Source organism: Nocardia barduliensis, from assembly GCF_013315795.1.
Lineage (GTDB): Bacteria > Actinomycetota > Actinomycetes > Mycobacteriales > Mycobacteriaceae > Nocardia > Nocardia barduliensis.
In genome coordinates, this window is record NZ_JABLTE010000037.1 from 1 (window position 1) to 55,139 (window position 55,139).

Sequence of the window (55,139 nt, forward strand, 5' to 3'; positions counted from 1 at the left end):
CCACCGGCCCCACCGCCACGACCACCCCGTCCGGGCCGCCGACGCCCGACCGAATCGCCTCGTTCATCCAGGGCTACTACGGCATGCTGCCCACCAACGTGTCCGGCGCTTGGTCCCAGCTGGCCCCTGGATACCAGGCGAAGACCGGTTACGACTCCTACGTCAACTTCTGGGGCACGATTCGCTCGGTGAGCGTGGGCTCGGTCACGCAGAACGGTGCGAACCGGGCAATTGTCGCGCTGACCTATAACCTGAAGAACGGCACCACGACCTCCGAGAACCGATGGGTCGAGGTCGTCGGCGACAATGCCAAGCTGCAGATCGCCGCATCGGGCACCTAGGGGGGCCGGCCTCAGCGCGGCTCGGTGGTGACCGCGGGTACCACTTTGGTGTGACCGCGCCGAAGTGTGGTGACTCGGCCTTGCTCCGTCCGGCGTGGAGCGGCGCGGGCTGGGTCCACTCATCCGGCCGCGCGGGCTGTGCGAGCTTCGACCGGCGGTACGGTTCTGCCGGGCGGGGTGGCGGATGACCCCATGACAGAGACGAGATCGAGGAGACGTACCGAACGTGACAGCACGACTGGCCGGAGTGCTCTGGGACATGGACGGCACGCTGCTGGACTCGGAGAAGCTCTGGGACGTCGCGGTGCGCGAACTGGCACGCGGGCACGGACACGAGATGACCGACGAGATCCGGCACGCGCTGATCGGGGCGTCGGGTCCGAACGCCCTGCGGATCATGTTCACCGGCTTGGGCATCGAGCCTGCCCCGGATTCGCTGCGGGCGGCGGGGGAGTTCCTGGAACGCAGGGTGACCGAGCTGATGACGGGCCCGATCCCGTGGCGGCCGGGTGCCAAGGACGCGCTGGCCATGGTCCGCGCCGCCGGTCTGTCCAGCGCGCTCGTCACCAATACCAAGCGGTCGCTCACGGAGTTCGGGCTCGACACCCTTGGTCGTGACTTGTTCGATGTCTCGGTCTGCGGTGACGAGGTGGCGCAGGGCAAGCCGGAGCCGGACGTCTACCTACGGGCCGCAGAGCTGCTCGGGCTCGATCCGGAACACTGTGTGGCCGTGGAGGACTCGCCCACCGGCGCGCGTGCGGCGCAGGCCGCGGGCTGCGCGCTGGTGGTGGTCCCGTGTGAGATCCCGGTTCCGCCCGCGCCGGGCCGGGTGTTCCGGGACTCGCTGATCGGGCTCACCGTCGCGGACCTCGAACACGCTGTGCGCGTGCGTGGTTGAGCCGTTCGGGCGGGCGCGGTACGCGACACTCCCGACTCCCGTACACCGAGAGTTACTGTGCCGCAACGGGAGTGCGCGCAGATAGTAGGTGTGACCGTGATCACCGGCAATCTCGCCGAATCCCGGGCGTGTCGGCGAGTGCTCCACCAAAATGACGCCATGGCAGCGTTGGGCGTACTCGACGAGATCGTAGATTCCGCACGGTATCCCTTGACGGATCCGGAAGGGCCGGCGCTGCGGGAGGCGGTTCGGCGCGCCCGTGCGGACCTGGCCGACACCGGTTGCACCGTGCTGCGCGGGTTCATCCGCCCGGAGCTGACCGAGACCCTGCGGGCGCAGGGGGAGCTGATGGCCCCGCACGCGCACTACGAGGTCGAGCGGGTCAACGCCTACAACATTCCGCTGGACGCCGAACTGCCGGAGGACCATCCGGGCCGGATCGTGCTGGAGCGGGGCAACGCGTTCGTGCCCCGCGACCGCATCCCCGCCGACGCGCTGATCCACCGCATCTACACCGACGAACTGTTCCAGCGGTTCGTCGCGGACTGCTTCGGCCTGTCCGAACTGCACGAGTTCGCCGATCCCCTCGCCGGACTCTGCCTCAACGTCGTCGCGCCGGGTATGTCGCATCCCTGGCATTTCGACACCAACGAATTCACCGTCTCCATGCTGACCCAGCCCGCCGAGGACGGTGGCGTCTTCGAGTACTGCCCCAACATCCGCACACCCCAGGCGGAACACCTCGAGGACGTCCGCTCCGTGCTGACCGGCACCGGCGAGCGTTTCGTCCAGCGGCTCGAATTGCGTCCGGGCGACCTGCAGTTGTTCCAGGGTCGCTTCTCGCTGCATCGCGTCTCACCCGTCGCCGGTGCACGCCAGCGCCATTCGGCCATCTTCGCCTATACCGATCGACCCGGGATGGTCGGCACGGTGGAACGTACCCGGCAGTTGTTCGGCCGCGTGCTCCCCGATCATCTAGCCGCCGCGGCCGACGCTGTCCGGGGCGATCGACTGCTCGACTGAGCCGAACGGCTCGACTGACCGCGCTCGACCCGAGAGGACCGACAGTGCCAGTGCCGTTACACACGACCGGGAAAGCGTCTTTCGACGATATCTACGACCGCCCCGATCCGCGCGCCTACTACGCGCGCATGTCCGATCTGGACTACCGCATTCCGGAACTGGCCAAACCGTTCTTCCAACAGCAGATCCGGGAGTTCCGCGCCTCCGCCCGGGTGGCCGTGCCGACCGTGCTCGACATCGGCTGCTCCTATGGCGTGAACGCCGCGCTGCTGCGTTTCGACACCACGATCGGCGAACTGTCCGAGCACTACGCCGTCGCCGACCTCGATCGAGCCGGTCTGATCCGGCGCGACCGGGCCCGCGTCGCGGCGCGGACCGCGGCCGAGGACGTCCGCTTCCTCGGTATGGACGCCGCCCGCCCCGCCCTCGACTACGCGCACGAGGCCGGACTGCTGCACGACGTGGTGCACGCCGACCTGGAGTCCGGCGAACCGAACGACGCGCAGCGCGCCCTGCTGGCGACCGCCGATCTGGTCGTCTCGACCGGCTGTATCGGCTACGTCACCGAGAAGACCTTGACTCGCGTGGCCACCGCGCACCCGCGCAGGCGGCCGTGGATGGCACACTTCGTATTGCGCATGTTCGACTTCGCACCGATCGAGGCGGAACTCGCCGCGCTCGGCTACCGGACCGAGCAGGCGCCGGGGTTGTACGAGCAGCGCAGGTTCGCCTCAGCGGCCGAGCAGGCGCAGGTGCTGAACGCCCTGTCCGCCAACGGGATCGACACCACCGGCCGGGAAGACCAGGGGTGGCTGTATGCCAACCTGTACGTATCCAGGCCGCTGCCGAAACATCACGCCGACACCGAGGATTCGCATTGACCGAACGCACCTTCGCCGCCGACGACCACCTACCCCGGGTGCCCCTGCCGACGCTGGAGGACAGCTGTGGCCGATTCCTGCAGTGGTGCCAGCCGCTGCTGACCGCCGACGAACTCGCCGCCACCCGGGCGGCGGTCGAGGACCTGCTGCGACCGGACGGACCGGGCCGAACGCTGCACGCGGCTCTCGCGGAGTATGACGCGACGCCCGGTGTGGGCAGCTGGCTGGACCTGTTCTGGCCGTCGCGGTACCTGGGCAGGCGTGACCGCATCGCCCTGAACGCGAATTTCTTCTTCCTGTTCCGGGACGACACGGTCCTGGCGGCCTCCACCGCCGCCACTCAGGTGGACCGCGCGGCGGGCATCATCTCCGCCGCCGTGGACTACAAGCTGGCCCTCGACCAGGAGGCCGTCCCCGCGGTGACCCAGCGCGGGCAGAAGCTGTCGATGTGGCAGAACAAGTACCTGTTCTCCGAGACCAGGATCCCCGGCGTCGAGCAGGACACCGTGCGGGTGCCCTACAGCGCGGAATGGCCGGGCCCCTCGCAGGCCCGGCACATCGTGGTGTTCTTCCGGGGCAGCCCGTTCCGGATGGACGTGATCGGTGCGGACGGGGCGCCGCACTCGCCGGAGGATCTCGCCGACGGGCTGCGCGCCGTGCTGAAGGCGGGCGCCCGCGCCACCCCCACCGACTCCGCCGTCGGGCATCTCACCACCAAGGCCCGCGCGGAGTGGGCGGACAGCAGGCAGCGGCTGCTGGCCGAGCCCGCGAACGCCGCGGCGCTGGACGCGATCGAGACCGCGCTGTTCGCCGTCTGTCTCGAGGACTTCGCTCCGCGCGACGAACTGCACGCCTGCGATCAGCTGCTGCACGGCGACAGCGCCAACCGGTGGTTCGACAAGTCGGTGTCGTTCATCGTCTTCGCCGACGGGCAGGCGGGCATCAACGTGGAGCACTGCGGGCTCGACGGCACCACCATCCTGTCGTTCGTGGACACCCTGCTGGAGACTTCGGTGCCCGAACACGCCACGCGCTCCGGCGCGCAGGCACAGGGGCTGCCCGCGGTCGAGCCGATCGAGTTCGTGCTGGACGCGGCCCAGCGCGGCGATATCGCCGCCGCGGGCGCCGACTTCGCCCGGTACGCCGCGGAGAACGCCACCCAGACGGTGTCGTTCCCGGACTTCGGCACCACCAAGGCCAAGCAGCTGGGCATCTCGCCGGACGCGTTCGCGCAGCTGAGCTACCAGCTGGCCCACCGGCGCAGCAAGGGGCTCACCGGCGCCACCTACGAGTCCATCGCGACCAGGCAGTACCGCAACGGCCGCACCGAGGCCATGCGGGTGATCACCCCGGAGATGGTCGCCTTCGTGGACACGATGCAGGACCCGGCCGCGGGCGCCGAGGCGAAGCTCGCCGCGGCCCGGACGGCGGCGGCCGCACACGTGGAACGGGCCAAGCAGTGCCAGGCCGGGGACGCACCCGAGCAGCACCTGTGGGAGCTGCAGTGGATCCAGCGCCGTCGCGGTGCGGAACTCGGCGTCACCGAGCCGATCCCGCTCTACGACAGCCCCGGCTGGACGATCATGCGCGACGACTACCTGAGCACCAGCTCGGCGCCGTCGGTGAACATCCGCTACTTCGGTTTCGGTTCCACCAGCTCCCGGTGCATCGGTATCGCCTATGTCCTGCTGCCGGACCGCTGGAACCTCTACCTCGCCACGCCGAAGCCGGTGGCCGACCAGATGCACGCCTTCGCCGACCACCTCCGCACGGCGGTCGCCGACCTGCAGGCGTTGCTCGCCGGGAACTAGGCCCTTACCGCCCGGTTCTTCCGCCCCTGGCCGGGCGGGGGAGCCGGGCGGCCGGCGTTCCCGGCCATCGTGGGCCGGAGCAACGGACCCGCATCGGGGTCTGAAACAATGGCTCATCGTGAAGAACTTCGAAACCCTGTTCGCCGAGCTGCAGGATCGTGCGGTCAACCGCCCCGAGGGGTCCGGAACCGTTGCCGCGCTGGACGCGGGCGTGCACACCCAGGGTAAGAAGGTGCTCGAGGAGGCGGGCGAGGTGTGGCTGGCCGCCGAACACGAGAGCGACGAGTCGCTCGCCGAGGAGATCTCCCAGCTGCTGTATTGGGTGCAGGTGCTGATGGTGGGGCGCGGGTTGAAGCTCGAAGACGTGTACCGACATCTGTGACGGCCGTCCGACACCCCGTCTCTCCTCCCGAAAGGACTCCCTCCCATGCTGCGCGTCGCAGTCCCCAACAAAGGCGCTCTGTCCGAATCCGCGGTCTCGATCCTCTCCGAAGCCGGTTACCGCAAGCGCACCGATTCGCGTGACCTGACCGTTCTGGACCCGGCCAACCAGGTGGAATTCTTCTTTCTGCGGCCCAAGGACATCGCGATCTACGTCGGTTCCGGCGAGCTCGACCTGGGCATCACCGGGCGTGACCTCGCGCTGGATTCCGGCGCGCCGGTCCAGGAACGCCTCGCTCTCGGGTTCGGCCGCTCCACCTTCCGCTATGCCGCGCCGGCCGGGCGGGAGTGGAAGGTCGAGGACCTCCACGACAAGCGCATCGCCACCTCCTACCCGAACCTGGTGCTGAACGATCTGCGCCGCCGCGGCATCGAGGCCGAGGTGATCCGGCTGGACGGCGCGGTGGAAATTTCCATCCAGCTCGGCGTCGCCGACGCCATCGCCGACGTCGTCGGCTCGGGGCGCACGCTGCGTCAGCACAATCTGGTGGCGTTCGGTGAATCGCTGTGCGACTCCGAGGGCGTGCTCGTCGAACGCACGGACGCCGACCGGGGCGATCGGGCGCGCAACCAGCTCGTCGCCCGGGTCCAGGGCGTTGTCTTCGCCCAGCAGTACGTCATGCTGGACTACGACTGCCCGAAGGACCTGCTCGACGCGGCGTTCGTCATCACCCCGGGTCTGGAGTCGCCCACCGTGGCGCCGCTGGCCGACACCGGCTGGGTGGCCGTGCGTGCGCTGGTTCCACGCAAGCAGAGCAACGAGCTGATGGACCAGCTGGCCGATCTGGGCGCGAAAGCGATCCTGGCCACCGACATTCGCTCCTGCCGCGCATTCTGAACGCGAGATTCGTCCGATTCGCCTGATCCGCTCAGGCTGAGCGCAATCGGTGTGCGCTGTGACCGTGTGTTGCTACCGTGCGGCCTCTCGATGAGGAAACGCAAGGAGCCCCCCGTGTCACAGTCACCACCCGAGGAGCAGTCGGGCAGCACATTCACCTGGAACGAGGACTGGCTGGCGGCGATCGCCGGGCTGATCCTGATCGCGCTGGTCCTGCTCGGCGTGATTCCCGACTGGCTGGTGCCGTGATGGCCGAGACCGGCGCCGAAGCGGCGAAGGAAGCGAAGGCTCCGGCGGACCACGAAGCTGGTGCGCGGTCGGTGCCCGGTGCGGTTCGGTCGTCGGAAACCGCAGCGGTGCAGGCGGTGTCACGGCCGACCGCGGGGACCATCGCGGCCGGTATCGCGGTCGTGATCGTGCTCGGCGCCCTGACGCGCTACTTCGAGACGCACGTACCCCGGTGGGCAGTCGATACTCCCTTCCAGCGGGTGGCCAAGTCGATCGAATACCCGGTGTACGCCATCGCGCTGGGCTTGATCGGCAATTTCGTGCTCACCCGGCTCGCCCTGCGCGACCGGCTTTCGGCGGGTTTCCGTACCGAGTTCTTCATCAAGACCGGCGTGGTGCTGCTCGGCGCGTCGATCAATCTGAAGATCCTGGTCACCGCGGCGGGGCCATCGATCCTGCAAGCGCTCCTGCTGATCACGGCCGTGTTCGGCTTCACCTGGTGGCTGGGCGGACAGCTCGGCCTGGACGACAAGCTGCGCGCGCTGCTGTCCTCCGCGGTATCGATTTGCGGCGTCAGCGCGGCCATCGCCGCGGCGGGCGCGGTTCAGGCGCGGCGCGAGCAGATCGCCTACGCGGCCTCGCTGGTGATCGTCTTCGCGCTGCCCTCGATCTTCCTGCTGCCCTGGCTGGCGGAGGTGTTCGGGTTGCCCGACGCGGTCGCTGGCGCCTGGATCGGCGGCAATATCGACACCACGGCGGCGGTAGCTGCCTCGGGCGCCATCGCGGGGGAGCAGGCGCTGCAAATCGCCACCATCGTAAAGACCACGCAGAATGCCCTGATCGGTGTCGTCGCGATCGCGCTGACCGCGTACTTCACCCTGCGCGTCGAGCGGACGCCGGGGGCGGTGCGGCCGTCGGCGCGCCAGTTCTGGGAGCGGTTCCCGAAGTTCGTGCTCGGCTTCGTCGCCGCGTCGGTCATCGGGACGCTGTACCTGCAGGCGGTGAACAAGAAGTCGGGCGCGGCGCACATCGCGATCGTCAACGATCTGCGCACCTGGTTCCTGATCTTCGCCTTCGTCTCCATCGGGTTGGAGTTCTCGCTGCGCGGACTGCGCGAAGCGGGGTGGCGACCGGTCGTGGTGTTCGGGTCCGCGGCGGTGGTGAATCTCGCTGTGGGTCTGGGGCTTTCGGTGTTGCTGTTCCGCGATTTCACCGTCTGAGGCATGACCAGCGCACCGTCGCGAGGAAGGACGTCATCGACGGCACGGCCGGACTTCAGCTCCGCGTGGCCGGGGACAAGGAACTGCTGATCGTCCCGCTCGATCGTCCTCCGAAGGGGACGCGGTGACGAATGCCGGGCGTTCGGTCAGTCGGACACCGCTTCGGCCAGGATCTCGTCCGGGGACTCGGTCACGCCGCCGGTCGGCCAGCCGGGGTAGGGCGGCGGCGTGCCGCCGAAGGCCGGGCACAGCGGCTTGTAGTCGCAGTACGAGCACAGCCAGCCGGGGTTCGGCTGGAACTCGCCGGTGCGGCCGGCCTCGAGGATGGCCGCCCACAGCGCCGAGAGGGTGCGTTCGAAGCGCAGCAGTTCCTGCTCGTCGGGGGCGTAGGTGAGGATCTGCTCCTCGGCCAGGTAGAGCAGCCGTAGCTGGGCAGGTACGAGGCCGCGGGTGCGCAGTACCACGAGCGCGTAGAACTTCAGCTGGAACAGCGCCTTGGTCTCTTGCGTCGGCCCCGGGGCCCGGCCCGTCTTGTAGTCCACGACGCGCAGGGCGCCCGAGGGCGCGACATCGATGCGGTCGACGAAGCCGCGCAGCAGTGCGCCGTCGGCGAGTTCGACCTCCACCCGGGCCTCGCGCGACTCCGGCTCGAACCGGGTGGGATCCTCCAGCTTGTAGTAGCGGCGCACCAGTGCGCGCACCTCGCCGAGGAACGCGTCGACCCGCTCGTCGGTGATCAGTTCCGCGACCTCCGGCCGCTCGGCGCGCACCCGCGCCAACGCCGACGGCGCCAGGGCCTCGGCGCGCTCGGGCACCCGCTCGGCCGCGGGCAGGCCGTAGAGGTCCTCCAGCACCGCGTGCACCACCGTGCCGCGCACGGCGTGCACCGAGGGCTGCTCGGGTATCCGATCGATCGCCCGGAAACGGTATTTCAGCGGACACTGCTTGAAATCCATTGCCCGGGAAGGTGACAGCGCGGGCCGGGCGCGGCTCGGCGTCGCGTCGGGCTCGGACGTCCGCGCGTCGTCGGCAGGGGGCGTGGACACGGGCGAGCACATACCTGGCAGGCTATCCCGCGGCACCGACACGCCGGTGCTCGACAGCACGGATTCCAACCAGCGAAACGGAGATTCATGACGGCCAGACGGACCGGGCCATTCACCGTCGGTGACCGGGTGCAGCTGACCGATGCCAAAGGGCGCCTGTACACGGTGGTCTTGGAGCCGGGGAAGGAGTTCCACACGCATCGCGGCGGGATCAAGCACGACAGCCTGATCGGCGCGGACGAGGGCAGCGTGGTGCACTCCACCAACGGCACGCCGTACCTCGCGCTGCGTCCGCTGCTGATCGACTACGTGCTGTCCATGCCGCGCGGCGCCGCGGTGATCTACCCGAAGGACGCCGCCCAGATCGTGCACGAGGGTGACATGTTCCCCGGCGCGCGCGTGCTCGAAGCGGGGGCGGGGTCCGGTGCGCTCACCTGCTCGCTGCTGCGCGCGGTGGGGCCGCAGGGGCAGGTGGTGTCCTATGAGATCCGTGCCGATCACGCCGAGCACGCGGTACGCAACGTGGAGACGTTCTTCGGCGAGCGACCGGCCAACTGGTCGCTGACCGTCGGCGATGTGGCCGACTACGCCGGAGAGCCGGTCGACCGCGCGGTGCTGGACATGCTCGCGCCGTGGGACGCGCTACCCGCGGTGTCCAAGGCGCTCGTGCCTGGCGGCGTGCTGATCGTCTATGTGGCCACCGTCACCCAGCTGTCCAAGGTGGTCGAAGCGCTGCGCGAGCAGGAGTGCTGGACCGAGCCGCGCTCCTGGGAGTCGCTGGTGCGGCCGTGGCATGTGGTCGGCCTGGCCGTGCGCCCGGAACACCGTATGCAGGGCCACACCGCCTTCCTGGTCAGCGCCCGCAGGCTCGCCGAGGGCACCGTCACGCCCAAACCGCAGCGCAGGCCATCGAAGGGCTGAGTGCGGCCGGGGCGGGCGACGGCGCGGGAACTCCCGGCGAGCCGTGCGCCGGGCTCAGGCGGGGACGCAGGGCGCCTGGGCGAGACCGAACAGCAGGCAGCCGCTGGCGTCCGACAGCTTCCAGGTGCCGTCGACCTTCTCCCAGGTCAGCGGCATGGCGGGCGCCGCGCCGTGCGGGGAGGTGATGGCCACCTGGGCGTTCGCGGTGTCGCCCTGCGTGGTGACGTCGGTGACGGTGAAGGTGAGCGTGTAGCCCTGCAGGCCCGCGTTCATCTGGTCGATGTTCGCGGTGCGCTTGTCACCGTTGACGACCAGCTTGGACTTCTCCGGGGTGGGTACCTTGGGATCGGCGAGCTTGACCAGCACCGACTGCAAGGTCTCGGCGGTCGGCGCGCCGGTCGCATGGTCGCCGTGACTGTGGGTATCCGAGGCGGCGGCGCTGGTGGTGGCCGAGGCTGCCGCGCTGGTGGAGTCGTCGTCGGAGCCGCACGCCGCCAATGCGCCGGACAAGGCCAGCGCCGCCGCGGCGGTGGCAAGGGAAATGCGCAGGGTTCTGGCGGGAAGGAGCATGGTCGGCAACCTTTCGGCTCGGTCGGCGAGCGGGCTCGCCAGGGTCGGGTTAGGGCAGGCTAACATGGATACCCGGCCGCCGATCGCGGCCCAGATGTGATCACGAAGAAACCATGTCGGAAAGCGAGAACGGGTCGCGCCCGGTAGCGTTGATAGACCGGGACTGGGAGGAGCAGCACATGAGCCCCATCGAGAATTCGGATTCGGCGGCCTGGAGAGAGCTCGAGGCGGTACGCGCCGAGGCGGCTGCACTCCGAAGGCAACTCGCCGACTCGCCAGATCGCACACGGGAATTGGAAGCCCGCATCGATTCGCTGACCATTCGCAACACGAAGCTGATGGACACCCTCAAGGAGGCGCGCCAGCAGCTGGTCGCGCTGCGCGAGGAGGTCGATCGGCTGGGTCAGCCGCCGAGCGGATACGGCATCCTGATCGGTGTGTACGACGATCAGACGGTCGACGTGTTCACTTCGGGTCGCAAGATGCGGTTGACGTGTTCGCCGAACATCGAGACCTCGACGCTCGAGTACGGTCAGACCGTCCGCCTCAACGAGGCGCTCACGGTCGTCGAGGCCGGGCACTACGACGCGGTCGGCGAGATCGGCACCCTCCGGGAGATCCTCGACGACGGGCGTCGCGCCCTGGTCGTCGGCCATGCCGACGAGGAGCGCGTGGTGTGGCTGGCCGGTCCGCTGGCCAAGGTCGCCGAGATGGACGACCTGGACGATCCCGATTCCCCCATCCGCAAGCTGCGGCCGGGCGACTCGCTCCTGGTGGACACCAAGGCCGGTTTCGCCTTCGAGCGCATCCCCAAGGCCGAGGTCGAGGACCTCGTGCTGGAAGAGGTGCCCGACGTCGACTACAGCGACATCGGCGGTCTCGGCAGGCAGATCGAGCAGATCCGCGACGCCGTGGAGCTGCCGTTCCTGCACAAGGATCTCTTCCGCGAGTACGCGCTGCGTCCGCCGAAGGGTGTGCTGCTCTACGGTCCGCCCGGCTGCGGTAAGACGCTCATCGCCAAGGCGGTGGCCAACTCGCTGGCCAAGAAGATCGCCGAGGCGCGCGGTGAGGATGCCAAGGAAGCCAAGTCGTACTTCCTGAACATCAAGGGTCCCGAACTGCTGAACAAGTTCGTCGGCGAGACCGAGCGCCACATCCGGATCATCTTCCAGCGCGCCCGCGAGAAGGCGTCCGAGGGCACGCCGGTGATCGTGTTCTTCGACGAGATGGACTCGATCTTCCGTACCCGCGGTTCGGGCGTCTCCTCGGACGTGGAGACCACGGTGGTGCCGCAGTTGCTGTCGGAGATCGATGGTGTCGAGGGCTTGGAGAACGTCATCGTGATCGGCGCCTCCAACCGTGAGGACATGATCGACCCGGCGATCCTGCGGCCGGGCCGCCTGGACGTGAAGATCAAGATCGAGCGTCCGGACGCGGAGTCGGCACAGGACATCTTCTCGAAGTACCTCACCGAGCACCTGCCGCTGCACGACGACGATCTGGCGGAGTTCGGCGGCGACAAGAACCTGTGCATCAACGCCATGATCGAGCGGGTCGTCGACCGGATGTACGCCGAGAGCGAGGACAACCGCTTCCTGGAGGTCACCTACGCCAACGGTGACAAAGAGGTCCTGTACTTCAAGGACTTCAACTCCGGCGCCATGATCCAGAACATCGTGGACCGGTCCAAGAAGTACGCCATCAAGGCGGTGCTCGACACCGGCAGCCCCGGCCTGCGCATCCAGCATCTCTACGATTCGATCGTGGACGAGTTCTCCGAGAACGAGGACTTGCCCAACACCACGAATCCGGACGACTGGGCCCGCATCTCGGGTAAGAAGGGCGAGCGGATCGTCTACATCCGCACGCTGGTCACCGGCAAGAACGCCAGCGCCAGCCGCGCCATCGACACCGAGTCGAACACCGGTCAGTACCTGTAGGGTTCCCCCGGAACACGAGGGCCGCGTCTCCCCGGAGACGCGGCCTTTTCGTCGTTCGGGGAGCGGGGCGGTGCCGGGACGTCATCGACGGCGCGGCCGGACGTGCCCGTACTGGAGCCGGTTTCGCGATGAACGCTTACGCGGCGCGTTTGTAGATTGTTCGACACGGCGACGCGGAAGGTGGGCGGGGATGACCGAAGTAGGGGATGAGCCCCTGGGGCGAGCGAGTTCGGGTGAACCGCTGCCGCCGTTCGCCCTCGGCGGTGTGGGCGCGGTGGCGGCGCTGGGCGCGCTGGCGCTGCTGGTCTCGATCGGACGTTACGGATTTTTCGGCGACGAGCTGTATTTCGTCGCCGCCGGACGCAGGCTCGCGGTCAGCTACGCCGACCAGGGGCCGCTGCTGCCGGTGCTCGCGCGGACGATGGATCTGCTCGCCCCGGATTCGCTGGTGGCGCTGCGTCTTCCGGCCGTGCTGGTCACCGTGGCGGCCGTGGTGGTGGCGGCGCAGATCGCCAGGGAGTTCGGCGGCGGCCGCGTGCCCCAGGTGTTGACCGCGGCCGCCTACGCCACCTCGCCGTTCCTGTTGGTGCAGGGCACCATACTGGCCACCAACACGATCGACACGGCGCTGTGGGTGGTGGTGAGCTGGCTGGTGGTGCGCTGGGTCCGCACCCGCCGCGACGGCCTGCTGCTGGCCGCTGGGCTGGTCACCGCGCTGGATATGCAGGTCAAGTGGTTGATCCCGTTCTTCTGGATCGCGCTCGCGATCGGGGTGGCGATCTACGGGCCGCGTGAGCTGCTGCGCCGCCCGGCCCTGTGGTGGGGCGCCGCGATCGTCGCGCTGACCGCCGCGCCCAGCCTGGTGTGGCAGGCGGCGCGCGGCTGGCCACAGCTGCGTCTGGGTGGTGTGGTCGCCGCGGAGCAGGCCATCATCGGCGGTCGCTATACCTGGCTGCCGCTGGCTCTCGCCAGCGCCGGTCTGCTCGGCGGCATGTTGCTGGTCTACGGGGTGTGGACGCTGCTGCGGGCGGAGCACTGGCGGCCCTACCGGTTTCTCGGACTGCTGCCGCTGGTGCTCGTCGTCGTCTTCATCGCGACCAACGGACGTCCGTACTACGCGGCGGGCTGCTATGCGGTGCTGATCGCGGCTGGGGCGGTGCGCTGGGCGGAGCAGCCGCGGCGCTCGCGCGTGCTCGTCACCGTCCCGGCCCTGGCGCTGTCCGCGGCACTGCTGGTGTTCTCGCTGCCGCTACGTCCGGAGGCGGACATCGAACCGGTCGACACCCAGGCCGAGGCGGGCCTGGCGATCGCGGTATACGGGCAATTCGGTTGGCCGGAGCTCGCGGCCGCCACGACGGCCGCCTATCGCGCGCTGCCGCAGCCACAGCAGGCGTCGGCCGTGGTGATCGCCGATTCCTACTGGCAGGCGAGCGCGCTGGATCTCGATCGCGATGCGTACGGCTTGCCCGCCGTGTACAGCCCGAATCGCGGTTTCGGTTACTTCGAGACCCCGCCGGCCACGGCCACCACGGTGCTGTGGGTGGGCGGTAGCGAAGCCGACGTGCGCGCACACTGCGCCGAAGTGGCCGCGATCGGGCGCGTCGACGCCCGGCTCGGATACCCGGGAATCACCCGCGGCGTCACCATCTGGCGCTGCGCGCAACCGCGTGCGCCCTGGTCGCAGGCCTGGCCGGGCATGCTGCGGCTGAACTGATCCGCCTCACCACCAGCCGAGGATCGGCGACAGGCGCCTGCCGAGCTCCGGTGCCAGCGACCGCGAATAGCTGGCGGTGAGGTGGTGCTCGTCGTGGTAGATCAGGATGTTGCCCTCGGCGACCGCGCACACCTCGGGTCCGCACAGCGCGTCCGACAGGTCCACCGGGAACACGTTGGGGAACGAGGCGGCGAATTCCAGCGCCGGATTGACCACGTCCAGCGCGGCCGCGCGCGGCATACCGCAGCTGATCCGGTCGCCCTGCTGGGCGAGGCAATCGATCGCGCGATACCGCACGCCGTCGCGGCGCAGCCAGGGGGTGTCGCGGATGGCGAGTACGTTGAGTCCACGGTCGGCCAGTTGGGTCCAGACGTCGAGATAATCGGGCGGGGTCTCGTCACCGGCGCCGTCACGCGGACGGGTCGCCGTGGTGAAGACCCACTCCGGGCGTGCCACGCCGAGGCGGTCGATCACCTCCACCGACCAGTCCCGGCAATCCGGGATCGCCTCTCCCTTGTACATCGGCTCGGCCGCCACGGTCAGCGGGCAACCCATCTTCAGGTAGACCTGCACTCGGAAGGCGTGCTCGCGGCCGAGCAGGTCGAGAGCGGGCACCCAGTGTTCGGCGTGCGAGCTGCCGGCCACGGCGACGGTGCGCTCCGCATCGGGATCCCCATAAGTGCAGGTGATGACGTCGCGGGTGTCCCAGTCGGCGATGCAGCCGTCGCGCGAGGGGTAAGCGGCGTCGGCGGGTGCTTCGTACACGGAGGGACGCATCGGTGCCTCGGGCGTGCTCGCACCGTTGGCCAGCGCCTCCGCCCCCGGATAGGGGTCCGGGTCGAGGAAGGCGACCGCCCGCGGCGGATTCACTCTGGTCGCGACCTGCTCACCGACCGAGACCGCGAGCACCGTGAGGCCGAGGGCCGCGATGAACCGGCCGGTGTGGACGCTGCGGACGAGGGTCTGCTGCGCCGATCGGTCGGACCGCATTCGCAGCGGCTGCTCCACGAATCGGTTGGTCAGGGCGGCGAGCGCCAGCGAAACGCCGACGACCGCGAGACCACCGACGAACCCCGCGGTCGCGGCTCCGGTGCGGGCCAGAACGAAGATCAAGATCGGCCAGTGCCACAGGTACAACCCGTAGGACAGTTCGCCGAGACGCACCGCGGCCGCCGCGCCCAGCAGCCGGTTGGGCAGCGGTTGCTCGGCGGCGGTCAGGTTGCTGCCCGCGACGATCAACGCCAGCGCCGCGCCTACCGGCACCAGCGCCGCCGGGCCAGGGAACCGGTCGGCGCCGTCGACCAGCCAACCGCAGGTGAGCACGGCGGCCGCACCGAGGACGGCCGCCACGACCCGCGCTGGGCGGGGCGGCGACACCCAAGGCGCGAGGGTCGCCAGCAGTGCCCCGGCCAGGAGTTCCCAGGCGCGGGCGAAACTGTCGTAGTAGTTCCAGCCTTGGTGCACCGTGGTGCCGTGCGCGGCATAGACGAACGAGGCCACCGCGCCCGCGGCGAGGACGATCGCCAGGACGGGTCGCAGCGCTCCCGGACCCGCGAAACGTCGGCACAGGCGCGCCGTCGCGGCCACACCGAGCAAAGCGAGCAGGTAGAACTGCGTCTGCACCGCCATGGACCACAGGTGCTGCAGCGGGCTCACCGACGGATCGGCGGCGAGGTAGTCCGACCAGGACAGTGCCAGATACCAGTTCTGGTAGTACAGCAGCGACGCCAGCGTCTGCGCGGCCATCTCGCCCCACTGGGTGAACGGGCGCAGCAGCACGGTGGCCGTGACCACTGCCGCCAGCACCGTCACGAGGGCGGGCAGCAGCCGACGGGCGAGCCTGCGAGCGGTGTGCGCGAGGCGGACCGCACCGGTGGACTCCACGCCGCGCAGCAGCGAGCCGGTGAAGAAGAACCCGGACAGCACCAGGAACACGTCCACGCCCCCGGAGACTCGGCCGAACCAGATATGGAACGCCACGACCAGCGCTATCGCCACGCCGCGCAGGCCATCCAGATCGTGCCGGTACCCGCCCGCCGGCATCTGCGGCGCAGCCGCCGCGGTGGCGACCACACCTGGCCGGAGCAACCGGTTCACCGCTCGGGCGACCGTCACCGGACTCGCACTGCGCGGTGGTCGCCGCACCGGAAGGCGACGGCTCGGCCACGAGGCGATGTACAGGACACGTCATTTCTCTTACCACGGGGTGTGAAGCGCGGTCCAACTCGCCTGGTCGGAGCGGGATCGGCAACCGAGAGATCCGGACAATTCGGTCACCTGTCCACCGGGCGTCGTGCCGAGGTCGATAGGGTGGAGTCGTGAACGTTGAGGTGACACCCCTGCCGGGTATCGGTGTGCGCAAAGATTTTCCGCTGACCAATACACGACGCCGGATCGGAGTGATCGATCACCGCGACGGCACGATGGACCTCATCGTGAGCAAAGCCGATGACCCCGACGAGACCGAACAGGTTCCGCTGTCAGGGAAGGAAGCCGCTGTGCTTGCCAGCCTGCTCGGCGCGCCTCAGCTGGTGGAACAGCTACGTGAGGAACATCGCCAGTTCACCGGCCTGACCACCCGGCAGATGTCCATCTCCGACCGCTCACGCTTCGACGGACGCAGGCTGGGTGAGACCCAGATGCGCACCAGGACGAAGGCGTCCATCGTCGCCGTGGTGCGCAGCGGGCAGCCCATTCCCTCACCGGGACCGGATTTCGCCTTCATCGCCGGTGACGTGCTGGTCGTCGTCGGCACCGTAGCGGGCCTCGAAGCCGCCGCCAAGATCCTGTCCGACGGCTGAGCGGCATGGTGGCACACGAGACCGCGCTCGCGCTGATCCAGCTGGGCGCGGTATTTTTCGGCCTGGGGCTGCTCGGGCGCATCGCCGCGCGCATCGGCATGTCGCCCATCCCGCTCTACCTGATCGGCGGCCTGGTTTTCGGCACCGGTGGCCTGGTCGAATTGCGGCAGGTCGACGACTTCATCCACCTCGCCAGCGAGATCGGCGTCGTCCTGCTGCTGTTGCTGCTCGGCCTGGAATACAGCGCCCCGGAGCTGGTCACCGGGATGCGCCGGTCGTGGGCGGCGGGTGTGCTGGACCTCGTGCTCAACGCGACTCCGGGCGTGCTGGTCGCGTTCGCGCTCGGTTGGGGTTTCACCGGCGCCATCGCGATGGCCGGGGTGACCTACATCTCATCCTCCGGCATCGTCGCGAAGGTGCTCAACGATCTGGGCAGGCTCGGTAACCGCGAGACGCCGGTGGTGCTGTCCATCCTGGTGTTCGAAGATCTCGTGATGGCCGGATACCTGCCGGTGCTGACGGCGGTGCTGGCCGGGATGGGCTTGCTCGCCGGCCTGAAGACCCTGGCGATCGCGTTGGCCGCGGTGACCGTCGTGCTCGTCGTCGCGCTGCGCTACGGCCGCTACGTCTCCGCGATCGTCGACAGCGAGGACCGGGAGATCTTCCTGCTGAAACTGCTCGGCTCCGCGCTGCTGGTGGCAGGCGTGGCCTCCGCGGTGCAGGTGTCCGCGGCGGTCGGCGCGTTCCTGCTCGGCATCGCGATCTCGGACTCGACCGCGCACAACGCCACCAAGATCCTGGAGCCGCTGCGCGATCTTTTCGCCGCGCTGTTCTTCGTGCTGTTCGGCCTGAGCACCGACCCGGCGAGCATCCCGCCGGTGCTGGGCTGGGCGTGCCTGCTGGCGCTGGTCACCACGGTCACCAAGATCGCCACCGGATGGTGGGCGGCCAAGCGGGCCGGCGCGGGCCGACTCGGCCGGGCGCGGGCGGGCACCGCGCTGGTCGCGCACGGCGAGTTCTCGATCGTCATCGCCGGCCTGGCCGTCGCCGCGGGCGCGGTACCCGCCGAATTCGCCGCGCTGGCCACCACCTACGTGCTGCTGATGGCGGTCCTCGGGCCGATCGCGAGCCGGTTCGTCGAGCCGGTCATGGCGCTGATCCTGCGACGGCGTGCCGGGGCGACCTGACCGCACCGGCTGACGACGCACGGTGGCGGCGATCGATCGTTGCCGCCACCGTGGCCGGTCGGATCAGTTGCGCACGGTGGCGACGGAATCGAGGACGACGTCGACGGTGGGCGCTCCGTCACCCGAGCCGTCCTTCACGCCCGCGGCGGCGATGGACGAGAGAACCTCCATGCCCGCGGTGACCCGCCCGAACGGGGTGTAGCTCGGCGGCAGCGGCGCGTCGCGGTAGACCAGGAAGAACTGGCTGCCGTTGGTGCCGGGTCCGGCGTTCGCCATGGCGACCGTGCCGGCCGGGTAGGTGGCACCCGCCAGGTTCTCGTCCGGGAAGAAATAGCCGGGGCCGCCCATACCGGTCGCGGTCGGGTCGCCGCACTGCAGGACGAAGATGCCCTCGGTGGTCATCCGGTGGCACTTCGTGTGGTCGAAGAACCGCTCACCGGCCAGGAACACGAACGAGTTGACCGTGCGCGGCGCGCGGGCCGCGTCCAAGGCGATGGTCACGGTGCCGCACGTGGTGGCCAGCGTCGCCGTGTACGCGGCGTTGGTGTCGATGGTCATGCCGGGTTCGGCGGGCCATTGCTTGCCGTTCGGCTGTCCCGCGGCCGGTGCGCCGCAGCCGGTCGGCCCCTGCTCCCGAGCCGGTGCCGGGGTCGCCGAGACGACTCCCGCCGTGGACGCCACCAGCGCCACGCCGACGGCCAGGACCCCGAGGATCCGCAGCGATCGCCACGGTAGGCCCCGGCGCCCCGCGCGCCGACCGTTGACGAGTTCTCGCGCTTGCACTTCGCTGCTCACCGCTGAAAATCTCCTTCGCTGGGATCGTGCACCGGACGATGCAGCGCGAATCATTCCATCTCCCCTCGCGTGGTGGGGTGGTACGGCTCGATTGCCGGGTGCGTGCGGACCGCGTTGGCCGCAGATCGGCCACAAAATGTTTCCGGCAACTTGTCGGACAACAGAATTTGTTCCCGCTGACGTATAACGAAGCATGGGAATCGTTCGAGCGGCGCTGGTCCAAACGAACTGGACCGGTGACAAAGAGTCGATGATCGAGGCGCACGAGGGCTACGCGCGCCGGGCCGCCGCGCAGGGGGCGTCGGTGATCTGCTTCCAGGAGTTGTTCTACGGGCCGTATTTCTGTCAGCAGCAGGACGCGCGGTTCTACGATTACGCCGAATCCGTCCCGGGTCCGACGACCGAGCGGTTCGCCGAGTTGGCGCGGGAATTGGGCGTGGTGCTGATCCTGCCCATCTACGAGCAGGAACAGCCGGGCCTGCGGTACAACACGGCGGCGGTGCTCGACGCCGACGGCGGTTATCTCGGCAAATACCGCAAGCATCACCTCCCGCACGTCCACGGATTCTGGGAGAAGTTCTACTTCCGGCCGGGCAACCTCGGCTGGCCGGTATTCGATACCGCGGTCGGCAAGGTGGGCGTCTACATCTGCTACGACCGCCACTTCCCGGAAGGGTGGCGCGCGCTCGGCCTCGCGGGCGCCGAGATCGTGTTCAACCCGTCCGCCACCTCCCGTGGGTTGTCCGGCTACCTCTGGAAACTGGAACAACCGGCAGCCGCGGTGGCCAACGAATTCTTCATCGGCGCCATCAACCGGGTCGGCGTCGAAGAGTACGGCGACGACGATTTCTACGGCACCAGTTATTTCGTCGATCCGGAAGGCAAGTTCGTGGGCGATGTCGCCTCCGACCTCGACCCCGAGCTGATCGTCCGCGATCTGGACATGGACTTGATCAAAGTGGTGCGCGACCGCTGGGCCTTCTACCGCGATCGCCGCCCCGACGCCTACGGGCCGCTGACGGCCCCCTGAGACCGGGGAGAACGAGATGGCGCGCACTTTCATCCACGGCGGCACGGTGGTCTGCGCCACCGGCTCGCAACCGCTCGATGTGCTCGTCGACGGCGAGACCGTCGCCGCCGTCCTGCGGCCCGGCTGCACCGCACTGGGCGCGGACCTCGCCGCCTCGGCCGATCGGGTGCTCGACGCGACCGGCCGATACGTGATCCCCGGCGGCGTGGACGGCCACACCCACATGCAGATGCCCTTCGGCGGGACGGAAGCCTCCGACACCTTCGAGACCGGTACCCGCGCCGCCGCGTGGGGCGGCACCACCACGATCATCGACTTCGCGGTCCAGAAGCCGGGCGAGCGGGTCCAGGACACCCTCGCCGCCTGGCACCGGAAGGCAGCCGGACAGTGCGCGATCGACTACGGCTTCCATCAGATCATCGGCGAGGTGAACGACGAATCGTTGAAGGCGATGAGCGAATTGGTGGCCGAGGGCGTCACCAGCTTCAAGCTCTTCATGGCCTACCCGGGTGTCTTCTACTCCGACGACGGCCGGATCCTGCGCGCCATGCAGTCCGCCGCGGAGCTGGGCGCGCTGATGATGATGCACGCGGAGAACGGGATCGCCATCGACGTGCTGGTCGAGCAGGCACTCGCGCGCGGGGACACCGCGCCGTACTTCCACGGCACGACCAGGCCGTGGCAGCTGGAGGCGGAGGCCACCCACCGCGCGATCATGCTGGCCGAGCTGACCGGCGTGCCGCTGTACGTGGTGCACGTCTCGGCCGAGCAGGCGCTGGCGCAGATCGCGGCGGCCCGTGGCGCCGGACGGAACGTCTTCGGCGAGACCTGCCCGCAGTACCTGTACCTCTCGCTCGAAGACCAGCTCGGCGCACCGGGTTTCGAGGGCGCCAAATGGGTCTGCTCCACACCGCTGCGCTCGAAGGCCGAAGGGCATCAGGAGCAGCTGTGGCGTTACCTGCGCACCGGTGATGTCACGACCGTCAGCACCGACCACTGCCCGTTCTGCATGAAAGACCAGAAGGACAGGGGGCTGGGCGACTTCAGCAAGATTCCCAACGGTATCGGCGGCGTCGAGCACCGGATGGACCTGATGTTCCAGGGCGTGCGGTCCGGCCGGATCTCGCTGGAACGCTGGGTCGAGGTCTGCTGCACCATGCCCGCCCGGATGTTCGGGATGTATCCGCGCAAGGGCGTGATCAGCCCGGGCGCGGACGCCGACATCGTGATCTACGACCCGCGGGGCCACACCAGCATCGGTCTCGGCAAGACCCACCACATGAACATGGACTATTCGGCCTATGAGGGATTCGAGATCGACGGACACGTGGACACGGTGCTGTCCCGCGGCCGGGTGATCGTCGACGGCGGCGCCTATCTCGGTGCCGCCGGGCACGGCCGATTCGTCGCCCGCGAACTGTCGCAGAACCTGATCTGACGCCCCATCCCGACCCTCGAACGGAGAGCGCCGCATGGACATCGGTCTGGTGCTGCAATGCACGCCCCCGGCCTCGCGGGTGATCGAGCTCGCCAGGCTGGCGGAGACATACGGGTTCTCCCACGTCTGGACCTTCGACTCGCATCTGCTCTGGCAGGAGCCCTACGTCATCTACAGCCAGATCCTGGCCGCCACCCGCAAGGTCATGGTCGGTCCGATGGTGACCAATCCGGCCACCCGGGACTGGACGGTGACCGCGTCGAGCTTCGCCACGCTGAACGAGATGTTCGGCAACCGCACGGTGTGCGGCATCGGCCGCGGCGATTCGGCCGTGCGCACGCAGGGCCGGAAACCGGCCACCCTGGCCACGCTGCGGCAATCGGTGGAGGTGATCCGCGAACTGGGCAACGGGCGCAGCGCACAGGTGGGCGATACCGTCGTGCGATTGCCGTGGGCAGCCGACTCGCGGCTGGAGGTATGGGTGGCGGGCTACGGGCCGCGCGCTCTGGAGCTGACCGGTGCGGTCGCGGACGGATTCATCCTGCAACTGGCCGACCCGGACATCACGGCCTGGACCATCGCGCGGGTGCGCGCGGCGGCCGAACGCGCGGGCCGGGATCCGGCAGCGGTCCGTATATGCGTCGCCGCGCCGGCCTACGTCACCGACGGGACGGCCGAGGCGCTGGCGCACGCGCGGCAACAGTGCCGATGGTTCGGCGGGATGGTCGGCAATCACGTGGCGGAGATCGTGGCGAGATACGGTACCGAAGGCGATATCCCGGCCGCGCTCACCGACTACGTCGATGGCAGGCGGGGCTACGACTACAACCAGCACGGACGCGCGGGAAACGTGCACGCCGAATTCGTGCCCGACGCCATCGTGGACCGCTTCTGCCTGCTGGGCACCGCCGACGAACAACTGTTCCGGTTGCGCGAGCTGGCCGAGCTCGGCGTGGACCAATTCGCCGTCTACCTCCAGCACGACGCGAAAACCGCGACCTTGCAGGCGTACGGTGAATCGGTGCTGCCTCGTCTCGACCCTCTCGTGACCGCCACCCAGTCCGCCGAAGGGGGTGCCTGACGTGGCCGACCACGTCTTCTACCCCTGGAGCGCCCAGGCCGAATTACATCCCGCGCCGATCACCGGGGCGTTCGGCTCGTACTTCTGGGACGACACCGGCAAGCGCTACCTCGACTTCTCCTCTCAGCTGGTCAACGTGAACATCGGTCACCAGCATCCGGACATCGTGGCCGCGATCGTCGCCCAGGCGCAGCGGCTGGCGACCATCTCGCCGACGGTGGCCAACGACGTGCGCAGTGAGCTGGCGCGGCTGATCGTCGAGCGGGCTCCCGGCGAACTGAACCGGATCCTGTTCACCACGGGCGGTGCGGAAGCCGTCGAGCACGCGGTGCGCCTGGCGCGCAGCTACACCGGGCGAACGAAGATGCTCGCGGCCTACCGCTCCTATCACGGCGGCACGGGCGTCGCGATCGGCTTGACGGGCGAACCGCGCCGCTGGGGTGCGGAGCCGACCAACGTCGACGTCGTCCGATTCTTCGGGCCCTACCCGTATCGATCCCCCTGGGGCACGGGCGATCCGGAGGAAGAGACGGCCGCCGCGCTGGCGCACCTGCGGCAGGTCATCGAACTGGAAGGGCCGCAGCACATCGCGGGGCTGATCCTGGAGACCGTGGTCGGCACCAACGGCGTGCTCGTCCCGCCGCCCGGCTACCTCGCAGGCGTGCGCGCGCTGTGCGACGAGTTCGGCATCGTCTACATCGCCGACGAGGTGATGGTCGGGTTCGGCCGGGTGGGCGAATGGTTCGCGGTGCAGGCGTTCGGCGTGGAGCCGGACATCATCACCTTCGCCAAGGGGGTGAACTCCGGCTACGTCCCGCTCGGCGGCGTCCTCATGGCGGAGCGGATCGCGCAGCGCTACGACCACGTGGTGTATCCCGGCGGGCTCACCTACGCGGGCCACCCCCTGGCGTGCGCGGCGGGCGTCGCCTCGATCGCGGTGTTCGAGCGCGAGGGAATCCTGGACCACGTGCGCTCGGTGGGCGCCGATGTGCTCGGAAAAGGATTGCGGGAGCTGGCCGATCGGCATCCGAGCGTCGGCGAGGTCCGCGGACTCGGCTTCTTCTGGGCGCTGGAGCTGGTTCGCGACCGGCGCAGCAGACAACCGCTGATCCCGTTCGCGGCGGCGGGCCCGGACGCCGAGCCGATGGCCGCGGTCACCGCGGCGGCCAAGGCGCGCGGGTTGTGGCCGTTCAACGCGGGCAACCGCTTCCAGATCGCGCCGCCGCTGACCACGACGGCCGACGAACTGCGAATCGGCCTGGAGATCGTCGACGAAGTGCTCGAGGTAGCGGACGGCTACGTCCGGGCGAGCTGACCCGGCCGGTCAGTGCGGCGTCAGTTCCACCACGACGCCGCCCTGCTGCCAGGTCTGGTAGATGTCGGCCTTCGAGGGCGAACCGTCCGCGGTGAAGCCGATGCCGTTGAACTTGGCGTTCTGCTTGTTGTCCCGCGCGATGATCTCGTAGAGCCGCAGCACGTCGGCCTCGGCGGTGTGCACGACCGGATCGAAGGTGCGCGCCGCGCCGCCGAACGAGGCCCGCACGGGATCGCCCGCTCGCAGGTTCTTCACCCACGGCCGCAGCGCGGTGCCGATCAGCAGGGCGTCGCCGTGCCGGGTGTAGGCCAGCGGCACGTCGTACACCGCGCCGGATTTGCGCCCGACTACGTGCAGGATCATCAGCCGCTTGCCGACGACGCCGGAGAGGCCGGGGACGCGCAACAGCGTCCGCACGAGCCTGTTCATCAGGGCCTGATACGACGGTATGGGTACGGGACCGGAGGTGGTCGGTGTGCCGTAAGGGTTTTCGGACGACGCTTGCTCACTCATCCACCCAGTATCGGAGCACGCGCCGCGCGGTGCGGTGCGACGTCCGAGATCCGCCAGCCGCCGCGGTGAGCGCTCTCGGTACCCTGCGAGCATGACTTCCGGGCAAGCAGAGATCTGGCACAACCCGCGGTGCTCCAAGAGCCGCAACGCCACGGCCTTCCTGGACGAGGCGGGTGTCGACTACACCGTGCGGAAGTACCTGGACCAGCCGCCCACCGCCGCCGAACTGCGCGAGGTGCTGCGGCGGCTGGGCGCCGAACCGTGGGACATCACCCGCACCGGCGAGCAGATCGCCGCGGACCTCGGGATGGCGAGCTGGGGGCGGACCGCCGCCGACCGGGACCGCTGGATCGAAGCGCTGGCCGAACACCCGAGGCTGATCCAGCGACCGATCGTGCTGACCGCCGACGGCGCGGCGGTGGTGGCCCGCGACGACGCCACGCTGCGCGACCTGCTCTGACGGCGCCGCCCCGCGCGCCAGGAGGGCGGTTGACCGGCGGCCGATGACCCGGTGCGCGACCACGGCCGTACCGGGGTGGTGTTTCCTACCCGCTCCGCGATGCGGAACGCGGCGGTAGGGTCGGCGAACATGAAGGTACAACTGCGCCACAATCCCGCCTCCACCATCGCGCGGTGCTTTCTCGCAGGCGGCGAGCCGATGCGGGTCGAGAGCGGCGCGATGGTGGCGCATTCGGCGGGAGTCACGTTGCAGGCCAGAGCCGAAGGCGGCATTCTGGCCGGGTTGAAGCGGTCGATGCTGGCCGGGGAATCGTTCTTCGTCTCGACTTTCACCGCGCCGCCGCAGGGCGGGTGGGTCGACGTGGCCCCCGCACTGCCCGGCGACATGCTCAACTTGCAGATCACCCCCGACCGGCCGTTCTTCATCAGCCGCGGGGGTTGGATCGCGAATTCGCACGGCGTGCAGGTGGAGAGCAAGTGGGGCGGTTTCGCCAATCTGTTCGGCGGTGAAGGCGGTTTCGGTCTGCGCGCGCACGGTGAGGGCGAGATCGTGGTGGGCGTGTTCGGGGCCATCGATGTGATCGACCTGCAGCCGGACGAACCGATCACGATCGATACCGGCCACGTGGTGGCCTACGACCTCGCGATGAACTTCACCATCCGCCGGGCGGTTTCGGGCCGGTCCATCCAGTCGCTGAAGTCCGGTGAGGGCTTCGTCTTCGACTTCACCGGCCCCGGCCGGGTGCTCTTGCAGACCCGCAATCCCGGCGCGTTCGCCGCCTGGGCCGGATCGTCCGTTTCGTCCGGCTGATCACGGCCTGCCGTATTCCGGAGGATGGGCGCCGGCCAGCAGGTCGTTGATCAGCAGTCGCGTGTCGGGGACGAAGGGCCAATCCGGATCGGCCAGATGCGCGCGCAACTGGGCGTCGGTCCACCACCATCCCGCGGCGATCTCGGCGGGTTGGTGGCGGACCGGCCCGTCGTAGCGCAGTTCGTACGCGAACAGGTGGCAGCGCATCGGCCGACCGTCCCAATCACCGTCCCAGGAGACCGCGGCCAGCGGTTCGGGGGACAGTTCGGCGGGGTCCGGCGTGACGCCCAATTCCTCGGCCAATTCGCGCAGGGCGGTCTCGCGCGGCGCTTCACCGGGCGCCACCACACCACCGGCCAGGCAGTCGTGCATCCCCGCGAAAACGAGCTTGGTGTCGGTACGGCGGTGCACGTATACACGCTCGCCGTCACCGGATCGTAGGAGCACCCCGGCGCTGGCATGCCACAATCCCTCGCGGTAGACCATGGCCCGCTCGGCGGCGCCGACCGGGTTGCCCGCCCGGTCGTAGACCGCGATCGGTTCGGAACTCGGTTCCCCGGCGTGCGGCTCGGGCTGCGGCGGAGCGGACATCGGTCGAGAGTAACGTGAACACCGCACGCCACAGGGAGAGAGGATCGCCGCCCATGGTGCTTCCGCACGCACTGGCGAATTTCAACCGGCATGTCACCAACCCGACCGCGGGGCTGGTCGCGGGCCGCGCGCCCGGCTTCGGCATCGTGCTGCACAAGGGCCGGAAGTCGGGGCGGTCCTACCGCACCCCGGTCATGGTCTTCGAGCAGAACGGCGCCTACCGGATCGCGCTGACGTACGGCCGCGACGTCGACTGGGTCAAGAACATCCGCGCGGCAGAGGGTTTCGCGCTGGAAACCCGCGGACGCGTCATCGAGCTGACCGATCCGGTCGTGCGGCACGACCCGTCGGTGGCATGGGCGCCGGTGGGTGTCCGGCGAGTATTGAAGACGATCTCGGCGGAGTATTACGTCGAGTCCCGTCCGGCGGACTGAATTCGCCGTCGACCTGCGCGCACCTCGCCGAGTCGCTCGGTGGCCTGATCGTAGTGATGCTGACTTCCGCAATGCGCGCGCACACTTTCTTCGCGTCGCCCTACTGAGGTCGCCCGGGTGCTCTCCCGGTCGACGCCACGTAGTACCGAGACGCCACCACTCGATCTGCTACGGGGTGAGATGTGCGGGCCCGGGGGATCGGTTGGCTCGCTGACGCCATGCGCTGGGTTCGTGGTGCGGGGTCGGCTCCCCGAGCTGCCGCGGAATCCAATCTGGGCCAACGCAATGCGACACTCGATGCGATGCTGCGCGCTGGCACCGCACCCGCCGCGAACTCCGCGGACGAACTCGGCAACCGGCGCCTGACCGCGCTGCTGAAACAGGATCGTCTGCGCGCTCCGCTGTGCCACGAACTGCACGCGTACCGGCTGGAGCAACAGCGTTTCCGGTCGTTTTTCGACCGCCACGAGGTACCGGACGCGCCGAGAACCTGCCACTGCTGCGCCGCCACAGTGCGGGCAAACTGCTCGATTTCATCGCCGACACCGGTCCGCGCTGGATCCGCGACAGCGGCTGGGGACGGTTGGTGGACACCCTGAACCGCTACTTCAAGTAGGAGCCGGGTTCCCAAGTACTGGAGTTGTCGGTGTTCGTTCGATCGATTGATCGGACCAAAGAACTCTCATCCTGCAATGTCTCGGATGGCCGCCAGCGCGTCGTTGATCTCCTCTTCGTAAAAGCCCGTGCGGTAGCGCGCTTCCTGACTGCCCAGAAACTGAAAGGTGAGATCCAATAGACGTGGCCACACGTCGGCGATGGACGTCGGCAGGTGCCGCACGAACTCACCGGTCGAGTCGGCCACCGCCTCGTTGCCGGGAAACCGGCCCGTCGAAGCCGGATCGTCCCCCTCGCCTTCGGCGGCGACCACTCTCACTCGCGCATCCGGGTCCAGTTGGCGGGGCACGGAGCGGACGAGTCGCTGCAGGCAGTCCTGGACTTCGGCGTTCCAGCCCAAGGGAATCAGGAGATCTTCCCGGACATTCACTATCTGAAGAGTGAGTTGTCGGACCGCTTTGAACTGTTCGACAGTGAGAAAAACCTCTCGTCCAGGCCGAACCGAAATCATCCCCGGCTCCGCTCTGCGTCACTCCAGATCGTCAAAGTATTCCTTTCCTTCCTTCGGAGTATGGACCGTTCCGCCCTCACCGTCCTCGATCACGACAGCTCCTGTGCTCGGATCCCAGTATGCGACGCGGCCACCTCGGAGGTCGTACCGGACCTGCACTCCTGGCCGCGTGCCGCTGATGACGCTTTCGACGTAATCGGCGAGTTTCTCGGGTGGGACTCCGGATACGTAGTGACTGCCGTCGCCCTGCTCCGCTCGGCCGTTGGCGTGGTCGGCGATTGCTTTAGCAATCCGCTTCTCCACCGCGTCGTCGTCCGTCTCCGACGGTGCCGAGGGCGAATCATCGTCGATGACGGCTTTCATGGCGATGATGCCGGCGAGAGCGGTGATGGTCGCGCTGAGGTCGGGCACCTGGTCGAAGGCGTCGATGACGCCGACGGTTACGCTGGCGGCCAAGGTGACCTTGAGTATTTGGAAGAGCCGCCTGCTCGTGTAGAGGCCCCGGATAGCGCTGATGGTCTCGGCGGCGGCGACGGTGACGCCGCCGCCGGCGACGGCGATACTGCCGCCAAAACTGAAGATCGCTCCGACGATCGCGCCGGTGACCAGGAGTCCGACGGCCCACGCGAAGCTGTTCATCGCCGACTTTATGCCTTCGCCGACCTCGACTGTCGAGGTGTGGTACTCGGCGACCGGTGCTGCGACGTTCCGCGACGCGGAGGCGAGCAGGTTGGCGCCGGACTCGAGCGTCTGAAGTCTCTCTTGAATCAACGCACGGTTCTCGGCAGCGTCCATACCGTCGAACAGGTCCGATATCGCACTGATCCTGGCGGGGGCCTCCTGGAGGGTCCGATTCTCAGCGAAGGTCTTCCATGTCTGGGCGGCCTTGGCGAGCTTGTCCACGTCACCGTTGGGCAGCTTCTCGAAGGTGCTGACAATCTTCGACGTCAGTTCGCTGAAGAACTCCTCCACACCACCGTTGTGTTTGACGCCGTCACCGTTGTCGTGGACAGAGGTCGGGATGGAGACCCTGTATTCGGGGACCTGGTTGACGGTCGGCCGTGGCGGGTGGCCGTGGTCCGATTTCCCGTACCTGTATCCATTTGCGTAGAGAACATTGCCGAAGTTGGTGAGAGCGTCGGCCAGATGCGTGCACGTCTGCATGGTGTCGCGCGCGTAACGGTCGTACGTCTCACCCCACTGTTTACAGCCAGGAGCATCACCGGCCATACCCGCGCATTCGCCTTTGACTGCATCATGTACGGGCTTGTCGGCGCGACGCAGTTCGGTGGCGAGGTCGTGGCATTGCTTGGCGGCGTCGTAGTATGTCTGCCAATTGACGCGCACCGCTCATCCCCCTCGGAGCATCTTAAGGTTTTCCTCGACCGCTGTGCTGTAGCCGGTGTGAGCCTTGCGCGCCGCATCGCTCATTTCTCGGACACCGTCGGTGAATTCCCTTGCCCCGAGCATCCATTCACGGTGGGCATCGTGGTAGGCCGTCGCGGCGACACTTTCCCAGCCGGTCCCGGAGAGGGTGGCGACCTTGTTGTCTATCTCATCGAGGTTGTCGGCGACGAACCCGGCCAGCGCCGCCAGCCGGGACACGATCTCATCGAGATGGTCGAGGTCGACCGTGAATTCCGTGGTCACGGCAGATCCAGACTGAAGGAGTTGTTCAGGACGGAAGCGTTGCTGCTGTCGCGGGATTCGTAGGTCTGCGCGCTGACTCCGAGCTTCTCTGCCAGTTCGGTGAGGGCGGTGATTATCCGACCGCCGCCATCGCGGACGTCGGTCCAGCCGTCGGCGAACTCCGAGGCCAGGATTCCGGTCCAGGAACCATTGACTACACCGTCGACATCTGTCGCGGCGGAATCCAAAGCGGTCCGCAACGACTCGGCCAACTCGTAGACATACGTTCCGACATCGCGAACCTGTTCTGGCACGACCGAGAGTTGCTGCCCCGGCGTCGGATTCCCCCCGTCGCTCATGCTCAGGCATGGTACCGATCTCGGGTTGGAGTGTCGAACTAAGGCCGCTGACTGATGCCGAATAGAGGAGGATTCGTCTGCGCGGAGAGGTCGCCGCGTTCCTCTCGGATCACGGCGACCGGGGTCCTCGCAGCCGCGTCACTCCGGAGGGTTCGCGCTCCGCCGGTTCATCAGGCGAGTGCCACCGCGTCAGCTCCCGGCAGCACACCGTGAACTCATCGGCATCGCGCAGCGCCCGACCGGCGGCGAGGTCGAGTTCGAACGAGTGGGCGCTGTGTCCGGTGGTCGCCTCGATCATCCGGCGGGCGATGGACCGGATCGCCGACTTGTCGCCGGTCACCGTCCAGCGGTCCACCTCCGGCACGTGAATGAGCCAGCGCGGGCCGCAGCAGTGCACGGTGACACGGTAATGGCGCACGGTCACAGCCTCCGCGCTCGGACGGCCCTGCATCGGATCACTCGGTCCACGACAGGGCTTCGGTGGGGGTCACCGGAGGCGGGGGAGGGGTCGACACCCCGCCTCCGGGACGTTCGGGAGCGTCGGCCCACTGCCGCAGCGCGACGGCGTAGCGTTCGAGCACGGGCAGCGGCACAGCCTTGTAGGGAGCACGGGCTCGTGGGAACGGAACGCGCTGCGGCAGTCCCTTGGTCATGTGTCCTCCGCTGGTCGAGTGGCGGCGAAAAGCACTTACGCCGCGCCGATCACGCGGCCAGTGGAGCACCGGATCCGGGCTGCGTGGACATTTCCAAGCGGATTCGAGACACAAAGTGGCAAATGCCCTGGACACCTTCCAGCGACCCTGCACAATGTCTTTCAGAAGGTCGAATTATGGTCTTCCAGAATTACTTTCAGAAATATTCCAGGCAGCGGGTTCGAATATTCCACAGAAGGGAGAAAACAGTATGGGGGAGAGGGATGCGGACCCCGATGATCGGCAGCTCAGGGCCGACATTCGCGGGACCGGGGGCGTTCCACACCGCAGCCTCGGCCGCTGCCTGCGCGGGATGAGACAGGAGGCCGGACTGTCCATCGAGGTGGCGTCGCGGGCGATCGGGCGCGGGGCGGGGACGCTGCACCGGTTGGAGACCGGTGCGCCGAACGTGGTCGTCAGGGAGGAAGACTTGCGGCGGTTGTGCAAGTTGTATCAGCGGGTGGAAATGCTCCCGGTGCTGAAATCGCTGGCGGCGCAAGGGAGGACGCCGTCGTGGTTGGACGAGTTTCCCGATCAGGTGAATCCGACTTTCAACGCTTACGTGCAGATGGAGGCGTCGGCCTCTCATATCACTGTCTATCGCCCCGATATGGTGCCTGGACTGTTTCAGGTCCCCGACTACGCGCGGGCGTTGGATCGTGTCTACTTTCCGATGGACACCGCAGAGGAGATCGAGCGTCGCGTCCGGGTGCGGCGTAACAGGCAAGCGTTGATCACTCGTGACTTCTCGCCACTGACAGCTGTACTCGTCGTGGATGAGGCTGTCACCAGGCGAGTCGTCGGAGGTCCCCGCGTGATGTCGACACAGCTGCGTCACCTGGCTGATCTGCCACCGAACGTGCGGGTGCAAGTGTTGCCCTTCGGGGTTGGCTTCCCGCTGGGAGTCTCGACCGGTCCTTTCACGATCCTGGATTTCGCCGGTGACGGAGAGGGGCGACCTTTGGAGCCGCCAGTGGTCTACGTCGAGAGCTACACAGGCAACATCTACCTGGAGCGCACCAGCACCGTGCGGCGGTACAGAGCTGGATTCGAGGTGATCCAGCGAGTAGCTTTGGACGTGCCGAATAGCAAACGCCTACTGCGGCAGGTAGCGAAGGAGTTCGACCGTGTCCGTTGACCTATCCGGAGCGCGCTGGTTCAGAAGCACTCGTAGTGCCGCCGGGAACGACTGCGTCGAGATAGCGCATCTGGATGCCGGGCATGTGGGGGTTCGTGACTCGAAGAACATCGGCGGTGGAGTACTGGTGTTCACGCCCTCGGAGTGGGATGTGTTCCTGGCGGGCGCACGGAGTGGAGGCTTCGACCGACTTTGAGCTGAGCGCCAGTCTCGCCTGTGGTACCGATCTGGTCGCAAGGTCGGTAGGCGTGATTGCGCCTACCGACATCGATTACGGTGGAGATTCGTGGCGCGTGTTCTGCAGCCGGGACGACGATCTTGCCAACCTCTCGGGCTGAGGTCTCGCCGAGAAATCGACGGTGCTTTCAGGATCGGCACCGCACCATTTCAGAGGGAGCGCGAGAACCGGAAAACACGATGAGTAGTACACCGGTTCAGCCGCGGATGCTGACCGATCTCGAAACCAGCGTCGTCACCAAGCTGCTGTCTTCGGGGGTGCCCGGCGCCTCCGAGTACCTGGCGCAGGTGCCGTATTCGCAGGTAGTCGCAACCTGGGGTATGGGTTCACCCAGTGTCGATCTCGCGGTGCGGCCCGGCGCGGTACAAGTTTCCGGTTCGCCGGACGGAATCCTCGCCAGCGGAGCGGTCAACGACTACAACGGATCACCGATCGGCGAGGTCATTCTATGGGTGGAGAACGGCTGGCTCAGCGGGATCGAGTACGCCTGGTATACGGACAAACGCCCACACGCACTGCCCGAACATGATCAGATCGAGCTTCTGTAGGGCCTTAGCTGAACTGCATTGACCTACCACTAGATTTTCCCGCAACTATCTGGTCGGCGATTGGGAATCATCGCTGAGGCAGCCGGGACGCGGTTACCGTGTTTCCGGCCAACTCCATGGCGCTGACCTGCTTGTCTCGCCCCGGATGGATTGGGTCGACATCGAGTTGCCACGACTCGTGGTGCAGTGTTTTCCACGGGTCGGCGAAGGGCTGACCAAGCAATGGAGACGCAGGGTTCTGAGGATCAGATGGTTCTCGAGTACATGGTCGGTCGGGCACGGAAGCTGAAGCCGAGTCGAAGCCTTGATATGCCCACTGCCGATTACCTTGATCATGAAATCGGCTATAAGGGAGTGGTTCACGCCGGCGATCACGGCCAGTCTCTGGTTGTCGCCAGCGAGAGTGAGGCTGTTTACTGCGTTAACGTGGGTCGGGCCAGGTGGTAGTAACCGTCTGAGCTGCGCCCCGCTACCACGGCGGCTGCTGCTGAGGGCGACGCGAAGGCGGTCTAAGCGTCCGATACCGATTCCCTGGTAAGGCTCAGTACCGAAGGAGGCAGCCCGAACGTCCGGCGGCAAGTGCGGACGAGATCAGCGCCGTCGGAGAATCCCGCCGCGTGCGCCGCGGCCGCGAGATCGTCCCCGGCGAGCGCGCGGGTCCGCGCGATGTGCAGCCGCAGCCAGAGGATGTAACGGCGCAACGGAATTCCCATCTGTTCGGAGAACAGGTGGGACAGCCGGGGCGCCGGGATACCCAGTTGCCGCGCGACATCCGAGCCGCGCACCGATCCTTTGCGCACCAGAGTGGGCAGCAAGTGCAGGGCCGCGGTGACCACCGCGTGCCGATCGCCCGCGCCGGACGCGCCGTCCTGCGGTAGCAGATCGTCGACGACCGCCGTGACCTGCGCGGTCAGATCGCCACCACTGGCGGTGAGGCCGAACGTGTCGGCGCCGTCGGCCCAGCCGTTGAGATGGGCCCTGCGATCGGCCGCCGCACCGGCGGCGGTCTCGGGATCGAGGTAGACCGCCGTGCCGTGCGCGGAACCCACGTCGATCCGGTGCGGCGCGTCGGTCGGCACGATGACGTGGGTGCCCTGTCTGCGGACGCCGCTGCCGTCCACCACCACGATCGGGGTGCTCGCGGCGACGATCTGCACCGCGTGGTGCGCGTGCAACTCGGTGGGCCCGATCGATCCGGCGAAGGCCAGCACGCCGGGGCGCAGCAGCGTGACGCCCGCGGGCGGCGATTCGTCCGCTGCGCCGGTGGGCGACATCGAGAAGCCGTTGGTGACCAGAGCCTTCATCATGGGATGCTCCCGGCTGAGACACGCGCGCTGAATCCTGGGATGAGCGTATCGGGTTCGCGCACACGGTATTCGGAAATCCTCGATTACCGCCCGCCGCCGGAATCGCGTCCACTGTGTAGCCGACCGGTTGCCGGACCCGGAGCGGTCGCCGCACAGCCGTGCCTCCGACCGGATTCCGGGATCGATCAGGAGTGCCGCGCTCGATTCCCGGGTACGGAACGATGCCCGGTCAGCTGTCGGTCACGTCGACACCGCGCCAGAACGCGACATAGTCCTTGATCTGCGCCGCCTTGGTCTTCGGCTCGGGGTAGTACCACGCAGCGTCGGCATTGGTGTCGCCGTCGACCACCACGGTGTAGTAGCTGGCGGTGCCCTTCCAGGGGCAGTAGGTGTGCGTGTCGGAGGGTTGGAAGAACTCCGCCCGGATCGAGTCCGGCGGGAAGTAGTGGTTGCCCTCGACGATGATGGTGTCGTCGCTGGTCGCGAGGACACGGCCGTGCCAGGTTGCCGTTGCCATCCTTCGATTCTGCCCCAGTTCCCGGTGTTGGCGGCGGACGAGCGGGCCGGGCCGCCGTCACGCGGTCACCCCAGACGGTCGGGCTGGGCCGCGGCCCGGTGTAGCTCGACGGCCAGGGCCACGAGTTCGCTCAGGTGCTCGCCGTCGGACCCGGCGCGCCGCATCGCCTCGGCCACGGGGAAGGTGCGCACTTCGAGTATCTGCTCGCCGTCGTCGGGATTGGTCGGCGCGGAGTCGAGCACCACGTCGGCGGTGCACCAGAGCCACGCCTTGTGCGGATGGGGCTGCCACTCGCGATGCGGCGCGGGACGGTTGCTCGTCGCGTGGTGCGCGCCGAACCACCGAATCGGTCCGATCGGGCGTGCTCCCGCTTCCTCGAGCAGTTCCCGGCGCACGCACGCGTCGATGGACTCGCCGCGTTCCCTGGTGCCGCCGGGCAGCAGCCAGATGTCGCGATCGTCGCGGCAGAGCACGATCTCGTCGCCGACGAAGCACACGACATGGATGTTGGTGACCAGTTCGTCGGACGGGAGCGTGGTGGAGAAACGCACATCCATATCACCCCACTCCCAGTGCGCCGGGGTGTGCAGCAAGGGGTAGCGGTCGGCGAGCGTCACAGCTCGACGCTAGCGCTCGCCGCCCGCTGTATGCGCCGGATTCAGCGTTCCCGGGCCAGCGCCCGATAGCTCACGTTCCAGAACCACTCCACCGGACCCCGCTCGAAGCGGCGTAACCACAGGTGTGCTCCGCCGGCGATGATCAGCGAAACCAGCAGGTAGACGCCGATGGTGAAGGGAACCCGATCGTCCGGTGCGACGCGGGCGGCGAGCCCGAAACCCCAGCCGTAGCACAGCATCGACGCCACCAAGTTCTGCAGGATGTAGCAGCTGAGTGCGGTGCGGCCGATCTCGGCGAGACGGCGACCGGCGAACCCGGCCACTGGACGCCGCAGGTACCACTCGGCGACCGCGGCGAGAATGCCGAGCCCGACGAACGGGGCGCTGCCGTAACGAGTGAACAGGACGAGGTCGCCGCCGCCCGCGATGCCGACGGCCAGATCGATCGGCGCGGCGACGCCGAAGCCGATGATCATGAGCCGCTTGCGGATTCGCGCGCCTTCCGGGCCGAATACCCCCGCCCGCAACAGCCGGGAACCGGCCAGGAACAGCGCGACCGACATCGCGAAGACGAAGATCGCCTCCACCCGGAACAGTCCGGCGTTGCTCAACCGGAACATGGCGAGCTCCCAGAACGAGCCATCGGCATACGGATTCGGGTCCAGCGCACGACGCGCCACCGAGTCCTGTCGCGGCGCGAACGCCATGGCGAGGGCGATCAGCGTCAACAGGCTCACGTGCACGGCCGCGGCGCCGAGCAGCCAGCGTCGCTGCGCCCGCTCGCCGGTGGCCAGGACGAACGCGACGACGAGCCCGGTCACCGCGTAACCCATCAGGACGTCGAACTCGGCGACGAATACGAAATTGAGCAGACCGTCGAAGAACAGCAATCCCGCGCGCCACGGGTACTTGCCGGGCCAGCGCCGCCCGGCCTTGGCGGCCGAGCGTTGCTGTATGGCCAGGCCGATGCCGAACATGACGGTGAGCAGACCGAGGAACTTGCCCTGCGCCAGCTGTTGCAGCACTCGCTCGGCCCACGCCCATCCGTCTGCTCGCCCGCCCAGGTCGGACAGGTAGCCGACCAGCCCCTCCGGGTTGGTCATGATCCAGACGTTGGTGCCGAGGGTGCCCAGGATCGCGATGCCACGCAGCACGTCCAACGCGACCAGACGGGTGGGCGCGGACGCTGCGGGGCGGTGTCCGGCGGTGTCGGCGCGGGGTCCGGCGAGCGAATCGGTCATGTCCCGACTATCGCGCCGACCTGCGCCGGAACGGGTCCTCCGGAAGTACCACCTGCGGTATGACATTGGACTCCGCCGGTCGCGACCGGTGCGGGCGGGTGCGTCGCATAGGCTCGACAGCATGCAGCGCATCATCGGAATAGAGGTCGAATACGGCATCTCGACCCCGACCGAGCCGTCGGCCAACCCGATCCTCACCTCGACCCAGGCGGTTCTGGCCTACGCCGCGGCCGAGGGCGTGCCGCGCGCGAAGCGCACCCGCTGGGACTACGAGGTGGAGTCGCCGCTGCGTGACGCGCGCGGATTCGACCTGAGCCGGATGAACGGGCCCGCGCCCGTGATCGACGCCGACGAGGTCGGCGCGGCCAACATGATCCTCACCAACGGCGCCCGGCTCTACGTCGACCACGCTCATCCCGAATACTCCGCGCCGGAGGTCACCGACCCGCTGGACGCGGTGATCTGGGACAAGGCGGGCGAGCGGGTGATGGAGGCCGCCGCGCGGCACGCCTCGAGCGTGCCGGGGGCTCCGCGGCTGCAGCTGTACAAGAACAACGTCGACGGCAAGGGCGCCTCGTACGGCACCCACGAGAACTACCTGATGAGCCGGGACACCCCGTTCAACCAGATCATCGTGGGGCTCACGCCGTTCTTCGTGTCCCGCCAGGTGGTGTGCGGCTCCGGCCGGGTCGGCATCGGCCAGTCCGGTGACCACGCGGGCTTCCAGCTGTCCCAGCGCTCGGACTACATCGAGGTCGAGGTCGGTCTGGAGACCACGCTCAAGCGGGGCATCATCAACACCCGCGACGAGCCGCACGCCGACGCCGACAAGTACCGCAGGCTGCACGTCATCATCGGTGACGCCAACCTGGCCGAGATGTCGACCTACCTCAAGGTCGGCACCACGGCGCTGGTCCTGGACCTGATCGAAGCGGGCGAGGACCTGTCGGACCTGCAGCTGGCCCGCCCGGTCACCGCGGTGCACACGATCAGCCACGACCCCACCTTGCGGGCGACCGTCGCGCTCGCCGACGGCCGCGAACTCACCGGCCTGGCGCTGCAGCGCGTCTACCTGGACCGCGTGATCAAGTTCGTCGACCGCACCGGCAACGACGACAAGCGCGTCCAGGACATCATCGAGAACTGGGCCATGGTGCTCGACCTGCTCGAACGCGATCCGATGGAGTGCGCGAACCTGCTCGACTGGCCCGCCAAGCTGCGCCTGCTCGAGGGCATGCGCAGCAGGGAGGGGCTCGGCTGGGCCGCCCCCAAACTGCACCTGATGGACCTGCAGTACTCCGACGTGCGCCTGGACAAGGGCCTCTACAACCGCCTGGTCGCCCGCGGCTCGATGAAGCGGCTGATCAACGAGCAACAGGTGCTCGACGCGATGACCAACCCGCCCACCGACACCCGCGCCTACTTCCGCGGCGAATGCCTGCGCCGCTTCGGCGCCGACATCGCCGCGGCGAGCTGGGACTCGGTGATCTTCGACCTGGGCGGCGACTCCCTGGTCCGCATCCCCACCCTGGAACCCCGCCGCGGCACCAAGGCCCACGTCGGCAAGCTCCTCGACGGCGTGAGCACCGCCGCCGACCTGGTGGAGCAGCTGACGACGTAACCTCCGGCACCACCTGCCCATGACCAGGGCCGAGCGCCGCCGCATGCGAGTTCCCCGCGAACGGGTGACGGCGCAGTCATGACCCCGGCCGAGCCGTGACGCTCGACGTCGTCCAGCAGGTCGCCGCCCCGGCCCACCAGGCTAGGTGACTTCGCGAATGTCCATGACCGGGCCGGTCCGCTGAACCTCGACTTCGCCAAGTCGACGCAGCTCAGGCGTCCATTGCCGCTCTTGCGAGCACGTGTGTTCTTCCAGAGCAGCCAGGCCGAACCAGCGAAGGTAAACCGCTGATCCGACGCCCAATCGCCTGACGCAACCACACCGGCCCCACCACCGGTTTCGAGCGAAGCGAGACCGAGCATTGCCCGTTCGCGGCCCGGCTCGCGTCCGAGCGGCCGCCGCGTCCGCGACGAAGGAGCAAGCGGCGGCCGCTCGGACGCGAGCCACAAAGGGGCCGCGAACCCGCCGCGCCCGCGCGGCCAAGGACACAGCAAAATAGGCGGCACACCCTCGGTGCTGGTAGGTAGTGTTGAGGGACGAGCACGGACAATGCTCATGATCGGGATCGTGCTCACGATGGGTCCCGGTCATGGTGAGGACAGAGGAGGTCGGCTGCCATGGCACAAGAGCAGACCAAGCGCGCCGGGGGTGGCGACGAGGACGAGGGCCCGGACGGTGTGGATGCCGCCGGTCAGGAGCGCCGCGAGAAGCTGGCGGAGGAAACCGACGACCTGCTCGACGAGATCGATGACGTGCTCGAGGAGAACGCCGAGGACTTCGTCCGCGCGTACGTGCAGAAAGGTGGCCAGTGACAGTCGGTGACCCCTCGCGTCTCCACCTGGGGTACGCCCTCTCTTCTTTCTCCGACTACCTTCGTATGCATGCTCCGGACCTGTTGCCCGCCACCAGGTTCGAGCAGGGTGCCGCCGGATTCTCCGGCGGCACTTCCGCGAAGGAGATCGCTCCGCACGGCACCACCATCGTCGCGGTGAGTTACCGCGGCGGTGTGCTGATCGCCGGTGACCGGCGCGCCACGCAGGGCAACCTGCTGGCCAGCCGGGACATCGAAAAGGTCTACATCACCGACAGCTATTCCGCGGCGGGCATCGCGGGTACCGCGGGCATGGCGGTGGAGATGGTGCGGATCTTCGCGGTGGAGCTGGAGCACTACGAGAAGCTCGAGGGCGTGCCGCTGACTTTCGACGGCAAGGCCAACAAACTGTCGAAGATGGTGCGCGAGAATCTGCCCGCGGCCATGCAGGGTCTGGCGGTGGTGCCGATGCTGGTCGGCTACGACCTGGACGCCACCGATCCGGACAAGGCGGGTCGCATCGTGTCGTTCGATGTGGTGGGTGGACGCAGCGAGGAGCGTTTCGGGTACGCCGCGGTCGGTTCCGGCTCGGTGTTCGCGAAGTCCGCGCTGAAGAAGTTGTACGCCAAGGGGATCGATCAGGAGCGCGCGCTGCGTATCGCCGTCGAGTCGCTGTTCGACGCGGCCGACGACGACACCGCGACGGGCGGCCCTGATCTGGTGCGCGGCATCTACCCGACGGCGATCGTGGTGGACGAGGAGGGTGCGGTCGAGGTGGCCGAGGCACAGCTGGCGGAGATCGCCCGCGGGATCGTCGCCGACCGTGAGGCCGCCGAAGAAGGGAGCGCTTGATCATGACGTTGCCGTACTACGCGTCGGCCGAGCAGATCATGCGCGACAAGACCGAGCTGGCGCGCAAGGGCATCGCTCGGGGGCGCAGCGTGGTGGTGCTGACGTACGACAAGGGTGTGCTGTTCGTCGCGGAGAACCCGTCCACGACGCTGCACAAGGTGAGTGAGCTCTACGACCGGGTCGGGTTCGCCGCGGTCGGCAAGTACAACGAGTTCGAGAATCTGCGCAGGGGCGGCATCCTGCAGGCCGACATTCGCGGGTATCAGTACGATCGCCGCGATGTCACCGGCCGTGCGCTGGCCAACGCCTACGCGCAGGCTCTGGGCACGATCTTCACCGATCAGCTCAAGCCCTACGAGGTGGAGATCTGTGTGGCGGAGGTGGGCTATCCGGAGCAGGCGTCGCAGTCGGTGCTGTACCGGATCACCTTCGACGGGTCGATCGTGGACGAGCGGGAGTTCGTGGTGATGGGCGGCACGACCGAGCCGATCGTCACCGCGTTGAAGTCGTCCTATCAGCAGGGGCTCGACCTGGCCTCCGCGGTCGGCGTCGCGGTGCGCGCGCTGCAGGCTGGCCTGCCGGAGGGCGCCGAGAAGGAGAAGCGGGCGCTCGGTGTGAGCTCGCTGGAGGTCGCGACCTTGGAGCAGGCGCGTCCGCGCCGGGCGTTCCGGCGGGTGACCAGTGCCGCGCTGGAGCGTTTGCTGAATCCGGCGCAGGACGGCGCCTCCGCGTCGGAGGACAGCGCGTCCGGGGCGACGGACGAGGAGCCCGCGGCGAAGGAGGCTCCGCCGGCGGAGTGATCCGCCGGGGGCCGACGAGCTCGGCGGCCCGCGAACGGCGCTTCGTTCGCGGGCCGCTTCGGCATGTCCCCAGGTGTGCATCCTCCGGTGGAAGTGGGGTTTCACCCGGGCAAATTCCGACAAAGCGGGCCAAATCGTTGTGAAGACGTATGCATGCGGGTTGTTCGGTGCACCACGCAAGTCCCTGACATGGCTGTAATGTCGATGGTGTGCAGCGACGAATTATGGGGATCGAGACCGAGTTCGGTGTGACATGCACCTTTCACGGTCACCGTCGACTGTCCCCCGACGAGGTGGCCCGGTATCTGTTCCGCCGGGTGGTGTCCTGGGGCCGTAGCTCGAACGTGTTCCTCCGCAACGGTGCTCGGCTCTACCTCGATGTCGGGTCCCATCCGGAGTACGCGACCGCGGAGTGCGACAACCTGGCGCAACTGGTGACCCACGACCGTGCGGGCGAGCGGGTCCTCGAAGAGTTGCTGATCGACGCCGAGCAGCGTCTGGCCGAAGAAGGCATCGGCGGCGACATCTACCTGTTCAAGAACAACACCGACTCCGCGGGCAACTCCTACGGCTGCCACGAGAACTTCCTCGTGGTCCGCGCGGGGGAGTTCTCCCGGATCTCCGACGTGCTGCTGCCGTTCCTGGTCACCCGCCAGCTGATCTGCGGTGCTGGCAAGGTGCTGCAGACGCCGAAGGCGGCCACGTTCTGCCTGTCGCAGCGCGCGGAGCACATCTGGGAGGGCGTCTCCTCGGCGACCACCCGCTCGCGGCCGATCATCAACACCCGCGACGAGCCGCACGCCGACGCGGAGAAGTACCGCCGCCTGCACGTGATCGTTGGCGACTCCAATATGTCGGAGACCACGACCATGCTCAAGGTCGGCACGGCCGCCTTGGTGCTGGAGATGATCGAGGCAGGCGTCTCCTTCCGCGACTTCGCCCTGGACAACCCGATCCGCGCGATCCGCGAGGTCTCGCACGACCTGACCGGTCGCCGTCCGGTGCGCCTGGCCGGAGGACGGCAGGCGAGCGCCTTGGACATCCAGCGCGAGTACTACGCCCGTGCGGTGGAGCATCTGCGCAACCGGGACCGCGATCCCCAGATCGACCAGGTGGTCGACCTGTGGGGCCGCACCCTGGACGCGGTGGAGGCGCAGGACTTCGCGAAGGTCGACACCGAGATCGACTGGGTGATCAAGCGCAAGCTGTTCCAGCGCTACCAGGACCGCTACGGCATGGAGCTGTCCGATCCCAAGATCGCCCAGCTGGATCTGGCCTACCACGACATCAAACGCGGCCGCGGCGTCTTCGACCTGCTGCAGCGCAAGGGTCTGGCCAAGCGTGTCACCGAGGACGAGGCCGTGGACGCCGCGGTGGACACCCCGCCGCAGACCACCAGGGCCAAGCTGCGCGGTGACTTCATCACCGCCGCGCAGGAGGCGGGCCGGGACTTCACCGTCGACTGGGTGCACTTGAAGCTGAACGACCAGGCGCAGCGCACCGTGCTGTGCAAGGACCCGTTCCGTTCGGTCGACGAGCGCGTCGATCGCCTGATCGCGTCCATGTGAGTGGGGCGGCTCTGATCGAAGCATGATCATCGCCTTTTCCGTCACACCGCTGGGCACCGGCGTCGATGTCGGGCGCGCCGTCGCCGAGGCGGTGCGCGTGGTGCGTGCCAGCGGGCTGCCCAACCACACCGATGCCATGTTCACCACCGTCGAGGGCGAGTGGGACGAGGTGATGGCCGTGGTGAAGCGGGCGACCGATGCCATCCTCGCCGTAGCGCCGCGGTGCAGCCTGGTGCTGAAGGCCGACATCCGGCCCGGCGTGAGCGACGCGATCACCGCCAAGGTGGAGAAAGTCGAGCGCTACCTGGCCGAGGGGTGACAACCACCGTCTGCCGAGGTGTAGCGAGACCGAGCACGGGCCGCGACCATGCCGCGGCGAAGTCGCGGCCGAACAATACGCCGCGCCGCCGCGCGGTGGTGGGGGCGCGCAGATTACCCTCTATCGGGTGGCGATAACCAAGGTCGAGCGGCTGATGAATCTGGTCATCGCGCTGCTGTCGACCCGGCAGTTCCTGACCGCGGAGCGGATCCGGGAGAGCGTCGCCGGATACGAGGACTCCGCCAGCGACGAAGCGTTCAGCCGGATGTTCGAGCGGGACAAGAACGAGCTGCGCGATCTGGGCATCCCCCTGGAGGTCGGTCCGGTGAGCCGGTACTCGACGATCGAGGGCTACCGGATCAACCGCGACGCCTACGAGCTACCCGACATCGACCTGACCGATCAGGAGGCGGCCGCCGTCGCCGTGGCCGTGCAGATGTGGGAATCGCCGGAGCTGGCCGCCGCCGCGGAGGGCGCGCTGCTCAAACTGCGTGCGGCGGGCATCCATGTGGAGACCGACGCCGCCGTGGCGTCGGTGCCGGCCGTCCCGGCCCGCACCCGTGGTTCGGAACCGGTGCTCGGCAAACTCCTCGCCGCGATCGACGCGGGCCAGGCGGTGCGGTTCGAGCACCGCTCGGCGATCAACGCGCCCTATCTCATGCGCGACGTGGAGCCCTGGGGCGTCGTCACCCACCACGGCCGCTGGTACCTGGTCGGGCACGACCGGGACCGGGACGCGGTGCGCAGCTTCCGGTTGTCCCGGATCGGCGACGACGTGACCGCCTACGGCCCGCGCAACGCCGTGCGCAAGCCGGATGACATCGATCTGCGCACCATCGTCGACCAGGTCACCAGCACCGGGCCGGTCAGCGGATCGGCGACGGTGTGGGTGGCCGAGGGGCGGGGACGGGAGATCCGCAGGCTCGGGCAGGTGACCGGCACGCGCACGATCGGCGGCCGCGCGGGCGCCGTGGTCGAGTTGCCGGTGCGATCTCGGGACTGGCTGGCCCGGCTCATCACCGGGCTGGGGCCGGACGCCGTGGTGCTGGCGCCCGAGGCACTGCGCGCCGATGTCATCGCGCGACTGCGCTCGGTGTTCGACCACACGGAGGTGCGGGCATGAGCTCGCGGCTGTCGGTACGTCTTTCCCGGCTGCTGAACATGATCCCGTACTTCATCGCGCATCCCGGCATCAGCGCCGCCGAGGCCGCCGCCGACCTGGGTGTCACGACCAAGCAGCTGATGAGCGACCTCAATCAGCTGTGGATGTGCGGACTGCCCGGATACGGCCCCGGCGATCTGATCGACCTGTCGTTCTCCGAGGAGAGCATCGAGGTCACCTTCTCCGCGGGCATCGACCGGCCGCTGCGGCTGACCTCCACGGAAGCGACCGCGTTGCTGGTCGCACTGCGCTCGATCGTGGAGATGCCCGGCATGGTCGACCCGACCGCGGCCCACGCGGCCATCGCGAAGATCGAATCGGCGATCGCGGGCGGCGCGGCTCCGGTCGAGGACGGGCGCTCGCGAACGCCGCCGCAGGAGGCGCCCGCGGTGGCCGCCGTGCGCTCGGCGCTGGCGCTGGGCCGGACCCTGCGGCTGGTGTACTACTCGGCCAGCCGCGACGTGGTGTCCGAACGTGTCGTCGACCCGATCCGCATCGTCCTGGTGGACGACAACAGCTATCTGCAAGCCTGGTGCAGGCAGGCCGAGGGCGTGCGCCTGTTCCGCTTCGACCGGATCGAGGCCGCGACCGAGCTGGACGAGCCCGCCCGGCCGCCCGAGCATGCCACGCAGGCGACGGCGGGGCTGGACCTGTTCCAGGACGACCCCGCGGTCCCTTTGGCGCGCTTGCGGATCCACGCCGATTACGCTTGGGTTCTCGATCAGTACCCGATGCACCGGCTCGCGGTGCATCCCGACGGCAGCCTGGAGGCGAGCATGCGGTTCGCCACGCTGGACTGGATGGCGCGCCTGCTGCTGGGTTTCGGGTCGGGCGTCACCGTTCTGGGGCCGCCGGAACTGGTCGCGGCGGTGCGCGAGCGGTCCAACGCCGCGCTTGCCGCCTACGAGGAAGCCGGATACCTGGAGGCCCGATGAGGCACGAAGAGGCCCTACCGGCATGAACAGTCGCGTGCTGGTGGTCGGTGCGGGCAGCATCGGCAATTTCGTCGGCGGCAAGCTCGCGGTGGCGGGCGCGGATGTCACCCTGGTCGGCCGCAGGCGGGTGCTCGACGACCTCAGCGCGGCCGGGCTGCGGCTCACCGACCTCGACGGCGGGGACGAGACGCTGCCCCCGGAGCGATTCCACGTCGCGACCGAACCCGACGACGTAGGATCGGCCGATCTGGTGCTGATCACGGTGAAATCGGCGGCGACCGCGGAGGCGGTGCGCGAACTGAGCGGCAAGATCCGTCCGGGCACCGTGGTGCTGAGCCTGCAGAACGGCGTCGGCAACGACTCGGTGATCCGGGAGATCCTGCCGCACTGCGTGGTCTTGGCGGGCATGGTGATGTTCAACGTCGTGCACCATCCCGGCGGACATTTTCATCGCGCCACCGAGGGCGGTCTCGCGGTGCAGGACGATCCGGCGCTGGCGCCGTTCCTGGACGTGTTCGAGCGGACCGGACTCGGCGTGCGCCGGTATCCCGACCTGCGGCCGGTGCAGTGGGCGAAGCTGCTGCTCAACCTCAACAACCCGATCAACGCGCTGTCCGGGCGCCCGCTGCGGGAGGAACTCGCCGACCGGGACTACCGCCGCTGCCTGGCCCTGACCCAGCGCGAAGCGCTCGCGGTGATGACCAAGGCGCGAATTCGCCCGGCGCGGCTGACGCCGCTGCCGCCCCGGGTGATGGCCACGCTGCTGACCGTGCCCGACCGCCTTTTCCAGCGGGTGGCCGGGCAAGTGCTGGCCATCGATCCGATGGCGCGTTCGTCCATGGCCGACGACCTTGCACTGGGCCGCACGACCGAAATCTCCTGGCTGTGCGGGGAAATCGTCGGGCTGGGCGCGATGGTCGGGATGCCGACGCCGGTCAACCAGCGGCTGATCGAGTTGATCGTCGCCGCCGAGCAGGGCGACCGGCGCGCGTGGACCGGCCGCGACCTGCTCGGCCAGTTGCGGGCCGCCGGGGCGGGCAGCACGCCCCAACACCGGGCGAACGAGCGGTGACGGCGGCGTTCGCGCACGTCACGGTCCGGTAGCATCGGGATATCACAGTCTTGGGAGGTAGATCATGGGCAGTCTGAGCATCTGGCACTGGCTGATCATTGCGGTGGTTTTCGTGATGTTCTTCGGCGCGAAGCGGATGCCCGACGCGGCCCGCAGCCTGGGCCGATCGTTGCGCATCTTCAAGAGCGAGGTGAGCCAGATGCACAACGAGAGCAACGCGTCCAATTCCGGCGCGTCCGCTCAGCAGCCCGCGCCGCAGTTGCCCGCCGCGCAGCAGCCGACGCAGTCGGCCACCGAGCCCCGCACCGAGCCGAAGTCGATCTGAGCGGATCCGCTCGCGCCGGAGTGAGGAAGAACTCACTCCGGACCTAGTGCTGTTGCCGCGCTGAGCGAGGCACTCAACCCAGGGGCGATCACCAACCATGCGAATCCCGTTCGATCCGCGGCGTAGCAAGCGCAGGACCAACCCCGACGGCACGATGTCGTTGGTCGAGCATCTGCAGGAGTTGCGGTACCGGTTGCTGGTGTCGATCGCGGCGGTGATCGCGACGACGGTGCTGGGTTTCCTGTGGTACGCGCACGGGTTCCTCGGGGTCGACAGCCTCGGTGAGATCCTGCGCGGGCCGTATTGCTCGCTGCCCGCTTCGGCGCGCGCGACGTTGAGCACGGACGGCGCGTGCCGTCTGCTGGCGACCGCGCCGTTCGAGCAGTTCACGTTGCGGTTGAAGGTCGGCATGACCGCGGGCGTGGTGCTGGCTGCGCCGATCTGGCTGTATCAGTTGTGGGCGTTCATCACCCCGGGGCTGTACACCAAGGAACGCAAGTACGCGATCTGGTTCGTGTCCTCGGGCACGGTGTTGTTCGCCGCGGGGGCGGTGCTGGCGTACGTGGTGATCGCGCACGCGTTGAGCTTCTTGCTGACCATCGGCGACAACGTGCAGATCACGGCGCTGAGCGGGTCGCAGTACTTCAGCTTCATCATCCAGTTGCTGATCATCTTCGGCGTCAGTTTCGAGACGCCGTTGCTGATCATCGGGCTGAACCTGGTCGGCGTGCTGACCTATGTGCGGCTGAAGGCGTGGCGGCGGGGGATCACGTTCGGTCTGTTCGTGTTCGCGGCGATCGTGACGCCGCAGGATCCGTTCTCCATGTTGGCGCTGGCGCTGGCGCTGACGGTGTTGTTCGAGGTGGCGATCCAGTTCTCCCGGATCAACGACCGGCGCCGGGCGCGTAAGGAGCGCGCGGGCTTGGGCGCGTTGTCCGACGAAGAAGCCTCCGAGCTGGACGGGCCGGACCCGATCGATCCGGCCGAATCGGTCTCCACGCCCGCGGAGAAATCCGCACGACCGGTGTCGGACTACTCCGATACGCTCTGACGAGTGACAGATGACCGGTCGCAGACGGGCGAATTGGCCGTATTTTCCGCCGAACTGAAGTTCCGGCTGGATCCGTTTCAGCACGACGCCTGCGCGGCGCTCGAAGAAGGCCACAGTGTCCTGGTCTGTGCCCCGACCGGCGCGGGAAAGACGGTCGTGGGCGAATTCGCCGTCCACTTGGCGCTGGCCGCGGGCGGGAAGTGTTTCTACACCACACCGATCAAGGCGCTGTCGAACCAGAAGTTCGCCGATCTGACCGAGCGGCACGGCCGCGCGAGCGTCGGGCTGCTGACCGGCGACCAGTCGATCAACCCGGACGCGCCGGTGGTCGTGATGACCACCGAGGTGCTGCGCAACATGCTCTACGCCTCCTCGGACGCGCTGCGCGGATTGTCCTACGTGGTGATGGACGAAGTGCACTACCTGGCCGACCGCTTCCGTGGCGCGGTGTGGGAGGAGGTCATCCTGCACCTGCCGCCGGACGTGCGGTTGGTCAGCCTCTCGGCCACGGTCAGCAACGCCGAGGAGTTCGGGGCCTGGATGGAGACCGTGCGCGGCGACACCGCGGTGGTGGTCGACGAGACCAGGCCGGTGCCGCTGTGGCAGCACGTCATGGTGGGGCGGCGGATGTTCGACCTGTTCGACACCAAGTCCACCGACCAGAAGGTGCTCGTCGACGAAGACCTGGTGCGGTTCATCCGCCACCGCGAGGCCGCCGACCGGATGAACAGCTGGGGTCCCCCGCGCAACGGCCGCGGCGGACCGCGCCGGGACTTCCGTCCGCTGCCGCGGCCGGAGGTGCTCGCGAAACTGGACGACGAGGGCCTGCTGCCCGCCATCACGTTCATCTTCAGCCGGGCGGGCTGCGACGGCGCGCTCGCGCAGTGCCTGCGGTCGCGGTTGGACCTGAGCCGTCCGGAGGAGCGCGACCAGGTCGACGCGATCATCGACAAGCACACCGGCGATCTGCCGAAGGCCGATCTGGAGGTGCTCGGCTACTGGGAGTGGCGCGAGGCGCTGCACCGCGGTCTGGCCGCGCATCACGCCGGAATGCTCCCCGCGTTCCGGCACACCGTCGAGGAACTGTTCGTCAACGGGTTGGTGCGCGCCGTCTTCGCCACGGAGACGCTGGCGCTCGGCATCAATATGCCCGCGCGCACCGTTGTGCTGGAACGGCTGGTCAAGTTCAACGGCGAGTCGCACGCCGAACTCACCCCGGGGGAGTACACCCAGCTGACCGGGCGCGCCGGGCGGCGCGGCATCGACGTCGAAGGTCACGCGGTGGTGCTGTGGCAGCCGGAGGTGGACACCAGCGCGGTCGCCGGTCTGGCCTCGACCCGCACCTATCCACTGCGCAGCTCGTTCCGGCCGGGCTACAACATGTCGATCAACCTCATCGACCGGATGGGCGCCGACGAATCGCGCGCCCTGCTGGAGCGCTCGTTCGCCCAGTTCCAGGCGGACCGGTCGGTGGTCGGGTTGGTGCGCGGCATCGAACGCAACGAGGCCGCGCTGCGCAAGCTGCGCGATCAGCTCGGCGGTGCGGAAGGCGGATTCCTGGACTACCTGTCGCTGCGGGAGCGGATCAAGCAGCGGGAGCGCCAGCTGGCTCAGCAGAGCCGTGCCGACCGCAGGGGCGCCGCGGTGGACGCGCTCGGTGCGCTGCGGCGCGGTGACGTGGTGGCGATCCCCTCCGGCCGCCGCGCCGGGCTCGCGGTGATCCTGGAGCCGGACGCGACGCCGGGCGATCCGCGGCCACTGGTGCTCACCGAGGACAAGTGGGCGGGGCGGGTGTCGGTCGCCGACTTCCCGGTGCCCGCCGAGGCGCTCGGGCACATGCGGCTGCCGCGCCGAGTGGACCATCGGACCGCGCGCACCCGCCGCGATCTGGCCTCCGCGCTGCGCAGCACCGGCATCTCGGTGCCCGGCCGGCCCCGCCGCGGCAGGCAGTCGGCCGCGGCCGACGACCGGGAACTGGCCACGCTGCGCCGCACCCTGCGCGCGCATCCTGCGCATTCCCGGCCCGATCGTGAGCAGCTTGCCCGGGTGGGCGAGCGCTACAACCGGTTGCAGCGCGAGACGGACGCGATGCGCCAAAAGGTTGCCGCGACCACCAACTCGCTGGCGCGCACGTTCGATCGAATCCTCGGCCTGCTGGAGGAACGCGGTTTCGTGCACGAGAGCGAGGTGACCTCGGACGGCCGCAGGCTGGCCCGCATCTACGCCGAAAGCGACCTGCTGGTCGCCGAATGCCTCCGGCAGGGGCTGTGGCGCGGCCTCGGCGCGGCCGAACTGGCCGGCGTGGTGTCGATCCTGGTCTACGAATCCCGCCAGGAGGGCGGATATCTCGGCGCGAGCGGACCCACGGCGCCGATCCGGCGGGCCATCGGCGCGACCATCGGGATCTGGTCCGAGCTGCGGTCCGACGAAGCGCGGCACAAGCTGCCGCCGACCAGGGAGCCCGATCTGGGATTCGTCGACGGTGTCTACAAATGGGCGCGCGGTGACGGGTTGGCCGAGTCGTTGCTCGCCAGCGGCGACCAGGGCGCGCCGCTGTCGGCCGGTGACTTCGTGCGCTGGTGCCGACAGGTGATCGATCTGCTCGACCAGATCCACGGCACCGCTGACGATCCCGAGGTCGCCGCCACCGCGGCCAAGGCGGTGCGGGCGATCCGGCGCGGTGTCGTCGCGGTGGACGCCGCCTGACCGCTGCGTGCGACGAGCCCGGCGGCGGCAATAGCAACGCGGCGGATTCGATTGTGATTTGATTTCTTTCGCGTACCGACCGTGGCGGAGTAGTCGTGTCATGCGACGAGGCCCACGCGGGGGGCTACCGTGTGTACAACGATGCGAGTGGAGGCAAGCAGATGAGCGGCCCGTACGGACCGAACGACCCCGGGGAGGGACGCAACGATCCCACCCAGCAGTGGGGTGGACAGCAGGCGCCGGGCGGGGCCGGTCCCACGCAGCAGTGGGGCGGTCAGCCGCAGACCCCGGCCTCGGCACAGCCGACCCAGCACTGGGGTGAGCAGCAACCGCAGCAGCAGTGGGGCCAGCAGCCGCCGCAGCAGCAGTGGGGACAGCAACCGCAGCAACCCCAGTGGGGCCAGCAACCGCAGCAGCCCCAGCCGCAGTGGGGTCAGCAACCGCAGCAGGACTGGGGCCAGCAGGGCCAGCAGCCGCAGTGGGGTCAGCAGCCGCAGCAGCAGTGGGGCGCTCCCGGCCAGCAGCCGCCGCAGCAGGGCGGCAAGGGCAAGGGCCTGATCATCGGCCTGTCCGTGCTCGGCGTCGCGGTGGTCGGCGCGATCGTCGCGCTCGTGCTCGTGCTGACCGCCACGGACCAACTGGACCAGGCCGCGGTGCAGGACGGCGTGAAGAAGGTGCTGTCGGACTCCTACGGCATCCAGGACATCAGCGACGTCTCCTGCCCGTCCGGCCAGGAAGTCAAGGTCGACGCCACCTTCGAATGCAACGTGAAGGTCAGCGGCGAGGCCAAGAAGGTGACCATCAAGATCACCAAGGACGACGGCACCTACGAGGTCGGTCGCCCGAGCTGAATCGTTTTTCCAGCGCCTGCTGTGTTGGTTTTGCCAGCGCCTGCGGCGCTGGGTGTTCGCGGCCCCCTGGTGGCTCGCGTCCGAGCGGCCGCCGCTTGCTCCTTCGTCGCGGACGCGGCGGCCGCTCGGACGCGAGCCGGGCCGCGAACGGGCAATGCTCGGTCTCGCTTCGCTCGAAAGTCGTGGTTGCGGTGCGCTGGGCGCGTTTGGAATGCGAGTTGGGCACAGGGTGCACGTGACTCGCTGGGGCCAGGCCCTCGGGGTGGCTCAGGGCTTGTGGGGCGGCTGTGTTGGTTTTGCCAGCGCCTGCGGCGCTGGGTGTTCGCGGCCCCTTTGTGGCTCGCGTCCGAGCGGGGCCGCGAACGGCGGATGCTCGGTCTCGCTTCGCTCGAAACCGGGAGCTGAGCCGGTCTGGTTGCGTGCGTGGGCGGATAGGTGCGCTGCCAGGGGTTTCGCTGTAGAGACGGGAGGGGCGACGCTGATGAGCGGCGCGTAGGTCTCGCTTCGCCGCTGAGTCGGCGTCTGGTTGCGCGGGCGGTGAGCCTGGGTGTTCTCGCGTCAGGCGGTGCGTGCGGCTAGTGCCGTGATCAAGCGTGTGACGGGGCTCTCGGCGTTGTAGGCGGTGGCGAGGGCGCGGAGTCGGTCCGTGTCGGCCGGTTCGGTGGGGAGGACGTCGCTGCGGGACAGGGCTACCTCGGCGTCGCGGACCACCCGGACCACCGGGGCGGCGGCTTTCAGGTAGTCCTCGGCGGCGCGCAGCCGGGCGCGCACGCTTTGCGACAGGTCGGCGTCGGGATCCTCGACGGCCGCGACCAGGGCGTCCAGCGAGCCGAAACGGGAGATCAGCGTGGAGGCGGATTTCTCGCCGATGCCCGCCACACCGGGCAGGCCGTCGGAGGCGTCACCACGCAGAGTGGCCATGTCGGCGTAGGCGGGGCCGGCGTTGCGCAGCGGCACGCCGTACTTCGCGGCGACCTCGGCCGGACCGAACAGTTCTGCCTTGGCCAGACCCCGTCCGGCGTAGAGCACCCGCACCGGGGGCGCGGGCTCGTCCCGGACCAGCTGCAGCAGGTCACGGTCACCGCTGACCACGACGACGTCGTCGGTGCGCTCGCGGGTCGCCAGGGTGCCCAGCACGTCGTCGGCCTCCAAGCCGTCCGCGCCGCCGGTCGCGATGCCCGCCGCCGCCAGCACCTCCAAGATCATCTCGACCTGGGGGGTGAGCGTGTCGGGCACACTCTCGGCGCCGGGAGCGGCCTGCGCCGACGTATCGAGCCGGTGTGCCTTGTAGGACGGCACCAGATCGACCCGATAGGCCGGGCGCCAGTCCAGGTCCAGGCACACCACCAGCCTGCTCGGTGCGAACTTGGTGATCAGCGACGCGACCATGTCGGTGAAACCACGCAGCGCGTTCACCGATCGGCCGTCGGGCGCGGTGATCTTGTCGGGGATGGCGTGGAAGGCGCGGAACCACAGACTGGCACCGTCCAACAGCAACAGGGGCCCACCGGAAGCAGAGGTCACGGGCTGAGGCTACTCGCCCGCACCGACACCGCCCCGGCGAAGTTCGGCGTTCCTCCGGCGCGCGTGACGGGTAACGTCGGGCAAATGAGCTCGCATACGGATTCGAGGTTCGCGGCGGACGTCTACGGCGCACGACTAGAGCGTGCGGTGGAGCTGATGCGGGCCGCCCACCTCGACGCGTTGCTGATCACTCCGGGGCCGGACCTGCGCTACCTGATCGGCTCGGCGGCCGAATCGTTCGAGCGGCTGACCTGCCTGGTGATCCCGGCGGACGGCGCGACGCCGTCGGTGGTGATCCCGAAACTGGAGCTGGCATCGCTGGAGGCTTCGGCGGCGGGTGAATTGGGTCTGCAAGTGCTGGACTGGGTCGACGGCGCCAACCCGTACACCCTGGTGAAGTCCGCGCTGCACGTCGGCTCGCGGGTGGCCGTGGCCGATGTCATGCCCGCGCTGCATCTGCTGCCGCTGGCCGAGTCGTTCACCGGCCTTCCGGTATCGGCCACTCCCGTCCTGCGCGAGCTGCGCATGATCAAGGACGCCGCCGAGGTGGACGCGCTGCGCCGGGCAGGCGCCGCGATCGACCGGGTGCACGCCCGGATGGGGGAGTTTCTGCTGGAGGGCCGCACCGAGGCGGAGGTCGGGCGCGCCATCGCGGACGCGATCGTGGCGGAGGGGCATACCGAGGCGGCGTTCGTCATCGTCGGCAGCGGTCCGCATGGCGCGGACCCGCATCACGACGTGTCCGAGCGCCGGATCGAGGCCGGGGACGTGGTGGTCGTCGACATCGGCGGCCCTGTCGAACCTGGCTATTACTCCGACTCCACCCGCACCTACGTCATGGGCGAGCCCGCCCCGGAGGTCGCGGCCCGTTACGCCGAACTGGAGCGCGCCCAGGCGGCGGCGGTCGCGGCCGTCCGCCCGGGAGTCACCGCGGCCGCGGTGGACGCCGCTGCGCGAAATCCGTTGACCGAAGCCGGCTTCGGACCTGCCTTCGTGCACCGCACGGGCCACGGAATCGGCCTGTCGGTGCACGAGGAGCCCTACATCGTCGCGGGCAACGACCTCGTCCTGCAGCCCGGCATGGCCTTCAGTGTGGAGCCCGGCATCTACTTCCGCGGCGAGTGGGGCGCGCGGATCGAGGACATCGTTGTCGTGACCGAGGACGGCGGCGAATCCTTGAACAAGCGACCGCACGGTCTCGCGGTCCTGTGATCGACGGCTGACCGCGGAGCGCTTCGCGGCAGCTGCGGAGGCGTGCGGCGGGGACCCTACGCGTGGGCGCCGTTCCCGCCGGGTTTCCCGTCCGCGGCAGGCGCCACGAGCGTGCTGCTGGACAGGACGCGCCGGACTCGGATGGCGATCACCACGCGCGTCGGGTTCTCCCGCGGCACGCGGTAGCGACCGGCGTACCGCTCGACGGCCTCGGCGACCTCAGCGGGGGCGTCGAGGACGGTCGCCGGGCCCTCCAAGGTAATCCACCGGATCCCGTCGACCTGACTGACCGCCGCGTAGCCGTTGCGGCGCACATTGCGGACCTTCACCGACCCGTCGTTGGTGATCACGCGCGCGATCCCGGCGTCCCGGTCCCAGGTGAACCCCACGGCCACCACGTGCGGCGTCCCGTCCGCGCGCAACGTCGTCAGCGTGGCGAGGTGCCGTTCGGCGACGAACTCGAGGGCGGCGGGCGACAACTCAGCAGTACTCGTCGGCATCTTCCGACCGTAGCCTCCGGCGCCCCGTGGTGTCCCAGCAGCCCGGCCGGCGACGCTCACCGGGTGGGTGAGCGATGACGGGCAACGCCCATGGTAATGACAGACTGGGGCGCATGGGAACGCGTGGATTGGCCGACGGGACCGTACTGCTGCTCGGCGGTCGCAGCGAGATCGGGCTCGAAGTGGCGCGGCGGCTCGCCCCCGGTCGCGCGGTGGTGCTCGCGGCCCGGCGCAGCGACGAGTTGGCCGCGCAGCGCGCGCAGATCGAGGCCGCGGGCGCGAGCGACGTGCACACCGTCGAATTCGACGCCGACGACACCGCGAGTCATCCGGCGCTGCTGGAGAAGATCGACGCGGAGCACGGGCCGATCGGCATCGCGGTGCTGGCGTTCGGCGTGCTCGGCGATCAGCAGCGCGCCGAGCGGGATCCCGCCCACGCGGCGGCGATCCTGCACACCGACTTCGTCGCCCAGGCCAGTGTGCTCACCACCCTGGCGAACCTGCTGCGCACGCGCGGCGCAGGACAGATCGTGGTGTTCGGCTCGGTCGCCGGCGTGCGGGTCCGCCGCGCCAACTACGTCTACGGATCGGCCAAAGCGGGGCTCGACGGATTCGCCTCGGGTCTGGCGGACGCGCTGCACGGCAGCGGGGTTCGGTTGCTGCTGGTGCGTCCCGGGTTCGTCATCGGGCGGATGACCGAGGGAATGTCGCCCGCTCCCTTCTCCAGCACCCCGGACCAGGTAGCCGCTGCCGTGGTCGACGGTCTGCGCCGCGGCGCGAGCCGGGTCTGGGTGCCGTGGATCCTGCGCCCGGTGTTCTTCGGGATGCGCCTGCTGCCGCAAGCGATCTGGCGTCGGATGCCGCGGTGAGCGCCGCACCCGTGCGCTGGGCAGGCCCGCCGATCGCGGTCGTCGGCATCGGCGCCGACGGCTGGGACGGTCTCGGTCGCGCCGCGCGGGAGGCCATCGGCGACGCCGAGATCCTGTTCGGTTCCGCGCGCCAGCTCGCTCTCGTGCCGCCCGATGTGGCGGCGAGACGGGTGAGGTGGCCGTCGCCCTTGTCGTCCGCCCTGCCCGGGCTGCTGGAACAGCACGCCGGCGCGCGGTTGTGCGTGCTGGCCAGCGGTGATCCGATGTTCTACGGGATCGGCGTCACCTTGGCCCGGCTGCTCGGCGCACCCGCGCTGCGCGTGCTGCCGCAGCCGTCGTCGGCTGCGCTGGCCTGCGCCCGACTGGGGTGGCCGCTGGCCGAGACCCCGGTGGTCAGTGTGGTGGGGCGTCCGCTGGCGACGGTGCTGCCGGAGCTGGCCGACCGCAGGCGGCTGCTGGTGCTCAGCGTCGACGAGCACACCCCCCGGGAGCTGGCGGACTTGCTCGGGCGGCACGGTTTCGGCGGGTCGGAACTGGCGGTGTTCGAGCAACTCGGCGGCCGCGCCGAACGTCGACGCGCCGGAATCGCGAAGCAGTGGGATCACCCGCCGGGCGATCCGCTGAACATCGTGGCCGTCACCTGCGCGGCCGACCCGGGTCTGCCGCGTGCCACGCGCCTGCCCGGCCTGCCCGACGAACTGTTCGGTGGAGACGGTCAACTCACCAAGCACGAGATCCGCGCCCTGACGCTGGCGGCGCTGGCGCCGGCTCCCGGCGAGCTGCTGTGGGATGTCGGCGGCGGGTCGGGCAGTATCGCCATCGAGTGGTGCCGAGCGCATCCGGGCAACCGGGCTGTCGCGTTCGAGCGGCTCGAGCGCAGGCGGCGGCAGATCGCCGACAACGCCACCGCGCTGGGCGTGCCGCACATCCTGGTGCGTGGCGAGGTGCGCGCCGAACTCGCCGACGACACCGAAAGCGCCGCGCCCGACGCGATTTTCGTCGGTGGGGGCCTGACCCAGGATGGCGTGCTCGAGACATGCTGGGCGCAGCTGCGTCAGGGCGGCAGGCTCGTCGCGAACGCGGTGACCGCGGAATCGGAATCCCTGCTGCTCAGCTGGTCGAGCGCCCAGGGCGGCGTGTTGCGGAAGTTCCAGATCTACCGCGGGGAGCCCTTGGGCTCCTTCACCACGTGGCGCCCCCACCTCCCGGTCGCGCAGTGGTC

Annotated in this window: 57 protein-coding genes and 1 pseudogene (1 of these 58 running past the window's edge); 40 read left to right on the top strand and 18 right to left on the bottom strand. The window is 68.7% G+C overall.

Features of this window, described 5'->3' with window-relative positions; translation table 11 throughout:
- The 9 genes and pseudogenes from HOV91_RS17565 to HOV91_RS17600 form a co-directional block, all read left to right on the top strand.
- Positions 1-341, top strand: a pseudogene (locus tag HOV91_RS17565) (serine/threonine protein kinase); the annotation flags it as partial.
- A gap of 226 nt (positions 342-567) precedes the next feature.
- Complete coding sequence (locus HOV91_RS17570) at positions 568-1,239, top strand: HAD family hydrolase (protein WP_369009321.1); 672 nt, start codon at positions 568-570, stop codon at positions 1,237-1,239.
- 159 nt (positions 1,240-1,398) lie between these two features.
- Positions 1,399-2,262 carry a HalD/BesD family halogenase gene (locus HOV91_RS17575; protein ID WP_174186486.1) on the top strand — a complete coding sequence of 288 codons (864 nt, stop codon included), beginning with the start codon at positions 1,399-1,401 and terminating at the stop codon, positions 2,260-2,262.
- Positions 2,263-2,306: 44 nt separating this feature from the next.
- Positions 2,307-3,143 carry a class I SAM-dependent methyltransferase gene (locus tag HOV91_RS17580; RefSeq protein ID WP_174186487.1) on the top strand — a complete coding sequence of 279 codons (837 nt, stop codon included), beginning with the start codon at positions 2,307-2,309 and terminating at the stop codon, positions 3,141-3,143.
- A complete protein-coding gene (locus HOV91_RS17585) occupies positions 3,140-4,954 on the top strand; it encodes a choline/carnitine O-acyltransferase (RefSeq protein ID WP_174186488.1) in 1,815 nt (604 codons plus the stop codon). The genes HOV91_RS17580 and HOV91_RS17585 overlap by 4 nt, the downstream gene beginning before the upstream one ends.
- Before the next feature lie 100 nt (positions 4,955-5,054).
- Positions 5,055-5,336: a phosphoribosyl-ATP diphosphatase gene (locus HOV91_RS17590; protein ID WP_174186546.1), complete on the top strand. Its 282-nt coding sequence runs from the start codon at positions 5,055-5,057 to the stop codon at positions 5,334-5,336.
- A gap of 45 nt (positions 5,337-5,381) precedes the next feature.
- Complete coding sequence (gene hisG / locus HOV91_RS17595; protein WP_174186489.1) at positions 5,382-6,233, top strand: ATP phosphoribosyltransferase; 852 nt, start codon at positions 5,382-5,384, stop codon at positions 6,231-6,233.
- Positions 6,234-6,347: 114 nt separating this feature from the next.
- Positions 6,348-6,482, top strand: coding sequence for a hypothetical protein (locus HOV91_RS40525; protein ID WP_255218394.1), 135 nt, complete (start codon positions 6,348-6,350; stop codon positions 6,480-6,482).
- Complete coding sequence (locus tag HOV91_RS17600; RefSeq protein ID WP_246350328.1) at positions 6,482-7,681, top strand: YeiH family protein; 1,200 nt, start codon at positions 6,482-6,484, stop codon at positions 7,679-7,681. The genes HOV91_RS40525 and HOV91_RS17600 overlap by 1 nt, the downstream gene beginning before the upstream one ends.
- 146 nt (positions 7,682-7,827) lie before the next feature.
- Here the strand turns inward: HOV91_RS17600 and HOV91_RS17605 are convergent, their stop codons facing one another.
- On the bottom strand, positions 7,828-8,739 hold the full coding sequence (locus HOV91_RS17605; RefSeq protein ID WP_174186490.1) for a RecB family exonuclease: 912 nt from the start codon (positions 8,737-8,739) through the stop codon (positions 7,828-7,830).
- Positions 8,740-8,814: 75 nt separating this feature from the next.
- Between HOV91_RS17605 and HOV91_RS17610 the strand changes: the two genes are divergently transcribed.
- Entirely contained in the window at positions 8,815-9,648 is an 834-nt protein-coding gene (locus HOV91_RS17610) for a tRNA (adenine-N1)-methyltransferase (RefSeq protein WP_174186491.1), read from the top strand.
- A 54-nt stretch (positions 9,649-9,702) separates the two neighbouring features.
- On the opposite strand, the gene HOV91_RS17615 is transcribed toward HOV91_RS17610, so the two are convergent.
- Positions 9,703-10,218 (bottom strand): WKL family lipoprotein, encoded by a 516-nt coding sequence (locus tag HOV91_RS17615; RefSeq protein ID WP_174186492.1) that lies wholly within the window; start codon positions 10,216-10,218, stop codon positions 9,703-9,705.
- Between the two features lie 179 nt (positions 10,219-10,397).
- Here HOV91_RS17615 and arc point away from each other — a divergent pair, with 179 nt between their 5' ends.
- Entirely contained in the window at positions 10,398-12,158 is a 1,761-nt protein-coding gene (gene arc / locus HOV91_RS17620) for a proteasome ATPase (RefSeq protein WP_043726468.1), read from the top strand.
- Between the two features lie 190 nt (positions 12,159-12,348).
- The gene (locus HOV91_RS17625) at positions 12,349-13,872 is read left to right on the top strand and encodes an ArnT family glycosyltransferase (protein WP_174186493.1); all 1,524 of its coding nucleotides are present in this window, start codon (positions 12,349-12,351) and stop codon (positions 13,870-13,872) included.
- A gap of 6 nt (positions 13,873-13,878) precedes the next feature.
- On the opposite strand, the gene HOV91_RS17630 is transcribed toward HOV91_RS17625, so the two are convergent.
- Positions 13,879-15,915, bottom strand: coding sequence for an acyltransferase family protein (locus HOV91_RS17630; protein ID WP_174186548.1), 2,037 nt, complete (start codon positions 15,913-15,915; stop codon positions 13,879-13,881).
- Between the two features lie 275 nt (positions 15,916-16,190).
- Between HOV91_RS17630 and HOV91_RS17635 the strand changes: the two genes are divergently transcribed.
- On the top strand, positions 16,191-16,673 hold the full coding sequence (locus HOV91_RS17635; RefSeq protein ID WP_174186494.1) for a cation:proton antiporter regulatory subunit: 483 nt from the start codon (positions 16,191-16,193) through the stop codon (positions 16,671-16,673).
- A gap of 5 nt (positions 16,674-16,678) precedes the next feature.
- Positions 16,679-17,860 (top strand): cation:proton antiporter, encoded by a 1,182-nt coding sequence (locus HOV91_RS17640; RefSeq protein ID WP_174186495.1) that lies wholly within the window; start codon positions 16,679-16,681, stop codon positions 17,858-17,860.
- A 63-nt stretch (positions 17,861-17,923) separates the two neighbouring features.
- Here the strand turns inward: HOV91_RS17640 and HOV91_RS17645 are convergent, their stop codons facing one another.
- Positions 17,924-18,655: a peptidylprolyl isomerase gene (locus HOV91_RS17645; RefSeq protein ID WP_312884668.1), complete on the bottom strand. Its 732-nt coding sequence runs from the start codon at positions 18,653-18,655 to the stop codon at positions 17,924-17,926.
- 193 nt (positions 18,656-18,848) lie between these two features.
- Between HOV91_RS17645 and HOV91_RS17650 the strand changes: the two genes are divergently transcribed.
- Genes HOV91_RS17650 through HOV91_RS17665 form a run of 4 tightly spaced genes read left to right on the top strand, consistent with a single transcriptional unit; the run spans position 18,849 to position 23,519 of the window.
- Positions 18,849-19,685, top strand: a complete 837-nt coding sequence (locus HOV91_RS17650) for a nitrilase-related carbon-nitrogen hydrolase (RefSeq protein ID WP_174186497.1) — start codon at positions 18,849-18,851, stop codon at positions 19,683-19,685.
- A 16-nt stretch (positions 19,686-19,701) separates the two neighbouring features.
- Complete coding sequence (hydA, locus tag HOV91_RS17655; RefSeq protein ID WP_174186498.1) at positions 19,702-21,123, top strand: dihydropyrimidinase; 1,422 nt, start codon at positions 19,702-19,704, stop codon at positions 21,121-21,123.
- A gap of 34 nt (positions 21,124-21,157) precedes the next feature.
- Positions 21,158-22,204 (top strand): TIGR03842 family LLM class F420-dependent oxidoreductase, encoded by a 1,047-nt coding sequence (locus tag HOV91_RS17660; RefSeq protein WP_174186499.1) that lies wholly within the window; start codon positions 21,158-21,160, stop codon positions 22,202-22,204.
- Positions 22,197-23,519, top strand: a complete 1,323-nt coding sequence (locus tag HOV91_RS17665; RefSeq protein ID WP_438822676.1) for an aspartate aminotransferase family protein — start codon at positions 22,197-22,199, stop codon at positions 23,517-23,519. Before HOV91_RS17660 ends, HOV91_RS17665 begins: the two co-directional genes overlap by 8 nt.
- Before the next feature lie 9 nt (positions 23,520-23,528).
- On the opposite strand, the gene HOV91_RS17670 is transcribed toward HOV91_RS17665, so the two are convergent.
- Positions 23,529-24,032: a nitroreductase/quinone reductase family protein gene (locus tag HOV91_RS17670; RefSeq protein WP_174186501.1), complete on the bottom strand. Its 504-nt coding sequence runs from the start codon at positions 24,030-24,032 to the stop codon at positions 23,529-23,531.
- Between the two features lie 91 nt (positions 24,033-24,123).
- Here HOV91_RS17670 and HOV91_RS17675 point away from each other — a divergent pair, with 91 nt between their 5' ends.
- Both HOV91_RS17675 and HOV91_RS17680 read left to right on the top strand, forming a co-directional pair.
- Positions 24,124-24,492 carry an arsenate reductase family protein gene (locus HOV91_RS17675; protein ID WP_174186502.1) on the top strand — a complete coding sequence of 123 codons (369 nt, stop codon included), beginning with the start codon at positions 24,124-24,126 and terminating at the stop codon, positions 24,490-24,492.
- Positions 24,493-24,621: 129 nt separating this feature from the next.
- Entirely contained in the window at positions 24,622-25,302 is a 681-nt protein-coding gene (locus tag HOV91_RS17680; protein ID WP_174186503.1) for a TIGR00266 family protein, read from the top strand.
- Here the strand turns inward: HOV91_RS17680 and HOV91_RS17685 are convergent, their stop codons facing one another.
- Positions 25,303-25,893 carry an NUDIX hydrolase gene (locus HOV91_RS17685; protein ID WP_174186504.1) on the bottom strand — a complete coding sequence of 197 codons (591 nt, stop codon included), beginning with the start codon at positions 25,891-25,893 and terminating at the stop codon, positions 25,303-25,305.
- 53 nt (positions 25,894-25,946) lie between these two features.
- Between HOV91_RS17685 and HOV91_RS17690 the strand changes: the two genes are divergently transcribed.
- Positions 25,947-26,327 (top strand): nitroreductase family deazaflavin-dependent oxidoreductase, encoded by a 381-nt coding sequence (locus HOV91_RS17690; RefSeq protein WP_174186505.1) that lies wholly within the window; start codon positions 25,947-25,949, stop codon positions 26,325-26,327.
- A gap of 682 nt (positions 26,328-27,009) precedes the next feature.
- On the opposite strand, the gene HOV91_RS17695 is transcribed toward HOV91_RS17690, so the two are convergent.
- The 6 genes from HOV91_RS17695 to HOV91_RS17720 all read right to left on the bottom strand — a co-directional run bounded on the left by HOV91_RS17695 (position 27,010) and on the right by HOV91_RS17720 (position 30,094).
- Positions 27,010-27,372, bottom strand: coding sequence for a hypothetical protein (locus HOV91_RS17695; protein ID WP_174186506.1), 363 nt, complete (start codon positions 27,370-27,372; stop codon positions 27,010-27,012).
- A 99-nt stretch (positions 27,373-27,471) separates the two neighbouring features.
- The gene (locus tag HOV91_RS17700; protein ID WP_174186507.1) at positions 27,472-28,800 is read right to left on the bottom strand and encodes a hypothetical protein; all 1,329 of its coding nucleotides are present in this window, start codon (positions 28,798-28,800) and stop codon (positions 27,472-27,474) included.
- A gap of 3 nt (positions 28,801-28,803) precedes the next feature.
- Positions 28,804-29,103 (bottom strand): WXG100 family type VII secretion target, encoded by a 300-nt coding sequence (locus tag HOV91_RS17705; protein WP_174186508.1) that lies wholly within the window; start codon positions 29,101-29,103, stop codon positions 28,804-28,806.
- Positions 29,100-29,441, bottom strand: coding sequence for an ESX-1 secretion-associated protein (locus HOV91_RS17710; RefSeq protein WP_174186509.1), 342 nt, complete (start codon positions 29,439-29,441; stop codon positions 29,100-29,102). Before HOV91_RS17710 ends, HOV91_RS17705 begins: the two co-directional genes overlap by 4 nt.
- Before the next feature lie 109 nt (positions 29,442-29,550).
- On the bottom strand, positions 29,551-29,859 hold the full coding sequence (locus tag HOV91_RS17715) for a hypothetical protein (RefSeq protein ID WP_174186510.1): 309 nt from the start codon (positions 29,857-29,859) through the stop codon (positions 29,551-29,553).
- Between the two features lie 37 nt (positions 29,860-29,896).
- Entirely contained in the window at positions 29,897-30,094 is a 198-nt protein-coding gene (locus HOV91_RS17720; RefSeq protein WP_174186511.1) for a hypothetical protein, read from the bottom strand.
- A gap of 250 nt (positions 30,095-30,344) precedes the next feature.
- On the opposite strand from HOV91_RS17720, the gene HOV91_RS17725 reads away from it, so the two are divergent.
- The 3 genes from HOV91_RS17725 to HOV91_RS17735 all read left to right on the top strand — a co-directional run bounded on the left by HOV91_RS17725 (position 30,345) and on the right by HOV91_RS17735 (position 32,057).
- A complete protein-coding gene (locus tag HOV91_RS17725; RefSeq protein ID WP_174186549.1) occupies positions 30,345-31,271 on the top strand; it encodes a helix-turn-helix domain-containing protein in 927 nt (308 codons plus the stop codon).
- Positions 31,261-31,467: a DUF397 domain-containing protein gene (locus tag HOV91_RS17730; protein WP_174186512.1), complete on the top strand. Its 207-nt coding sequence runs from the start codon at positions 31,261-31,263 to the stop codon at positions 31,465-31,467. Before HOV91_RS17725 ends, HOV91_RS17730 begins: the two co-directional genes overlap by 11 nt.
- A 248-nt stretch (positions 31,468-31,715) precedes the next feature.
- Positions 31,716-32,057 carry a hypothetical protein gene (locus HOV91_RS17735; protein ID WP_174186513.1) on the top strand — a complete coding sequence of 114 codons (342 nt, stop codon included), beginning with the start codon at positions 31,716-31,718 and terminating at the stop codon, positions 32,055-32,057.
- 509 nt (positions 32,058-32,566) lie between these two features.
- Here HOV91_RS17735 and HOV91_RS17740 read toward each other — a convergent pair.
- The 4 genes from HOV91_RS17740 to HOV91_RS17755 all read right to left on the bottom strand — a co-directional run bounded on the left by HOV91_RS17740 (position 32,567) and on the right by HOV91_RS17755 (position 35,739).
- Complete coding sequence (locus HOV91_RS17740; protein ID WP_246350332.1) at positions 32,567-33,364, bottom strand: AraC family transcriptional regulator; 798 nt, start codon at positions 33,362-33,364, stop codon at positions 32,567-32,569.
- A 229-nt stretch (positions 33,365-33,593) separates the two neighbouring features.
- Positions 33,594-33,881: a DUF427 domain-containing protein gene (locus tag HOV91_RS17745; protein WP_174186514.1), complete on the bottom strand. Its 288-nt coding sequence runs from the start codon at positions 33,879-33,881 to the stop codon at positions 33,594-33,596.
- Between the two features lie 65 nt (positions 33,882-33,946).
- Positions 33,947-34,498, bottom strand: coding sequence for an NUDIX hydrolase (locus tag HOV91_RS17750; RefSeq protein ID WP_217440639.1), 552 nt, complete (start codon positions 34,496-34,498; stop codon positions 33,947-33,949).
- Between the two features lie 41 nt (positions 34,499-34,539).
- Positions 34,540-35,739 (bottom strand): DUF418 domain-containing protein, encoded by a 1,200-nt coding sequence (locus HOV91_RS17755; RefSeq protein ID WP_174186515.1) that lies wholly within the window; start codon positions 35,737-35,739, stop codon positions 34,540-34,542.
- 121 nt (positions 35,740-35,860) lie between these two features.
- Between HOV91_RS17755 and dop the strand changes: the two genes are divergently transcribed.
- The 13 genes from dop (at position 35,861) to HOV91_RS17820 (ending at position 49,812) form a co-directional block, all read left to right on the top strand.
- A complete protein-coding gene (gene dop, locus HOV91_RS17760; RefSeq protein WP_174186516.1) occupies positions 35,861-37,360 on the top strand; it encodes a depupylase/deamidase Dop in 1,500 nt (499 codons plus the stop codon).
- Positions 37,361-37,977: 617 nt separating this feature from the next.
- Positions 37,978-38,172, top strand: a complete 195-nt coding sequence (locus tag HOV91_RS17765) for a ubiquitin-like protein Pup (protein WP_014986166.1) — start codon at positions 37,978-37,980, stop codon at positions 38,170-38,172.
- A gap of 65 nt (positions 38,173-38,237) precedes the next feature.
- Positions 38,238-39,023: a proteasome subunit beta gene (prcB, locus tag HOV91_RS17770; protein ID WP_246350334.1), complete on the top strand. Its 786-nt coding sequence runs from the start codon at positions 38,238-38,240 to the stop codon at positions 39,021-39,023.
- Between the two features lie 2 nt (positions 39,024-39,025).
- Positions 39,026-39,823 carry a proteasome subunit alpha gene (gene prcA / locus HOV91_RS17775; protein WP_174186518.1) on the top strand — a complete coding sequence of 266 codons (798 nt, stop codon included), beginning with the start codon at positions 39,026-39,028 and terminating at the stop codon, positions 39,821-39,823.
- A gap of 209 nt (positions 39,824-40,032) precedes the next feature.
- Positions 40,033-41,391: a Pup--protein ligase gene (pafA, locus tag HOV91_RS17780; protein ID WP_174186519.1), complete on the top strand. Its 1,359-nt coding sequence runs from the start codon at positions 40,033-40,035 to the stop codon at positions 41,389-41,391.
- Positions 41,392-41,413: 22 nt separating this feature from the next.
- Positions 41,414-41,710 carry a thiamine-binding protein gene (locus HOV91_RS17785; RefSeq protein WP_174186520.1) on the top strand — a complete coding sequence of 99 codons (297 nt, stop codon included), beginning with the start codon at positions 41,414-41,416 and terminating at the stop codon, positions 41,708-41,710.
- 127 nt (positions 41,711-41,837) lie between these two features.
- Positions 41,838-42,833, top strand: a complete 996-nt coding sequence (locus HOV91_RS17790; RefSeq protein WP_174186521.1) for a helix-turn-helix transcriptional regulator — start codon at positions 41,838-41,840, stop codon at positions 42,831-42,833.
- The gene (locus tag HOV91_RS17795; RefSeq protein ID WP_174186522.1) at positions 42,830-43,807 is read left to right on the top strand and encodes a helix-turn-helix transcriptional regulator; all 978 of its coding nucleotides are present in this window, start codon (positions 42,830-42,832) and stop codon (positions 43,805-43,807) included. Before HOV91_RS17790 ends, HOV91_RS17795 begins: the two co-directional genes overlap by 4 nt.
- A gap of 22 nt (positions 43,808-43,829) precedes the next feature.
- Complete coding sequence (locus HOV91_RS17800) at positions 43,830-44,879, top strand: 2-dehydropantoate 2-reductase (protein WP_174186523.1); 1,050 nt, start codon at positions 43,830-43,832, stop codon at positions 44,877-44,879.
- 64 nt (positions 44,880-44,943) lie between these two features.
- Entirely contained in the window at positions 44,944-45,204 is a 261-nt protein-coding gene (tatA, locus tag HOV91_RS17805) for a Sec-independent protein translocase subunit TatA (protein ID WP_174186524.1), read from the top strand.
- A gap of 97 nt (positions 45,205-45,301) precedes the next feature.
- Positions 45,302-46,255 (top strand): twin-arginine translocase subunit TatC, encoded by a 954-nt coding sequence (gene tatC / locus HOV91_RS17810; RefSeq protein ID WP_174186525.1) that lies wholly within the window; start codon positions 45,302-45,304, stop codon positions 46,253-46,255.
- 3 nt (positions 46,256-46,258) lie between these two features.
- Entirely contained in the window at positions 46,259-48,961 is a 2,703-nt protein-coding gene (locus HOV91_RS17815) for a DEAD/DEAH box helicase (RefSeq protein ID WP_174186526.1), read from the top strand.
- 161 nt (positions 48,962-49,122) lie between these two features.
- Positions 49,123-49,812 (top strand): DUF4333 domain-containing protein, encoded by a 690-nt coding sequence (locus HOV91_RS17820; protein WP_174186527.1) that lies wholly within the window; start codon positions 49,123-49,125, stop codon positions 49,810-49,812.
- A gap of 558 nt (positions 49,813-50,370) precedes the next feature.
- On the opposite strand, the gene HOV91_RS17825 is transcribed toward HOV91_RS17820, so the two are convergent.
- On the bottom strand, positions 50,371-51,336 hold the full coding sequence (locus HOV91_RS17825) for a 5'-3' exonuclease (protein WP_174186528.1): 966 nt from the start codon (positions 51,334-51,336) through the stop codon (positions 50,371-50,373).
- Positions 51,337-51,420: 84 nt separating this feature from the next.
- Here HOV91_RS17825 and HOV91_RS17830 point away from each other — a divergent pair, with 84 nt between their 5' ends.
- Positions 51,421-52,548, top strand: coding sequence for a M24 family metallopeptidase (locus tag HOV91_RS17830; protein ID WP_174186529.1), 1,128 nt, complete (start codon positions 51,421-51,423; stop codon positions 52,546-52,548).
- Positions 52,549-52,604: 56 nt separating this feature from the next.
- On the opposite strand, the gene HOV91_RS17835 is transcribed toward HOV91_RS17830, so the two are convergent.
- Positions 52,605-53,048 carry a PPOX class F420-dependent oxidoreductase gene (locus HOV91_RS17835; RefSeq protein ID WP_174186530.1) on the bottom strand — a complete coding sequence of 148 codons (444 nt, stop codon included), beginning with the start codon at positions 53,046-53,048 and terminating at the stop codon, positions 52,605-52,607.
- 113 nt (positions 53,049-53,161) lie between these two features.
- Here HOV91_RS17835 and dprE2 point away from each other — a divergent pair, with 113 nt between their 5' ends.
- Positions 53,162-53,917: a decaprenylphospho-beta-D-erythro-pentofuranosid-2-ulose 2-reductase gene (dprE2, locus tag HOV91_RS17840; RefSeq protein WP_174186531.1), complete on the top strand. Its 756-nt coding sequence runs from the start codon at positions 53,162-53,164 to the stop codon at positions 53,915-53,917.
- On the top strand, positions 53,914-55,139 hold the 5' portion of the coding sequence (gene cbiE, locus HOV91_RS17845) for a precorrin-6y C5,15-methyltransferase (decarboxylating) subunit CbiE (protein ID WP_312884669.1). Its footprint extends 40 nt past the window's final position; 1,226 of the gene's 1,266 nt are visible here — the first part of the coding sequence; it begins with the start codon at positions 53,914-53,916; the stop codon falls past the right edge of the window. Before dprE2 ends, cbiE begins: the two co-directional genes overlap by 4 nt.

What these genes read in the sequence shown, in the direction of transcription:
- HOV91_RS17575 (WP_174186486.1), top strand. Translation starts at nt 1,399, where the DNA reads ATGGCAGCGTTGGGCGTACTCGACGAGATCGTAGATTCCGCACGGTAT.
- hisG (WP_174186489.1), top strand. Translation starts at nt 5,382, where the DNA reads ATGCTGCGCGTCGCAGTCCCCAACAAAGGCGCTCTGTCCGAATCCGCG.
- HOV91_RS17600 (WP_246350328.1), top strand. Translation starts at nt 6,482, where the DNA reads ATGGCCGAGACCGGCGCCGAAGCGGCGAAGGAAGCGAAGGCTCCGGCG.
- HOV91_RS17605 (WP_174186490.1), bottom strand. Translation starts at nt 8,739, where the DNA reads ATGTGCTCGCCCGTGTCCACGCCCCCTGCCGACGACGCGCGGACGTCC.
- HOV91_RS17610 (WP_174186491.1), top strand. Translation starts at nt 8,815, where the DNA reads ATGACGGCCAGACGGACCGGGCCATTCACCGTCGGTGACCGGGTGCAG.
- HOV91_RS17615 (WP_174186492.1), bottom strand. Translation starts at nt 10,218, where the DNA reads ATGCTCCTTCCCGCCAGAACCCTGCGCATTTCCCTTGCCACCGCCGCG.
- arc (WP_043726468.1), top strand. Translation starts at nt 10,398, where the DNA reads ATGAGCCCCATCGAGAATTCGGATTCGGCGGCCTGGAGAGAGCTCGAG.
- HOV91_RS17625 (WP_174186493.1), top strand. Translation starts at nt 12,349, where the DNA reads ATGACCGAAGTAGGGGATGAGCCCCTGGGGCGAGCGAGTTCGGGTGAA.
- HOV91_RS17630 (WP_174186548.1), bottom strand. Translation starts at nt 15,915, where the DNA reads ATGCCGGCGGGCGGGTACCGGCACGATCTGGATGGCCTGCGCGGCGTG.
- HOV91_RS17640 (WP_174186495.1), top strand. Translation starts at nt 16,679, where the DNA reads ATGGTGGCACACGAGACCGCGCTCGCGCTGATCCAGCTGGGCGCGGTA.
- HOV91_RS17650 (WP_174186497.1), top strand. Translation starts at nt 18,849, where the DNA reads ATGGGAATCGTTCGAGCGGCGCTGGTCCAAACGAACTGGACCGGTGAC.
- hydA (WP_174186498.1), top strand. Translation starts at nt 19,702, where the DNA reads ATGGCGCGCACTTTCATCCACGGCGGCACGGTGGTCTGCGCCACCGGC.
- HOV91_RS17660 (WP_174186499.1), top strand. Translation starts at nt 21,158, where the DNA reads ATGGACATCGGTCTGGTGCTGCAATGCACGCCCCCGGCCTCGCGGGTG.
- HOV91_RS17670 (WP_174186501.1), bottom strand. Translation starts at nt 24,032, where the DNA reads ATGAGTGAGCAAGCGTCGTCCGAAAACCCTTACGGCACACCGACCACC.
- HOV91_RS17675 (WP_174186502.1), top strand. Translation starts at nt 24,124, where the DNA reads ATGACTTCCGGGCAAGCAGAGATCTGGCACAACCCGCGGTGCTCCAAG.
- HOV91_RS17680 (WP_174186503.1), top strand. Translation starts at nt 24,622, where the DNA reads ATGAAGGTACAACTGCGCCACAATCCCGCCTCCACCATCGCGCGGTGC.
- HOV91_RS17685 (WP_174186504.1), bottom strand. Translation starts at nt 25,893, where the DNA reads ATGTCCGCTCCGCCGCAGCCCGAGCCGCACGCCGGGGAACCGAGTTCC.
- HOV91_RS17690 (WP_174186505.1), top strand. Translation starts at nt 25,947, where the DNA reads ATGGTGCTTCCGCACGCACTGGCGAATTTCAACCGGCATGTCACCAAC.
- HOV91_RS17710 (WP_174186509.1), bottom strand. Translation starts at nt 29,441, where the DNA reads ATGAGCGACGGGGGGAATCCGACGCCGGGGCAGCAACTCTCGGTCGTG.
- HOV91_RS17720 (WP_174186511.1), bottom strand. Translation starts at nt 30,094, where the DNA reads ATGACCAAGGGACTGCCGCAGCGCGTTCCGTTCCCACGAGCCCGTGCT.
- HOV91_RS17725 (WP_174186549.1), top strand. Translation starts at nt 30,345, where the DNA reads ATGGGGGAGAGGGATGCGGACCCCGATGATCGGCAGCTCAGGGCCGAC.
- HOV91_RS17735 (WP_174186513.1), top strand. Translation starts at nt 31,716, where the DNA reads ATGCTGACCGATCTCGAAACCAGCGTCGTCACCAAGCTGCTGTCTTCG.
- HOV91_RS17740 (WP_246350332.1), bottom strand. Translation starts at nt 33,364, where the DNA reads ATGATGAAGGCTCTGGTCACCAACGGCTTCTCGATGTCGCCCACCGGC.
- HOV91_RS17745 (WP_174186514.1), bottom strand. Translation starts at nt 33,881, where the DNA reads ATGGCAACGGCAACCTGGCACGGCCGTGTCCTCGCGACCAGCGACGAC.
- HOV91_RS17755 (WP_174186515.1), bottom strand. Translation starts at nt 35,739, where the DNA reads ATGACCGATTCGCTCGCCGGACCCCGCGCCGACACCGCCGGACACCGC.
- dop (WP_174186516.1), top strand. Translation starts at nt 35,861, where the DNA reads ATGCAGCGCATCATCGGAATAGAGGTCGAATACGGCATCTCGACCCCG.
- HOV91_RS17765 (WP_014986166.1), top strand. Translation starts at nt 37,978, where the DNA reads ATGGCACAAGAGCAGACCAAGCGCGCCGGGGGTGGCGACGAGGACGAG.
- prcB (WP_246350334.1), top strand. Translation starts at nt 38,238, where the DNA reads ATGCATGCTCCGGACCTGTTGCCCGCCACCAGGTTCGAGCAGGGTGCC.
- prcA (WP_174186518.1), top strand. Translation starts at nt 39,026, where the DNA reads ATGACGTTGCCGTACTACGCGTCGGCCGAGCAGATCATGCGCGACAAG.
- HOV91_RS17785 (WP_174186520.1), top strand. Translation starts at nt 41,414, where the DNA reads ATGATCATCGCCTTTTCCGTCACACCGCTGGGCACCGGCGTCGATGTC.
- HOV91_RS17795 (WP_174186522.1), top strand. Translation starts at nt 42,830, where the DNA reads ATGAGCTCGCGGCTGTCGGTACGTCTTTCCCGGCTGCTGAACATGATC.
- HOV91_RS17800 (WP_174186523.1), top strand. Translation starts at nt 43,830, where the DNA reads ATGAACAGTCGCGTGCTGGTGGTCGGTGCGGGCAGCATCGGCAATTTC.
- tatA (WP_174186524.1), top strand. Translation starts at nt 44,944, where the DNA reads ATGGGCAGTCTGAGCATCTGGCACTGGCTGATCATTGCGGTGGTTTTC.
- tatC (WP_174186525.1), top strand. Translation starts at nt 45,302, where the DNA reads ATGCGAATCCCGTTCGATCCGCGGCGTAGCAAGCGCAGGACCAACCCC.
- HOV91_RS17820 (WP_174186527.1), top strand. Translation starts at nt 49,123, where the DNA reads ATGAGCGGCCCGTACGGACCGAACGACCCCGGGGAGGGACGCAACGAT.
- HOV91_RS17830 (WP_174186529.1), top strand. Translation starts at nt 51,421, where the DNA reads ATGAGCTCGCATACGGATTCGAGGTTCGCGGCGGACGTCTACGGCGCA.
- HOV91_RS17835 (WP_174186530.1), bottom strand. Translation starts at nt 53,048, where the DNA reads ATGCCGACGAGTACTGCTGAGTTGTCGCCCGCCGCCCTCGAGTTCGTC.
- dprE2 (WP_174186531.1), top strand. Translation starts at nt 53,162, where the DNA reads ATGGGAACGCGTGGATTGGCCGACGGGACCGTACTGCTGCTCGGCGGT.